52 protein-coding genes, 1 pseudogene and 1 riboswitch (2 of these 54 cut by a window edge) are annotated in these 55929 nt (G+C 70.8%); of the genes and pseudogenes, 25 read left to right on the top strand and 28 right to left on the bottom strand.

Translation table 11 applies throughout. The features are described from left to right. Window positions 1–225: the end of a phosphodiester glycosidase family protein gene (locus ACIA1L_RS14745; RefSeq protein WP_396073206.1), read on the top strand. The gene continues 1542 nt to the left of window position 1, outside the view; only the last 225 of its 1767 coding nucleotides appear in the window; its start codon lies beyond the left edge, outside the window; its stop codon occupies window positions 223–225. 162 nt (window positions 226–387) lie between these two features. Here ACIA1L_RS14745 and ACIA1L_RS14740 read toward each other — a convergent pair whose 3' ends face one another. From ACIA1L_RS14740 to ACIA1L_RS14700, 9 genes are all read right to left on the bottom strand, one after another. Then, a complete protein-coding gene (locus ACIA1L_RS14740) occupies window positions 388–1050 on the bottom strand; it encodes a hypothetical protein (RefSeq protein ID WP_396073205.1) in 663 nt (220 codons plus the stop codon). 43 nt (window positions 1051–1093) lie between these two features. Continuing rightward, window positions 1094–1840, bottom strand: a complete 747-nt coding sequence (locus ACIA1L_RS14735) for a hypothetical protein (protein WP_396073204.1) — start codon at window positions 1838–1840, stop codon at window positions 1094–1096. After that, on the bottom strand, window positions 1833–4904 hold the full coding sequence (locus ACIA1L_RS14730) for a DEAD/DEAH box helicase (protein ID WP_396073203.1): 3072 nt from the start codon (window positions 4902–4904) through the stop codon (window positions 1833–1835). Before ACIA1L_RS14730 ends, ACIA1L_RS14735 begins: the two co-directional genes overlap by 8 nt. Next, window positions 4901–5344 carry a DUF5990 family protein gene (locus ACIA1L_RS14725; RefSeq protein WP_396073202.1) on the bottom strand — a complete coding sequence of 148 codons (444 nt, stop codon included), beginning with the start codon at window positions 5342–5344 and terminating at the stop codon, window positions 4901–4903. The genes ACIA1L_RS14730 and ACIA1L_RS14725 overlap by 4 nt, the downstream gene beginning before the upstream one ends. A 103-nt stretch (window positions 5345–5447) precedes the next feature. Continuing rightward, window positions 5448–5705 carry a hypothetical protein gene (locus ACIA1L_RS14720; RefSeq protein WP_396073201.1) on the bottom strand — a complete coding sequence of 86 codons (258 nt, stop codon included), beginning with the start codon at window positions 5703–5705 and terminating at the stop codon, window positions 5448–5450. Between the two features lie 70 nt (window positions 5706–5775). Then, window positions 5776–7047 (bottom strand): cytochrome P450, encoded by a 1272-nt coding sequence (locus ACIA1L_RS14715; protein ID WP_396073200.1) that lies wholly within the window; start codon window positions 7045–7047, stop codon window positions 5776–5778. After that, the gene (locus ACIA1L_RS14710) at window positions 7040–8275 is read right to left on the bottom strand and encodes a RimK family alpha-L-glutamate ligase (RefSeq protein ID WP_396073199.1); all 1236 of its coding nucleotides are present in this window, start codon (window positions 8273–8275) and stop codon (window positions 7040–7042) included. Before ACIA1L_RS14710 ends, ACIA1L_RS14715 begins: the two co-directional genes overlap by 8 nt. Window positions 8276–8291: 16 nt before the next feature. Then, entirely contained in the window at window positions 8292–9314 is a 1023-nt protein-coding gene (locus ACIA1L_RS14705; protein ID WP_396073198.1) for an alpha/beta hydrolase, read from the bottom strand. Between the two features lie 17 nt (window positions 9315–9331). Continuing rightward, window positions 9332–9667, bottom strand: coding sequence for an STAS domain-containing protein (locus ACIA1L_RS14700; RefSeq protein ID WP_396073197.1), 336 nt, complete (start codon window positions 9665–9667; stop codon window positions 9332–9334). Between the two features lie 277 nt (window positions 9668–9944). On the opposite strand from ACIA1L_RS14700, the gene ACIA1L_RS14695 reads away from it, so the two are divergent. Together ACIA1L_RS14695 and ACIA1L_RS14690 are read left to right on the top strand one after the other, a co-directional pair. Continuing rightward, on the top strand, window positions 9945–11411 hold the full coding sequence (locus tag ACIA1L_RS14695) for an amino acid permease (RefSeq protein ID WP_396073196.1): 1467 nt from the start codon (window positions 9945–9947) through the stop codon (window positions 11409–11411). Next, a complete protein-coding gene (locus ACIA1L_RS14690; RefSeq protein ID WP_396073195.1) occupies window positions 11408–12328 on the top strand; it encodes a universal stress protein in 921 nt (306 codons plus the stop codon). The genes ACIA1L_RS14695 and ACIA1L_RS14690 overlap by 4 nt, the downstream gene beginning before the upstream one ends. 158 nt (window positions 12329–12486) lie before the next feature. On the opposite strand, the gene ACIA1L_RS14685 is transcribed toward ACIA1L_RS14690, so the two are convergent. The 3 genes from ACIA1L_RS14685 to ACIA1L_RS14675 form a co-directional block, all read right to left on the bottom strand. Beyond that, window positions 12487–13464: a serine/threonine-protein kinase gene (locus tag ACIA1L_RS14685; RefSeq protein ID WP_396073194.1), complete on the bottom strand. Its 978-nt coding sequence runs from the start codon at window positions 13462–13464 to the stop codon at window positions 12487–12489. Window positions 13465–13605: 141 nt separating this feature from the next. After that, complete coding sequence (locus ACIA1L_RS14680; protein WP_396073193.1) at window positions 13606–14520, bottom strand: hypothetical protein; 915 nt, start codon at window positions 14518–14520, stop codon at window positions 13606–13608. A 69-nt stretch (window positions 14521–14589) separates the two neighbouring features. After that, window positions 14590–15525, bottom strand: coding sequence for a sulfotransferase family protein (locus tag ACIA1L_RS14675; protein WP_396073192.1), 936 nt, complete (start codon window positions 15523–15525; stop codon window positions 14590–14592). A 715-nt stretch (window positions 15526–16240) separates the two neighbouring features. Between ACIA1L_RS14675 and ACIA1L_RS14670 the strand changes: the two genes are divergently transcribed. The 6 genes from ACIA1L_RS14670 to ACIA1L_RS14645 all read left to right on the top strand — a co-directional run bounded on the left by ACIA1L_RS14670 (window position 16241) and on the right by ACIA1L_RS14645 (window position 24465). After that, window positions 16241–17230, top strand: coding sequence for a glycosyltransferase family 2 protein (locus ACIA1L_RS14670; protein ID WP_396073191.1), 990 nt, complete (start codon window positions 16241–16243; stop codon window positions 17228–17230). 75 nt (window positions 17231–17305) lie between these two features. Then, window positions 17306–18271 carry a glycosyltransferase gene (locus ACIA1L_RS14665; RefSeq protein WP_396073190.1) on the top strand — a complete coding sequence of 322 codons (966 nt, stop codon included), beginning with the start codon at window positions 17306–17308 and terminating at the stop codon, window positions 18269–18271. Next, window positions 18268–19659 (top strand): glycosyltransferase, encoded by a 1392-nt coding sequence (locus ACIA1L_RS14660; protein ID WP_396073189.1) that lies wholly within the window; start codon window positions 18268–18270, stop codon window positions 19657–19659. The genes ACIA1L_RS14665 and ACIA1L_RS14660 overlap by 4 nt, the downstream gene beginning before the upstream one ends. Window positions 19660–19905: 246 nt before the next feature. Further along, complete coding sequence (locus ACIA1L_RS14655; RefSeq protein WP_396073188.1) at window positions 19906–22521, top strand: hypothetical protein; 2616 nt, start codon at window positions 19906–19908, stop codon at window positions 22519–22521. Further along, the gene (locus ACIA1L_RS14650) at window positions 22518–23423 is read left to right on the top strand and encodes a hypothetical protein (protein WP_396073187.1); all 906 of its coding nucleotides are present in this window, start codon (window positions 22518–22520) and stop codon (window positions 23421–23423) included. Before ACIA1L_RS14655 ends, ACIA1L_RS14650 begins: the two co-directional genes overlap by 4 nt. A gap of 60 nt (window positions 23424–23483) precedes the next feature. Further along, window positions 23484–23565: riboswitch (ZMP/ZTP riboswitch) on the top strand. A 15-nt stretch (window positions 23566–23580) separates the two neighbouring features. After that, window positions 23581–24465 (top strand): bifunctional 5,10-methylenetetrahydrofolate dehydrogenase/5,10-methenyltetrahydrofolate cyclohydrolase, encoded by an 885-nt coding sequence (locus tag ACIA1L_RS14645; protein ID WP_396073186.1) that lies wholly within the window; start codon window positions 23581–23583, stop codon window positions 24463–24465. Window positions 24466–24502: 37 nt separating this feature from the next. Here the strand turns inward: ACIA1L_RS14645 and ACIA1L_RS14640 are convergent, their stop codons facing one another. Both ACIA1L_RS14640 and ACIA1L_RS14635 read right to left on the bottom strand, forming a co-directional pair. Next, on the bottom strand, window positions 24503–25609 hold the full coding sequence (locus ACIA1L_RS14640) for a glycoside hydrolase family 26 protein (RefSeq protein WP_396073185.1): 1107 nt from the start codon (window positions 25607–25609) through the stop codon (window positions 24503–24505). Then, on the bottom strand, window positions 25606–26418 hold the full coding sequence (locus ACIA1L_RS14635; protein WP_396073184.1) for a polysaccharide deacetylase family protein: 813 nt from the start codon (window positions 26416–26418) through the stop codon (window positions 25606–25608). Before ACIA1L_RS14635 ends, ACIA1L_RS14640 begins: the two co-directional genes overlap by 4 nt. Window positions 26419–26711: 293 nt before the next feature. On the opposite strand from ACIA1L_RS14635, the gene ACIA1L_RS14630 reads away from it, so the two are divergent. Both ACIA1L_RS14630 and ACIA1L_RS14625 read left to right on the top strand, forming a co-directional pair. Beyond that, complete coding sequence (locus ACIA1L_RS14630; RefSeq protein WP_396073183.1) at window positions 26712–26954, top strand: hypothetical protein; 243 nt, start codon at window positions 26712–26714, stop codon at window positions 26952–26954. A gap of 66 nt (window positions 26955–27020) precedes the next feature. Then, on the top strand, window positions 27021–27671 hold the full coding sequence (locus ACIA1L_RS14625; protein WP_396073616.1) for a hypothetical protein: 651 nt from the start codon (window positions 27021–27023) through the stop codon (window positions 27669–27671). Between the two features lie 15 nt (window positions 27672–27686). Here ACIA1L_RS14625 and ACIA1L_RS14620 read toward each other — a convergent pair whose 3' ends face one another. Both ACIA1L_RS14620 and ACIA1L_RS14615 read right to left on the bottom strand, forming a co-directional pair. Further along, a complete protein-coding gene (locus tag ACIA1L_RS14620; RefSeq protein ID WP_396073182.1) occupies window positions 27687–28826 on the bottom strand; it encodes a ScyD/ScyE family protein in 1140 nt (379 codons plus the stop codon). Window positions 28827–28966: 140 nt separating this feature from the next. Further along, complete coding sequence (locus tag ACIA1L_RS14615; RefSeq protein WP_396073181.1) at window positions 28967–30166, bottom strand: ROK family transcriptional regulator; 1200 nt, start codon at window positions 30164–30166, stop codon at window positions 28967–28969. 162 nt (window positions 30167–30328) lie between these two features. On the opposite strand from ACIA1L_RS14615, the gene ACIA1L_RS14610 reads away from it, so the two are divergent. The 7 genes and pseudogenes from ACIA1L_RS14610 (at window position 30329) to ACIA1L_RS14580 (ending at window position 36309) form a co-directional block, all read left to right on the top strand. Beyond that, a complete protein-coding gene (locus ACIA1L_RS14610; protein WP_396073180.1) occupies window positions 30329–31330 on the top strand; it encodes a substrate-binding domain-containing protein in 1002 nt (333 codons plus the stop codon). 3 nt (window positions 31331–31333) lie between these two features. Beyond that, entirely contained in the window at window positions 31334–32305 is a 972-nt protein-coding gene (locus ACIA1L_RS14605; RefSeq protein WP_396073179.1) for an ABC transporter permease, read from the top strand. Window positions 32306–32391: 86 nt separating this feature from the next. Next, window positions 32392–33048 (top strand): annotated as a pseudogene (locus ACIA1L_RS14600) (ATP-binding cassette domain-containing protein); the annotation flags it as partial. 17 nt (window positions 33049–33065) lie between these two features. After that, entirely contained in the window at window positions 33066–33935 is an 870-nt protein-coding gene (locus tag ACIA1L_RS14595; RefSeq protein ID WP_396073178.1) for a sugar phosphate isomerase/epimerase family protein, read from the top strand. Further along, on the top strand, window positions 33932–34672 hold the full coding sequence (locus ACIA1L_RS14590) for a nucleoside/nucleotide kinase family protein (RefSeq protein WP_396073177.1): 741 nt from the start codon (window positions 33932–33934) through the stop codon (window positions 34670–34672). The genes ACIA1L_RS14595 and ACIA1L_RS14590 overlap by 4 nt, the downstream gene beginning before the upstream one ends. Window positions 34673–34949: 277 nt before the next feature. Further along, window positions 34950–35141, top strand: coding sequence for a TIR domain-containing protein (locus tag ACIA1L_RS14585; protein WP_396073176.1), 192 nt, complete (start codon window positions 34950–34952; stop codon window positions 35139–35141). Beyond that, window positions 35128–36309 (top strand): metallophosphoesterase, encoded by a 1182-nt coding sequence (locus tag ACIA1L_RS14580; protein WP_396073175.1) that lies wholly within the window; start codon window positions 35128–35130, stop codon window positions 36307–36309. The genes ACIA1L_RS14585 and ACIA1L_RS14580 overlap by 14 nt, the downstream gene beginning before the upstream one ends. Here the strand turns inward: ACIA1L_RS14580 and ACIA1L_RS14575 are convergent. Further along, on the bottom strand, window positions 36281–37120 hold the full coding sequence (locus ACIA1L_RS14575; protein ID WP_396073174.1) for a helix-turn-helix domain-containing protein: 840 nt from the start codon (window positions 37118–37120) through the stop codon (window positions 36281–36283). The two genes, ACIA1L_RS14580 and ACIA1L_RS14575, sit on opposite strands and share 29 nt — an antisense overlap. 94 nt (window positions 37121–37214) lie before the next feature. Between ACIA1L_RS14575 and ACIA1L_RS14570 the strand changes: the two genes are divergently transcribed. Both ACIA1L_RS14570 and ACIA1L_RS14565 read left to right on the top strand, forming a co-directional pair. After that, the gene (locus ACIA1L_RS14570) at window positions 37215–38279 is read left to right on the top strand and encodes an aldo/keto reductase (RefSeq protein WP_396073173.1); all 1065 of its coding nucleotides are present in this window, start codon (window positions 37215–37217) and stop codon (window positions 38277–38279) included. A 45-nt stretch (window positions 38280–38324) separates the two neighbouring features. Continuing rightward, window positions 38325–39344, top strand: a complete 1020-nt coding sequence (locus ACIA1L_RS14565; RefSeq protein ID WP_396073172.1) for a saccharopine dehydrogenase — start codon at window positions 38325–38327, stop codon at window positions 39342–39344. Window positions 39345–39360: 16 nt separating this feature from the next. Here ACIA1L_RS14565 and ACIA1L_RS14560 read toward each other — a convergent pair whose 3' ends face one another. Continuing rightward, the gene (locus ACIA1L_RS14560) at window positions 39361–39936 is read right to left on the bottom strand and encodes an acetoacetate decarboxylase family protein (RefSeq protein ID WP_396073171.1); all 576 of its coding nucleotides are present in this window, start codon (window positions 39934–39936) and stop codon (window positions 39361–39363) included. After that, window positions 39936–41153 carry an MFS transporter gene (locus tag ACIA1L_RS14555; protein ID WP_396073170.1) on the bottom strand — a complete coding sequence of 406 codons (1218 nt, stop codon included), beginning with the start codon at window positions 41151–41153 and terminating at the stop codon, window positions 39936–39938. Before ACIA1L_RS14555 ends, ACIA1L_RS14560 begins: the two co-directional genes overlap by 1 nt. A 138-nt stretch (window positions 41154–41291) precedes the next feature. On the opposite strand from ACIA1L_RS14555, the gene ACIA1L_RS14550 reads away from it, so the two are divergent. Beyond that, window positions 41292–44750: an ATP-binding cassette domain-containing protein gene (locus ACIA1L_RS14550; RefSeq protein ID WP_396073169.1), complete on the top strand. Its 3459-nt coding sequence runs from the start codon at window positions 41292–41294 to the stop codon at window positions 44748–44750. Window positions 44751–44762: 12 nt separating this feature from the next. On the opposite strand, the gene ACIA1L_RS14545 is transcribed toward ACIA1L_RS14550, so the two are convergent. After that, window positions 44763–45653, bottom strand: coding sequence for a S1C family serine protease (locus tag ACIA1L_RS14545; protein ID WP_396073168.1), 891 nt, complete (start codon window positions 45651–45653; stop codon window positions 44763–44765). A gap of 288 nt (window positions 45654–45941) precedes the next feature. Here ACIA1L_RS14545 and ACIA1L_RS14540 point away from each other — a divergent pair, with 288 nt between their 5' ends. Together ACIA1L_RS14540 and ACIA1L_RS14535 are read left to right on the top strand one after the other, a co-directional pair. After that, window positions 45942–46415 (top strand): DUF732 domain-containing protein, encoded by a 474-nt coding sequence (locus ACIA1L_RS14540; RefSeq protein ID WP_396073167.1) that lies wholly within the window; start codon window positions 45942–45944, stop codon window positions 46413–46415. A gap of 119 nt (window positions 46416–46534) precedes the next feature. Continuing rightward, window positions 46535–46822, top strand: a complete 288-nt coding sequence (locus ACIA1L_RS14535) for a peptidoglycan-binding protein (RefSeq protein ID WP_396073166.1) — start codon at window positions 46535–46537, stop codon at window positions 46820–46822. Between the two features lie 4 nt (window positions 46823–46826). On the opposite strand, the gene ACIA1L_RS14530 is transcribed toward ACIA1L_RS14535, so the two are convergent. Together ACIA1L_RS14530 and ACIA1L_RS14525 are read right to left on the bottom strand one after the other, a co-directional pair. Then, on the bottom strand, window positions 46827–48131 hold the full coding sequence (locus ACIA1L_RS14530) for an MFS transporter (RefSeq protein ID WP_396073165.1): 1305 nt from the start codon (window positions 48129–48131) through the stop codon (window positions 46827–46829). Window positions 48132–48260: 129 nt separating this feature from the next. Then, the gene (locus tag ACIA1L_RS14525; protein WP_396073164.1) at window positions 48261–49181 is read right to left on the bottom strand and encodes a lytic polysaccharide monooxygenase; all 921 of its coding nucleotides are present in this window, start codon (window positions 49179–49181) and stop codon (window positions 48261–48263) included. A 145-nt stretch (window positions 49182–49326) separates the two neighbouring features. Between ACIA1L_RS14525 and ACIA1L_RS14520 the strand changes: the two genes are divergently transcribed. Continuing rightward, window positions 49327–49695, top strand: coding sequence for an FKBP-type peptidyl-prolyl cis-trans isomerase (locus tag ACIA1L_RS14520; protein WP_396073163.1), 369 nt, complete (start codon window positions 49327–49329; stop codon window positions 49693–49695). A 114-nt stretch (window positions 49696–49809) separates the two neighbouring features. Here ACIA1L_RS14520 and ACIA1L_RS14515 read toward each other — a convergent pair whose 3' ends face one another. The 5 genes from ACIA1L_RS14515 to ACIA1L_RS14495 all read right to left on the bottom strand — a co-directional run bounded on the left by ACIA1L_RS14515 (window position 49810) and on the right by ACIA1L_RS14495 (window position 54289). Then, window positions 49810–50685 (bottom strand): hypothetical protein, encoded by an 876-nt coding sequence (locus ACIA1L_RS14515; RefSeq protein WP_396073162.1) that lies wholly within the window; start codon window positions 50683–50685, stop codon window positions 49810–49812. A gap of 52 nt (window positions 50686–50737) precedes the next feature. Beyond that, window positions 50738–51589 carry a carbohydrate ABC transporter permease gene (locus ACIA1L_RS14510; protein ID WP_396073161.1) on the bottom strand — a complete coding sequence of 284 codons (852 nt, stop codon included), beginning with the start codon at window positions 51587–51589 and terminating at the stop codon, window positions 50738–50740. Further along, the gene (locus tag ACIA1L_RS14505) at window positions 51586–52545 is read right to left on the bottom strand and encodes a carbohydrate ABC transporter permease (protein WP_396073160.1); all 960 of its coding nucleotides are present in this window, start codon (window positions 52543–52545) and stop codon (window positions 51586–51588) included. The genes ACIA1L_RS14510 and ACIA1L_RS14505 overlap by 4 nt, the downstream gene beginning before the upstream one ends. Window positions 52546–52554: 9 nt before the next feature. Beyond that, window positions 52555–53928, bottom strand: coding sequence for an ABC transporter substrate-binding protein (locus ACIA1L_RS14500; protein WP_396073159.1), 1374 nt, complete (start codon window positions 53926–53928; stop codon window positions 52555–52557). A gap of 139 nt (window positions 53929–54067) precedes the next feature. Further along, complete coding sequence (locus tag ACIA1L_RS14495) at window positions 54068–54289, bottom strand: RNA-binding S4 domain-containing protein (RefSeq protein ID WP_396073158.1); 222 nt, start codon at window positions 54287–54289, stop codon at window positions 54068–54070. Between the two features lie 69 nt (window positions 54290–54358). Between ACIA1L_RS14495 and ACIA1L_RS14490 the strand changes: the two genes are divergently transcribed. After that, window positions 54359–55189, top strand: coding sequence for a DUF1775 domain-containing protein (locus ACIA1L_RS14490; protein WP_396073157.1), 831 nt, complete (start codon window positions 54359–54361; stop codon window positions 55187–55189). A 148-nt stretch (window positions 55190–55337) separates the two neighbouring features. Here the strand turns inward: ACIA1L_RS14490 and ACIA1L_RS14485 are convergent, their stop codons facing one another. Next, on the bottom strand, window positions 55338–55929 hold the 3' portion of the coding sequence (locus ACIA1L_RS14485; protein WP_396073156.1) for an exopolyphosphatase. Its footprint extends 350 nt past the window's final position; the window shows 592 of its 942 coding nt (coding positions 351–942); its start codon lies beyond the right edge, outside the window; its stop codon occupies window positions 55338–55340.

The raw sequence follows: 55929 nt of genomic DNA, 5'->3' as shown, positions 1-55929 counted from the left end.
GTCATCGACGGGCGGCGGCCGGGCGTGAGCGTCGGTGTGACCATGCCCGAGGCCGCCAAGGTGATGAAGTGGTTGGGCGCCGTCGACGCCATGATGCTCGGCATGGGCGGAGATAGCACCCTGACGATCAACAACATCCTGTATAACCGGCCCACGGACAACTGGGAAACCGACCTGATCACCGAACGCCGCGTCGGCAACGCGATCGTTCTCCGAAGGAAGTAGCGCCCGGCACTCGCCGGCTTCCAAGCGGGCAGGTTGTCGATCTTCCCGGCGGTGCCGCTGGTGCTGTTCGGACGCTATACCGGCATCGCCCCGGCTCCAGTCACCGTGCGCGGCCGTACCCGCGACGAATTCCCTCAGTGGATTACGGCCGCGCTGCGGGGCTCAGACAGGCGCCTCCCGACGGGAAGGGACGACCTCCCGCGGCAGCGGCTGAAGCCAGCCATCGTCGAGGTGCAGTCCGCTGTCGTGAACCACATACTCCTGCTCTGCCGAAACGACGTCATAGCCAGCCGCGGTCAGCGCGGCGACCAGCTGTCCCATTCGGCGGGCCGCGACCGGACGGCCCACGCCGTGGCAGCGCTGGTTGACGAAACGTTGCTCGCCGCCGCTCGTATCGCGCCGCCGGGCGTTACGGGATAGGCGGGCGCCGTGCACCGCGACGAGTTCGGTGAGTGCCTGCAGATCGGCGGCGTCGGCTGACGGCAGGCGCACCTTCACATGGTGCTCGAAGTAGCGGTCGGCTGGCTCAGCGCCGGCGGCGGAGTCGGTGTCCGGCACACCGGTCGACCACGGCGTCGCCTCGATCTTGGTGCGGATCGGCAGAATTCCCGTTTTCCGCAGCCGGTCACACCAGTCGCGCGCCGCCGCGCGCTGATCGGCAAGCGTGCCGGCGCCGGTCAGGGTCAGCATCGGCTGTAACGGCGTCGCACCCCGATCCAGCTCGATGTAGACGTAGTTCAGGTCATGCTCCGCCGCGAATGCCGCCAACGCCGCACGGTCGCAGTCCATGACCGTGACGTGCGTTTCGAAAGTGCCGTTGATCACGCGCCTGAGGTCAACGCGGTGCGGTGTTGCCGACGATCCGGTTTCAGCGTGGGGGCTCCGGCGGCAACGCCAGGTACGCCGGGCGCAGCAGCTCGGCCAGCGCCACCCCGCCGTACGTCAGGGGCGGCGGATCGACCTGGTCGAGCAGCAGGTCTGCGCGGACCGGGGGTGGTGGCGGTACGGGTGGTGTGGGCGTACTGGTGCCCCAGAACTCGGTGAGCTCGCCGAGGCTCGCGTCGGCGGCGGCGTCCGGGGCCGCGTCCGCTTTGCGGGCCGCGGCGCCGCGCAAGTCGCTCAGCCGGACCAGCAGCTCGTCGCGGCCGCGGCCGCGCCAGGCGAACACGCCGAACGGGTCGGTGTCGAAGGAGGCGGCCAGGGCGTAGCACGTCGCCGCGAGGTGGGCGCAGGGCATCGGCCAGCGTTCGCAGCTGCAGTCCATCGCGACTTCGTCGAGGGACAGCGGCAGCAGGGTCAGGCCGGCGCCCGCGAACACCTCGTCGATGTCGGCGGGCATGCGACCGGCGAGTAGGTCGGCGACGTAGCGGGCCTGCGCGGCTAGGTCGCTTTCGACCCGGGACCATTCCGCGGCGCCGAAGGCGCGGACTGCGATGCGCGCACGGAAGGCCCGGGTGTCTTCGGGGCCACGGACCTGAGCGGTGACCAGGCTGCTGGAGATGTCGAGGCTGCGGACGTGCCCGGCGCGGGCATCGCGGCGACCGCGGGCAAACGTGGGCGCCATGCGCAGCGCCTCGAACATCGCCAGAAACGGGGTGGCATAGCGATCAGTCACTGATCGCCTCCGGATCCAGCCGGGTCAGGTCACGCAGCTCGTCGGTGGACAGTGTGGTCAGCCACCCCTCACCGTTGCCGACCACGCGCTCGGCGAGTACGCCCTTGCCCGCGATGAGCCGGTCGATGCGTTCCTCGAGGGTGCCCAGGCAGACGAGGGTGTGGACGTGCACGTCCCGGTCTTGGCCGATGCGGAAGGCCCGGTCGGTCGCCTGAGCCTCGATCGCCGGATTCCACCAGCGGTCCACATGCACCACGTGGTTGGCGGCCGTGAGGTTGAGGCCGGTGCCGCCCGCCTTGAGTGACAGCACGAAGATCCCGGGCCGCCGATCGGCCTGGAACGCTGCCACCATCTCGTCGCGGGCGGCACGGGAGGTCCCGCCGTGCAGGTAGCGCACCGGCACACCGAACCGGGCGGCAAGGTGTGGCACGAGCATGCCGCCAAAGCGGGTGAACTGGGTGAAGCACAGCACGCTTTCCCGCTCGCCGAGCGCGGCGTCGAGGATCTCCTCCAGCCGCTCCAGCTTTCCGGAGCGGCCCGGCAGCGGTGAGGAGTCGCCGAGCAGCTGGGCGGGATGGTTGCAGACCTGCTTGAGCTTGGTCATGGCCGCCAGAACGAAGCCCTTGCGCCGGGTCTCCGTGGTCTCTTGCAGCCGTAACAGCATGTCGTCGAGCACCGCGCGGTACAGGGTGGCTTGTTCGGCGGTCAGACCGCACAGGTGCCGAGTGTGCCGCTTGTCCGGCAGGTCGCCGATGACCGCCGGATCGGACTTGACTCGGCGCAGTAAGAACGGTCGGGTGGCGTGGCGCAGCCGGGCGGCGGCTTCCTCGTCGGCGTACCGCTCGATCGGCACGGCGTAACGGTTGCGGAAGGTGTGCGCGCGACCCAGCAGTCCAGGATTGAGGAAGTCCATGATGGACCACAGTTCGGCCAGCCGGTTCTCCACCGGGGTGCCGGTCAGCGCGATCCGGCTGCGGGCTGGGAATCGCCGCACGGCCCGCGCCGCTGCGGCCGCACTGTTCTTCACGTGCTGCGCCTCGTCCAACACCACCCGGTCCCACGCCACGGCGGCCAGCGCGTCAGCGTCCCGCGTCGCCGTCGCGTAGGTGGTCAACACGACGTCGGCACCCGCGGACAGCTCCGCCGGATCCGGCCGGTCGGCCCCGTGCAACACCCGCACTCGCAGCGCGGGCGCAAACCGGGCGGCCTCCCGCTGCCAGTTGCCCAGCACCGACAGCGGGCAGATCAGCAACGTCGGCCCGCCGCCGCGATGCAGCAGCAGGGCCAGCAACTGCACGGTCTTGCCTAACCCCATGTCGTCGGCCAGGCAGGCGCCCAAGCCCAGGCCGTCCAGAAAGACCAACCACGAAAAACCCCGTCTTTGGTACGGCCGCAGCACCGCCGTCAACCCCACCGGCGGGTCCAGCAACTCGAGCCGCTCCCCCAGCCGCCCGGATAACAGGTCGGCAACCCAGCCGTGCCCGCGCACCTCAACGGGCAGCGGCACCTCCTCGGGCGGCAGCAACCGCACCAGGCGCAAGGCGTCCCCGGCGGTCATCGTGCCCCCGCCGCGACGCAGAAACTCCAGCCCGGCGCGCAGCCGCTCAGGATCCAGATAGACCCAGCGTCCGCGCAGCCGCACGAGGGGCACCTTCACCCGGGCCAGTTCGCGCAATTCGACCTCGGTCAACACCTGACCGCCGAGGGACAGCCCCCAGTCATACCCGACGATGGTGCCCAGGTCCGCCGCTTCGTCACGCAAGACGGGCGCGGCGGTCTGCGGGCTGCGCACGTCGAGTGCCAGCCCGAGCCGTTGCGGCTCCCGCCACCACGCGGGCAGCAGCACCCCGAACCCGGCCTGGTCGAGCACCGCGGCCTGCCCGAGGAAACGGTGCGCCCCTTCGGTGTCGAGCACCAGTTCGACCGGCCGGGGCATCCGCAATGCGGCATCCAGCTCGCCGAACAGCCGCGCGGCCCGCCCCAGCCCGGCGATGAGTCGCTCCTGCGGTCGGTGCGTCCACCGTCGCAGCGGCGCCACCGCGTCGCGCCACACATCGGCGGCGGCCACGAGCAGGCTCGGCTCGTCGAGCGGCTGCAGCAGGAATTCGAGCAACCACGCGTCAGCGCCGTTGGCGGTGCTCGCCTGCGTGCCGGTGGCATCGGGTTCATCGGTATTTTCGTCGTCGAGGTGGCTGAGCCGGAACACCACTCGGACGGCGGCTCCACTGCTCGCCTCGGCGTGCCACTCGTCGAGCGCGTCAGCCACCGCGTCGAGCTCCCCGGGTCGCACGTCCAACTCACCCAGCCGCCGGTCCACCGCCACCGGCCGGGCGTCACCGGCGGCGGCCGGACCGGGCCCGGCGGGCGGAAGGCCGCCGGACAGCGCGGCGTCAGGATCGGCGGACAGCGCGGCGTCGGGATCGGCGGACAGGGCGGTGAGCCAGGGGGCGCCGGTCAGTGTGGTGCCCGTCTCGGCGAGGCGGGTGCGGACCAGGCCGTCGACGAGGTTCTCGAGGGCGACGTGCAGGGTGTCGACGGCGGGGAGGCCGTCGGTGTCGCCCGGGCGGGTCCGTTCGGCGCGGCAGGCCGGGGGCATGCGGGCGATCAGCTCGGCGAGACGGGTGGCGTCCGGGCCGGTGAAGACGGGCCGCCAGCAGGCTCGGATCTGCGAGCTGCCCGAGCGGACGGCCGGCAGCACTCGGCCGCGGGCCACCAGTTCGGCGGCGAAGGCGCAGATCTCGGCCAGGTAGTCCAGTGACGGCGCGGCGCGGGCGGCCTGCTCGTCGGCGAGGCCGTCGGTGACGAAGGGCACGAGCACGGCGGGCACCTGCCAGGGCCGTAACCGGGGTCGGCCGCGCCGGGCGGGGAGCCCGAGCTGCGGGGAGGGCAGCGGGCCGGCGGAGGTGGACGGGAGCAGCAGAGTCACCGACCGTGACTCGCCGACCGCAGGGATCGCCGCCGGGTGCGCTCCCCGTGCACGGCTGGGGCCCGGGGGACCTTCCGCCCAGAGGGCCAGCGCGCCGTCTCGGGTGAGCAGGCCGTGCAGGACGGTGACACCGGTCATGCGAGCTGCCATTGAATGTCGGGTGGCCGGACCCGGGCACATCGGGGGCCACCGTCCGGGCCGGTCAGGCCGAGCCGACCGGTCAGCGGGCCGGCGCCGTCGTGGGCGGCTCGCAGCAGGTCGGTAGGGATGTCACCGAACATCAGCTTGGCGCGGCGGAACATCGCGAAGTCGCTGTCGTCCACGGCGCCCCAGCTGAGGTAGAGGAAACGCGCACCGGGCCGGCCGTGCACCCAGGGGCCGCCGACGTCGAGCAGGCCGTCGATCTCGCGGCTGGCGATCTCGAGCTCCCAGTGCACCGCCGCGGCGTCGGCCGGGAACCGGTCGACGACGTCGGTCTTCCGCTGCACGCCGACGTGCACATTCCCGCGCCGCAGGGCGTCGGCCTCGGCCCCGCCCCGCAGCCCGGGCAGGTCGTCGCCCTCGATCCGGATCAGCACGCCTGCACTCTAGGCCCACCCACCGACAGAAACCGCCAAGCAGGAACGACAGCCGGCAAAGAACCCGCCGGTCCGCACCGAGGCGGACCGGCGAGCCCAAGAATCAGGGCACGGGCTCGGCAACGCGCCGGCGCCGGAAGGCGTTGCGGATCACGAACACCCGGCCGACGGCGGCGGCAGCGCCGCCAACGACGAGGCCGGTCACCAGCAGGTAGGTGTATCCGCCCGCGGTGGCGAACACTCCGTTGGGCGCCCCGCTGTCCAGTGCTTCGGTCTTGTCACCCAGGAGGAAGCGTCGGGCTCGACGTCGGAGAGTCGCTTGCTGCCGTCCGCCGACACCCAGGTGCCGTGGAAGCTGCACGACCGGCGGCTGCATTCCTCGCGGAGCCCGGTGAAGCGGCCGGAACGGTAGAGGGCGATCTCGGGGCTCGCTACCCCGTTACCGGGACGTTACGACCTACCGCCGTACGCACGGGGAAGCTGAGCGGACCGCGCACGGTGCTCGATACCCGACGCCGCAGCGGGCCGGCACGCTGCAGGTCCGGCATCCGCTCCGCGAGCCTCTGCAGGGCCACCGTCGCCTCCAACCGGGCGAGAGGTGCCCCTACGCAGTAGTGGATGCCGCTGGAGAAGGCGAGATGTTCGGTGGCGGGCTTGCGGTGCAGGTCGAACGTGTCCGGGTCGGGGTACACCGCGGGGTCGCGGTTGGCGGCGCCGATCAGGGTCAGCACGAACTGATCGGCGCGGATGAGCCGGCCGCCCAGGTCGAGGTCCTGGTGGGCGCAGCGGGCGGTCCGCTGCACCGGCGGGTCGTAGCGCAGGGTTTCCTCGATCGCCGCCGGGGCGAGGCCGGCCGGGTCGGCGCACAGCGCCCGCCACTGGTCCGGGTGGGCGAGCAAGGCGTTGACCGCGTTGCCGATCAGGTTGACCGTGGTCTCGAAGCCCGCGACCAGCAGCAGTGTGCACATCGGCACCATCTCTGCGGGCCGGATCCGGTCTCCTGCAGCAGCCACGATGGCACTGATGACGTCGTCGGCGGGCTCGGTGCGGCGCAGGGCGAAGAGGCTTTCGAAGAGCCGGCGCAGGTCTTCGCGCGCCGCGTGCAGGCGGGCGGCGTGGGTCAGACCGCGGATGCCGTCGAGGGCGCTGCCGATCACCGTGCCGTAGCGGGCGAAGCGGGCCGCGTCCGCGTCGGGCACGCCGAGCAGGTCGGTGATGACCGCGATGGGCAGCGGCGCGGCGAATGCGGAGACCAGGTCGAAGTCGCCAGCAGTGGCGGCTCGGTCGAGCAGCCCGTCGACTGTCTGTTCGACTCGAGCGCGGTAGCTGTTGATCCGCCGAGGGGTGAATGCGGGCTGCGCGAGGCGGCGCAGCCGGGTGTGGTCGGGTGGGTCGCGGTCAAGGAAGGACATGTCGAAGCCGTCGGCCGGCGGAGTGGGCACGGTCAATTCCGCTGACCGTACGCCGAAGCGCCGGTCCCGCAGCACGCTGTCGCAGAGGGCGTGGGTGGTGGCGACCCAGTGGCCGAGTCGGGTGGGTCCCAGCTCCGGCATCCGGCGGTAGATGGCGTACGGGTCGTCGCGGCCGGGCCGCAGGTGCAGCAGCGCTACCGGGTCGCGCCGGATGTAACCGTGCCAGCGGAAGCCGAGTTGGCGGCTGTGCAGGGCGGCGGCGAAGCGAAGGGTGCCGGCAACGTCAGGCATTGTCGCGCAGCCAGGCGTCGATGAGGCCGCCGAAGTGGCCGAGGAAGCGTTCGTGCTCGTGCGGTGGGTACATCGCGCGAACGGTCTCGCCGAGCAGGGACCGAAACTCCGCGGAGCTCACCCAGTCGTGCACCAGCTCGTCGACGTGGGACAGGTGCTTCGCGCAGAACTCCTCGTACTTGTCGATCTCGAAGTAGTCGTCTGCGAGCTTGCGGTAGAAGCCGAGCTTCTCCGCATACGTCAGCGCGGGATCGTCGGCGACGGCGAAGTAAGCCGAGGTGTCCATGTCGAGCCGCGGCTTACGGTCGGTGACGACACAGTAGACGGTCCAGCGCAGCAGGGCGGCCATCGCCCACGGAAAGTAGTAGTGCAGCGAGGTGACTGCCACGTCGGGGCAGGCGTTGGCGTAGTCGATCGGGTGGACGTCGTCGCCTTTGACGAGCGACTCGCAGGAGTTGAACTCCCAGCGGAAGAAGGCGTTGACCAGCCGGGAGATGGTGACCACTTCCTCGCCCACGTCGGCGCTGAGGAAGTGGTGGTCGACGGCGTACCGCTCGTGCATGGGCAGTTCGGGGCGGAACTTCATCACCATCGTCTCGGGGCCGATGGTGAGCGAGCGGGCGAACACGTCGTAGTCCTCGACGGCGGCCTGCAGGTGCATGAGCCGTTCGCCCGAGGCGTCGTACGCCGCGTGCAACTCGGCCTCGTTGCGGATCTGGGACACGCCGACCCAGGCGCCGCCGTCGTACGGCTTCATGAACATCGGATAGCCGACCGAGTTGGCGAGTGCTTCCAGGTCGAAGCGTTGGTTGTACCGCGCCGAGGTGTACGCCCAGCGCGAGTTGTCCAGCGGGTTCTTGAACGGCACCAGCACCGTCTCGGGCACTTTGAGGCCGAGCCGCATCATCGCGCAGTACGCGGCGTGCTTCTCCATGGACTGGAAGGTGAACGGGCTGTTGAGCAGGTAGACGTCGTCCATCAACGCGGCCTTCTTGAGCCACTCGCGGGGGTGGTAGTACCAGTAGGCGAGTCGGTCGATGACGAGGTCGTGGCGCGGCGAGTCGCGCAGGTTGAACGGTTCGATGGTCACCCGGACACTGCGAGTGCGGTGCGTACGCCCGGCGGCGTCGGTGATCGCCCCGACCCGCCGCAGCAAGGCCTCGTACGCCCGCGGCCAGTCGTCCTCGGTGCCCAGCAGCAGTCCGATGGTGTGCTCGACGTCGGCCATTGGCGCCTCCTGTGTCTTAGTGGAACACCTTCAGCAGCAGTGCGGTGAGGTACGGGTCGAGCGCATCGCGCCAGGCCGTCCAGTTGTGGGCGTCGGGCACTTCCGCGAACGTGACGGCGTACCCGTGATCGCGCAGTGCACGCGCCATTTCTTTGTTGTTGGCGAGGTTCTCCTCCACGGTGCCGCATGTGAGCGCAACCGGCACGCCGGGACCGTCCGCGGACCGGACCACCCGCCCGGTGAAGCGCACGATGCGCAGGTAGCGGCGAAAGCCGGACTCCTGCCGGTCCAGGTGCGGCCGGAAGAAACTGCCGGATTGCAGCAGCAGGCCGCCGAACCGGTCCGGGTGGCGGCGCTGGGCGTGCAGCATGGCGAGCGCGCCGAGGCTGGCGCCGACGCCCACCATCGGCCGGGTGGTGCCCAGTTCGGCGGCGATCCTGGGCAGGACGTCGGCGGCCAGCGCGCGGGCGTAGGCCGGGCTCGCCGAATACCATTCGAGCCGCTCCCCTGGCGGCAGCAGCACCAGGTGGTACGGCGGCAGGCGTCCCGCGCCGATCATGGCGGCGGTGTAGCGGCTGAGCTCGCCGTACCGGTCGTAGTCGGGGCCGTCGTGCGCGACGACGACCCGGTCGGTGGGTGTGGTGGGCGACCAGATGCGGGCGACCATCTCGCCGCGGACGGCACTGAGCGGTAGGTAGACGTCCCGCCATTGGCCTTCGGCGCGGGGCAGGTGCAGCCACGTCGGCTCGTCGTAGTCCGGGCAGGACAGCACGGAGGCGTCGCCCAGCCGGTGCGGGTTGTCCGGGTCGGCGATGGTTTCGGTGCCGCCGCCGGCGTGGCCGAGGGTGAGCCGGTATTCGAGGCGGTGAATCCGCGGCCGGGGCAGGCGGAGCTCCCAGCTGCGCAGGTCGTCGCGATAGGTGAAGTCGCCACGGACGACGGAGGCGTCCAACCGTACGGAAGAAAGCCGGTGATCGTGATCTCGCAGCCGGAACCCGACCTCGCTGGCGGTGCACCACGCTCCGGCCGAGGGTTCCATGCCGGAACCTTAACCGGTCAGGGGGTGTACGTCTGCGGGCTCGACGGGGCCGCGGGCAGTCCGAACATCTCGGTGAGTCCGGTGACGCGGAGCTGGCGGTGCACGAACTCGCTGGGGTTGCGCAGCACGAACCGGGTGCCGGTCTCGCGGGCGGTGTTGTAGCCGGTGACGAGAGCCCCGACGCCGAGCGAGTCCATGAAGGTCACGAAGGTGAGGTCGACGATCATCACTGCGGGGCGCTCGCCGTGCAGCGCGCCGATCAGGGCGGCCCGCAGGGCGTCGACCGTGGCCGCGTCCAGCGTGCCCCGCACATCGACCACGATGGCGCCGTCTGCCTGGCGCCGGGTGGTCATGACGGCCTCGCCCATGCATCCCGCCCTCGATGAAGATCCGTGCCGTGGGTTCACGGTACCGCGTCCCCGTTCCCTGCGCAGGCTGCCCCACAACTGCGTGAGCAGGGCGGACAAGCGGTGCGCCGCCACGACGCCGACGCCTACGCCCGGTGGGCGCGGATCGGCAAGCGGAGCGGGGAAGTTTGGAGGATAACGCAGATCATCTTGCGGTCCGCGCAGGTGGGGGTGACGGTGACAGCGGCGGTCGACAATGTACGCCGAGTGCGGAGGGTGCGGTATGGCAACGACTCCGAGCGGGAAACCGGGCATCTTCGCGGTGCGCGACGTGCGCTCGCTCATCACCGAGACCGCCGAGGAGGGACACGGCCTGAAACGGGCTGTCGGTCCCACCCAGCTGACGGCGATGGGCGTCGGCGCGATCATCGGCACCGGCATCTTCGTCGTGATCGGCGAGGGCGCCGGGGTGGCCGGCCCGGCGGTGATCCTCTCCTTCGTCCTGGCCGCGGTGGCCTGCGCTTTCTCGGCGTTGTCCTACGCCGAGCTGGCGTCGTCGATCCCGGTGTCGGGCAGCGCCTACACCTACACGTACGCGACCCTGGGTGAGATCGTCGCGTGGATCATCGGCTGGGACCTGATCCTGGAGTACGGCGTCAGCGTCGCCGCGATCGCGGTCGGCTGGGGCGGCAACCTCAACGCGTTCCTGGACGCCGCGTTCGGCTGGTCATTACCGGACGCCATCGCGAAGTCGCCGGAGGATGGCGGAATCTTCAACCTGCCCGCGGTGTTCGTCGTGCTGGCGATCACGCTGCTCCTGGTTCGCGGGGTGACCGAAAGCGCCCGGGTCAACCTGGTCATGGTCGTCATCAAGCTCGCCGTGCTGCTGTTCTTCATCGCGGTAGCCATGGTCAATTTCGGCACCGGCAACTTCCAGCCGTTCGCGCCGTCCGGCGTCGACGGGGTGACCGCGGCGGCGGCGATCATCTTCTTCGCCTATATCGGCTTCGACGCGGTCTCCACCGGCAGCGAGGAGGCGCGCAACCCCGCTAAGGATCTGCCGCTGGCGATCATCGGCTCGCTGGTGATCTGCACGATCTTCTACGTGCTGACGGCGGTCGGTGCCATCGGCATCGCCAGCCCGCAGCAGCTGCAGGAGAGCGACGCGCCGCTGGCCGCGGCCCTCGACCAGGGCGCCGGGATCAGCTGGGCGGCGGCGGTGCTGTCGCTCGGCGCGGTCGTCGCGATCACCAGCGTGGTGCTGGTCATCATGTACGGGCAGACCCGCATCTTCTTCGCCATGTGCCGCGACGGCCTACTCCCCGAGCGCCTCGCCACCGTCAACCAGCGGTACGGCACCCCGGCCCGGCTCACCATCGGCCTTGGCGTGCTGATCGCGATCCTCGCCGCGCTGGTGCCGCTCTCCGAGATCGTCAAGCTGGTCAACATCGGCACACTGTTCGCGTTTGTCCTGGTCAACATCGGTGTGCTGGTGCTGCGCCGGACGCGGCCGGAAATGCCGCGGCCGTACCGGGTGCCGTGGTCGCCGGTGCTGCCGCTGCTCGGTGTCGCGTTCGCGGTCTACCTGATGACCGACCTGCCCTGGGACACCTGGGTCCGGTTCGTCGGGTGGCTCGCGCTGGGCCTGATCATCTATTTCGCGTACGGCTACCGCAACTCGCGGCTGCGCCGGGAGAACTCGGGAACGCCGGGCTGGGCGCGCGGTGACGGCGGGACGCCGCAGCCATGAACGACCATTCCATCGCCCAGCAAGGGCAGGTCCGGCGGCCGGGGTCGAGCCCGGGACCAGTGATCGTCGGTGTGGACGGCGGGTCGGCCGGGGCCGACGCCTTGTTGCTCGGCCAGTGGACAGCGGCGGTGTTGGCGGCACCCCTGGTCGTGGTGGTGGTGCGCCCGGCGCCGGCGGCGCTGGGCTCGGGCCGGGTGGACGCCGAATGGGTCGCCGACCGGGACCGGGCCGCCGCGGCCGTCCTAGCGGGTGCGCGCACCCTGCTCGGTAAGCTCGCGGACGAGGTGACATTCCGGATCATCGCCTCCAGCTCGGCCGCACACGGCCTGCACGACCTGGCTGAGGAGCTGGGTGCCGAGGCGATCGTGGTCGGGTCCGGGCGCGCTGGACCCCGCAACCGGCTCTTCGCGGGCAGCACCGCCGAACGCCTCCTGGCCGGCAGTGTGTGCCCGGTCGCGATCGCACCGACCGGTCTGGAACCGCTGCCCGGCACCCTCGGCCGGATCGGCGTCGCCTACGTGGACACCCCGGACGGCCGGGCGGCGCTGGCGGCGGCCGCCCGCTTGTCGGGCAGCACCGGCACTCCGTTGCGGCTGTTCACGGTGGTGGCCGACGCCGACGCGACGAGGCCGTTCCTGGTCGGCCAGGACGCCGAGCGGGCCTTCCTCGACACCGCACGCGAAACGTACGAGCAGTCGTTGGTCAACGCCGCGGCATCGGTGCCGGACATTGCGGTCGACTGGGAGATCCGCACCGGCGACGTGGTGGACCAACTCGCCGAACTGGACGACGTCGATGTCCTGTTCTGCGGCTCCCGCGGCTACGGGCCGGCGCGGCGAGTGCTGCTCGGCGGTGTGTCCGCGCGTCTGCTGCGCCGGGCCAGGCGGCCGGTCATCGTGGTCCCGCGCAGTGGCTGACCCTCGTGGTCCCGCGCAGTGGCTGACCCGCGTGGTCCCGCGCAGTGGCTGACCCTCGTGGTCCCGCGCAGTGGCTGACCCTCGTGGTCCCGCGCGGTGGCTGAACCGAAGGGCGGCGTTCACCGGAGGCCGGCGGCATCGCGCAGGGCTGCTGAGAGTCAGGCGCGGTGCCGGCCGGGGCGGTCTTGGAGGACGGTTTCGTCGGTCAGCGGGAGCGCCATGTCAGTCGGAGCTTCCGCTGCTCGCTCGTCCCACGGCGATACCGCCGCGGGGCGGGGCACCCGGCTGCCGATCTCGGCGAGCGGAACGTACACCCGGGCGTCGACGGCCTCGGCCAGCAGTAACGCCGCGACCAGGGCAGTCGGCCGTTCCTCCGCGTCCTTGTGCAGGCAGCGCGAGCACAGGTCCACCACTTCGGGTGCGAGGCCCTCGATCGACGGCAGCGGGTCCGGCTCGCGGAAACGCTGGGCGTAGACGAGGGCGGTGCCGGATTCGGCCTGCCAGGGCAGACGCCCGGACAGGCAGTGATAGAGCAGCACGCCGAGTGAGTACATGTCGGAAGCCGGGGTGGCGGGCAGCCCCTCGAAGCGTTCCGGGGCGACGTAGGCGGGCGTACCCATGACCGGTCCGTCCGGGTCGGGGTCGGGACTGCCGACGGCGGCGGCGATGCCGAAGTCGAGGACTTTGGCGCCGGACGACGTGAGCATGATGTTGGCGGGCTTGATGTCGCGGTGCACAACGTGCTCGGCGTGCGCGGCGGCCAGGGCCGCCGCGACCTCGGCGCAGACCCGCACGGCGATCCGCCAGTCCAGGCGGCCGCCGGCCAGGTGCTCCATCAGCGTCTGCCCGTCGACCAGCTCCATGACGATGTACGGCACCTCGCGGTCCGGCGCGGGTGAGGTGCCGAAATCGTGCACCCCGGCAACGTTGGGGTGGGTCAGCCGCGCCGCGGAGCGCGCCTCGGTGCGAACCAGGTCGACACCGTTGATCGCGCCGAGGGTGCCCTCGACGGCGGGCGCCATGATTTTCACGGCGACCGGCCGGTCGAGCACGGAGTCGTGGCCGCGCCACACCTCGGACATCCCGCCGATCCCGATGCGCTGTACGAGCTGGTACCGCCCGCCCAGCGTGCGCATCGGCCACCCCCTGTGGTCTACCGCGCGATGCCCCGCATCGCGATCTTTGCTCCGATACCCCGCGGCTCGGCAGCACAAACGCCACAGTCGCGGGTCTACCCCACGGGTGTCACAGCAGCCTCGCGCCCCGGGCGGGGCCGGTCAGCCGGCGTGTTCCATGCGCAGGTCGTGAGCGCCGTCTTCGCGGGTCGCCTCGAAGTACGTCCGTCGGGTGCCGTCCGGCATCGTCACCTGGCTCAGGTAGCGCAGCCCGTTCGGTGCGTGCGGGCTGCCGAGCGGTTGGTCGTCCGCCGCGGTGAGCGCCCCGAAGCTGCCGTCCGGTAGGCGGGTGCCGCGGGCTACTCCGGTGCGCTCTTCCCAGTTCTCGCCGGCGGTGGCGCGACCGTCGTACGTCGCCACGATCGTGTCGCCGTCGACCGACACCGAGGAGACTCGCACGCCGCGGGCGTCCCAGCGGCCGGGGCGTGCGGCGAGGGCGGTGCCGCGCCAGGTCCAGTGCACGCCGTCCGGGCTGGTGGCGTACTCGGTGGTCATGCGGTCCGCGTCGTCCCAGGATTCGAGGGGGTGCACGGAGGCCCACAGGTGCCAGCCGTGCTCGTCGTGGTGCAGCACTGGGTCCTTGACGCCGGCGGAATCGTCACCGGCCAGCACCGTGCGGGGCGTCGCGGTCGCCAACCCTTCGACAGTGGCGGCCTCCAACAAGTCGACCCGCCAGTGCTTGGTGCCCGGGGTTGCCGCGCTGACGTACAGCCGCCACCGGCCTTGCGGGGTGCGGGTCAGGGCCGGGCGCTCCAGTGACTCGGCACCGAACCGGTCCTTGTCCACGGTCGCTACGACGTCGAACGTCACGCCGTCGCGGGAGCGGGCGATCACGTTGGAGATGCCGCGCCCCTCTCCGATCGGCAGCCGCAGCCGGTACGCGAGGTAGACGTAGCCGTCCGCCTCGACGACGGACGGAGCACCCGCCCAGGCGCCCGGCTCGGCGCCGGGGGGCTCGACCACCACGATCGAGTCTTCCCAACGGGGCAGGGACAGCTCTTGAGTTCCGATGGACAAGGCGGCTCCAGGTGGCGTGACGTGGGCGATGTCCGGATAAGTTTGCTGTATCTATCGGCGGGATAGGGATTAGGACGCGCGGGCGTGTCGGTCCACCGACAACCAGTCGTCGTAGCTCTCCCCGGTCACGTCCTGCAGCAACGCGATGTCGTCGGCGAAGTGCGGCAGCAGCGCCGCCCGCTCGGCCGGGGTGGTGACCGGCCGGGCGCCTCGTTTGCGGTGCAGCAGCGTCAGCAGCGGCCCGCGGGCGGCCAGCCGCAACGGGCGCGGGAACCGGTGCCCGACGTTTCCGCCAGCGCGCAGCAAACCGCGCAGCACACCGTTGACCGCGTTGTCCTCGACCACGTGCCGGTTGACGTTCTCCTTCGGGATCGCCTGCAGCACACCGGTGCTGACGCCGAGGAACTCGCACACCCGGTCGAGGGTCGCCGCCGGGGCGTCCTTCAGCTCGCGGTAGCGCAGCAGGAGGACCTGCTCCCGCGGGAACACCTTGAAGAGGTGCTGGATCTGGCGCCCGTACAGGCCGAGGCCGAGGTAGTGCCAGAAGTCGGCCCAGCCTGCGGCCTTGCGCTGCTCCTCGGCGCGGCAGGCAGTCAGGAAGTCGGCCTCCGGTTCGAGCCCGGCGTTCCACAGGTGCGTCCAGTTGGAGTGCGCCCGGTCGACGGGGTCACGCAGCAGCACGACGAGCCGAACGTCCGGTAGCAGCGCCCGGATCCGGTCGTGGGTGGCGTTGTCGTACAGATAGAAGGGCGTGGCCTCACCCAGCAGAGCGGCCGGCGGTGCGGGATCGAACAGCGCCTCGTATTCGGCGCGGCGCCACACGTGTTCCTGGTAGGTCTGCACGTCACCCGGGCCGCCGGTGGTGGGCGGCCGCCCGTCGGTGAGGAAGAACTTGGGTTCCTTGACCGCAGACAGGTAAAGCTCGGGGTGCCTGACCAGAGCCGCGTGCAGTGCGGTCGTGCCGGCTTTGGGGACGCCGGCGATCAGGAAGTCCGGGAGCGGCATGAGTCCTCCTCGCGGGGAGCGGTGAGGGTTAGCCTACCGAACCAGTAGGTCTTGTGGGTATCGCCGACTACGCCCCGCGTCGCCACCAGGCCCGGCGCCGGTAACGCGGGCAAACCTCCGGGCCGCAGAGCGCGCACTCACTGCCCCGGCGGTGGTGCTCATGGGCCTTGCGCTCATGCCCACAGACACAGAGCGCCGCCGCGGCCCGCGCCGACTCACCCATCGTGCCGATGACCTGCGAAGACGGCGATCAGCCCCGAGTTCTTCATGCCGCTCAGCCTAGACATCGATCGCCACAGACGCCGGTCGACATCGGAACAACCGTCTCGCAACCGTTGCCTCACTGGCCGTAATGTCACGCGCCGTGACGAGACTCACCGTGGGCAAGTCGGACATATTTTTTTCGCGAGTTTTCAGACGATTTCTTTAGATAAGAAATCAATGGCCCCTTCGCCGACTTTCCGCCCGCCAGCGCCTCGCTGACCGTTACGCACCGTGACTGTTGTGACAGCGTTGAACCCCTGTGATCCATGTGCATAGTGCCTGCTCATCCGTATGGTTGGGGTTCACCGCACGGATGTCGTCACCCTGACTCTTTGGTCAGTTGACGCTACGTAGTGTGCCGCTAGATTAGTCGGCAGAAGCGAATCCCCTCGGTTTCTGCCCCCGGAAACCACCGCTCTCCCGCACCTGCCGCGCCCCGAAGGGACCCGACATGCCGCACTCCCCCGCCCCCGGCAACACTCCGAGTAACGATCAGAAGTCACCCACGGTGAGCGTCGTCATCCCGGCGATGAACGAAGAGCGCAATCTGCCGCACGTCTTCGCCAAGCTCCCCGAGGGCATCGACGAGGTGATCGTGGTCGACGGCGGTTCGGTGGACCGGACGATCGAGGTCGCTCGCGAGCTGCGCCCGGACGTGGTGATCGTGCAGCAGACGCGTACCGGCAAGGGCAACGCGCTGGCCTGCGGCTTCGCGGCCTGCACCAGCGACATCATCGTGATGATCGACGCCGACGGCTCGACCGACCCGGCCGAGATCCCGCTCTTCGTGGACCAGCTGGTCAACGGCGCCGACTTCGTCAAGGGCTCGCGGTTCGCCAAGGGCGGCCACAGCCACGACATCACCAAGCTGCGCAAGCTCGGCAACGACGGGCTCAACCTCGTGGTGAACGTGCTGTTCGGCACCCGATTCACCGACCTCTGCTACGGCTACAACGCCTTCTGGCGCAGCGTCGTGCCGGTGCTCGACCTGCCGGAGACCTCGCTGCCGCGCAAGGCCGACGGCACGAAGCACTGGGGCGACGGGTTCGAGATCGAGACGATGATCAACATCCGGGCCGCGGTCGACGGCATGACCGTCGGCGAGGTCGGCAGCATCGAGCACCGCCGGATCCACGGCGAGACCAACCTCAACACCTTCCGGGACGGCTTTCGGGTGCTGCGGACCATCTTCAGCGAGTACGGCCGGATGCGCCGCGGCGGTCGCACCATCCGCCGTACCCCCGCGCGGCAGGCCACGACCGCGGCGCCGATGCAGCCCCGCCCGGCCGCCCCGCTGCGCAACAAGGTCGTCAACCGGGCCCCCGCCGCCACCGCCGACGCCCGCCAGCACGTTGCACACCTCAACCGCGGCCTGCGCCGCGACGAGGCCGGTAGCCGCGACTCCCGCACGCTGCAGGCCCGCACCCACCGCGAGGACTGACCGGCCCGCGGGTTCCCCTCCCCACCCCGCCCGCCGATCCCCCCGCTGAACATCCCCGCCCGAGGAGCACCACCCGTGGAACCCACCCCCCGTCCCGCCGTCAGCATCGTGATCCCGACCCACACCGAGGAACGCTGGGCCTCGCTCGTCCGCACTGTCGCGGCCGTGAAGTCCCAGCGGTACACACCGGCCGAGATCGTCGTCGTCGTCGACCACAACCCGGCGCTCTACCGCCGGGCCCGCCGCGACCTGGCCGGCGTGACCGTCCTGGAGAACCTCTACAGCCAGGGCGTCTCCGGCAACCGCAACACCGGCGCGTTCCACACGTCCACGTCGCTGATCGCGTTCGTCGACGACGACGTGATCATGGACACCGACTGGCTCGGCCACCTGGTCGCCCCGTTCGCGGCGGCTCAGGTGATCGGCGCCGGCGGCGGCATCACCCCGGCCTGGGAGGGCCCCGAGCCGCGCTGGATGCCCGAGGAGTTCCTCTGGGCGGTCGGCGGCTCGTACGCCGGGCTGCCCACCGCCACCAGCCGGGTGCGCAACGTCTGGTCGGCGGGCATGGTCGTCCGGCGCGATGCTTTCCTCGCGGTCGGCGGCTTCCGGACCGGCTTCGGCAAGCTCGGCAGCCAGAACCGGCCCGAGGACACCGAGCTGTGCCTGCGGATGAGCAGCGTCAACGGCGGCCACTGGATGTACGTCCCGGACGCGGTGATCCGCCACGAGGTGCCCGCCGAGCGGTCCACCTTCGGCTGGTTCGTGCGCCGCTGCTACGCCGAGGGTCGGGGCAAGGTCGCGATGGCCGGCCTGCTCGACGGCTCGGAAAGCCTCGGCTCGGAGCGCGACTACCTGCGCTCGCTGCCGAAGGCCGTGTTCCGCAACCTGTTCGCCGCCCTGCGCGGCCGGGGCCTGCGGCACGCCCTGAAGGCCGGCGGTGTGCTCGCCGGTGTCGCCGCCGCCGGTTGGGGCGGCGTCGTGGAGACCGTGACCGCCCGGCGTACGCCGGCTCTGACCGAGACCGTGGGAGCGACGCGATGACCACCGACCTGAACGGTACGGGCGTGAACGGCGCCGCCTGGCAGCCCCCGCTGCGCGCCGACGAGCTCATCACCGCCCCCGACTTCGAGCCCAGCGGCGCGGAACTGCCCGCCGTCGTCCTCGATGTCGACCTCGCCGACCCGCTGCCCACGGTCGCGGCGGTCGGCCCCGACGGGCGCCGGACCCGGCAGGCGTGGGTGCTGGTACGCCTGTTCACCGAGCCGCTCGGCACCGTGCTGACCGACGTACCCGACAACGGGTTGTCGCCCGCGGACCTGGCCGGCGCGATCGAAGCCGAGCTGGGCCCGGCGCTGGCGCCGCGGCTGCGCGAGCTGGGCCTGATCGGTCTGCCGGTGGACGGCATCACGCCCGCGGAGGAGCCGGCCTTCCTGGCCCGCCGCCGCGAGGTGCTGGCCGACGCCCCGCCGATCACCGTGGTGATCTGCACCCGGGAGCGGCCCGGCGCGCTGGCCCGCTGCCTGGACAGCCTGCTCACCCAGAACTACCCGGACTTCAAGGTGCTGGTCGTGGACAACGCGCCGGTCACCGACGCGACCGCCGAGGTGGTCCGCTCGGCGGCCCGCCGCGGTCCCGTCAGCTACCTGAAGGAGCCGAAGGCCGGCCTGTCCTTCGCCCGCAACGCCGCCGTCGCCGCCTCGCCGGGCGAGATCATGGCGTGGATCGATGACGACGAGTACGCCGACCCGAACTGGCTGGCCGAGGTCGCCCGGGCGCTGGCCGACCACCCCGAGGCCGACGTGGTCTCCGGCGTGATCGTCCCGGCCGAGCTTGAGACGCAGGCGCAGCTGTGGTTCGAGCAGTTCGGCGGGCACAGCAAGGGCCGCGGTTTCAAGCCGGACGTGTTCAGCCCGGCTACGGCGCACATCCAGAGCCCGCTGTACCCGCTGCCGCCGTTCGGCACGGGCGCGAACATGACGTTCCGAGCCGGCGTCGTCGAGCGGATCGGCGGCTGGGACAACGCGCTGGGCGCGGGCACCCCGGCTATGGGCTCGGAGGACACCCTCGCCTTCACCCAGGTGCTGGTCGGCGGCGGCACGATCGTCTACCAGCCCACCGCGGTCACCCACCACTACCACCGGCGGGACCTCGAGGGGCTGCACAAGCAGATGGTCGGGTACGGCGCCGGATTGACCGCCGCGTACACGAGCCTGCTGATGAAGCGTCCCGGCCTGCTGTGGCCGCTGCTGAAGCTGGTGCCGGGCGCGCTGCGGGACCTGACCAGCAAGGACAGCCTGCGGGTGTCGACGCTGCGCGAGGACTTCCCGCGCGACCTGCTGACCGCCAACCGGCGGGGCATGCTGGCGGGCCCGCGCGCCTACTTGAAGGGACGCCGGGCGGCCAGGGCCAAGGCCCGGAGCAGCCGCTGATCGTGGTGACTCCGCGGTTCTCCGGACAGTCGCCCGCGCACCGGGCATTCTCGTACATATGTGGCGAATGGCGGCTGTCCGGCGCGCCGCACGCCCATGCGGCGGGGCGGCGGTGTGGTGACCCCGCCCGACCCGACACCCCAGGAGCCGGGGCGGACCACCCCCTCCGCTCAGCAGCATTCCGAAGCCCCGAGCGACGAGCAGCGTTCGGACGGGGCGCCCGACCACGCCGGGGAGGCCGAAACCATGGCTGACCGACGCGCGGCCGAGCCGGCGAAGGCCAAGGACGACGACAACCAGCCGCGGCCCGCCGCCCGGGTGCGCCCCAGCGCGCCCGGTGGCACGGACGGCCCGGCGGCCGCCGACATCCAGACCACCTCGGGTGTCCCAGGCAAGCCGATCCCGGCGGAAGCAGCGACCACCGAGGCCGTCGACCCCGACCAGACCATGCTCATCAAGCTGCCGGCGAAGACGCCGCCGCCGGCGAAAGCACCGCCCGCGGCGGCGGACCCGGACGAGACCATGATCATCCGGGTACGGCCGAGCAGCCCCGCCGACAAGCGCCCCACCGACGCCGACGACACGGTCGCACTCCCGGTGGCGCCGCCGAAGAAGAAGCCGGCAACGCCAGCGCCCGCCGGCGACACCATCGCCATCCCGCTGCCGCCGAAGAAGAAGCCGGCGACACCGGCCCCGGCGGACGACACCATCGCGCTGCCCGTCTCGAAACCGGCTGCGCCGACATCCACGCCGGCGCCTGCGGTCAACCGGAAGCCGCCGGCACCCGCCAAGCCCGCGAGCAACCCGAAGCCGGTCGCCGCCAAGCCGGCCACCACCAAGCCCGCCACCACCCAGGCGCCGGCGGGTCTGCCGCGAGCCGCCGACGACACCATCGTGCTGCGCATCCCCACCGATCAGGCCGCGAGCGCCGTTACGGCGATCATTCCGGTGACGCCGGCCGGCAAGGACCGCAAGAAGCGAAAGTTCGGGACGGCCGATCCGGGACGCGCCCCGAAGCCCGCCCGGCCCCGCCGAGCGCCACTCGACCTCGGACATGCCCCGGCCGTGCTGACCATTTCCGCGCTGGGCGTGCTGATGGTCGCGCTCGCCTACGCCGGTGGTCGGCTCAGCACCAGCAACGCGCAGTTCGCGTACTGGGTGGGGCAGGTTGTCGTCTTCACGCCGGTCGTCGTGCGGCTGCTCAGCCGCCGGATGGCCGGTGCCGCGGAGTCTTTCCTGCTGGTCATGGGGCTGGCCCTGCACCAGTACCTGCTGAAGTGGATGTACAGCCCGGACCAGTTCCGCTTCCCGGACGAATTGCAGCACTGGCTCGCGACAAACGTCATCGTCGAGTCCGGCCGGCTGTTCCAGCCCAACCCGGCGCTGCCGCCCGCGGTCCACTTCCCCGGGTTGGCCGAGCTGGGCGCGGCCATCACGTCGATGACCGGACTCCCGGTCACCGCGGCCGGCGTCGTCGTCGCCGGCATCGCGCACCTGGTCTTCGTCGCGGTGCTGTTCGCCGTGGTGCTGCGGGCGAGCAACTCACCCGCCGTCGCCGGGGTCGCCTGTGCCACGTACGCGACCGCTCTGCACTATCTGTTCTTCAACTCGATGTTCCTCTACCAGACCGCCGCGCTGCCGTTCTTCATGCTGGCGATCTGGGCGACCCGCCGGTGGCGCGAGGAGGGTGGCCGCACCTTCCTCGCCGTGGCCGTGGGCTCCGCCGCGCTGACCACGGTCAGCCACCACATCACCGCGTTTGCACTGGTGCTCACGCTGCTTCTGCTCGCCACGGCCGAGCTGATCGTGCAGCGGCCGCGGCGCTGGAGCGCGCTCATCACTCCGGCGGTGGCCGCACTCGTGGTAGCCGTGTGGATGCTCACCGTGGCACGTGACGTGCTCGGTTACCTGGAGGCACCGATCGACCAGGTCGGGCAGACGATCTCGAACCTGCTCAGCGGCCGCAAGGAAGCCTCCTCCACCACGGCCGCGGTCAGCATCGGGCAGCTTGTCGTGCAGGGCACCGGACTGCTCGGGTTGGGCGTGCTCTACGTGGCCCTGGTGCGGGACATGTTCCACCGACACGACCGGGACTACTGGCGCTGGGCGGCCGTGGTCGGCGGCGCCATCTTCTTCGCCGGCAACGGTGTGCGCTTCCTCGGCCAGAACGGCCCGGAAATCGCCGGGCGACTCTCCACCTTCACCTACGTGCCGATCTCCATCCTGGCGGCGATCGCCCTGGTCCGGGGCGTGCAACTCATCCCGGCACGGGACGCCGAGGGACTCCGCTGGCGGGCTGCCGCACCGGCGATCGATGTGGTCGCCCCGAGCAGCTGGAACCTCTACAGCCGCGTGGCGGCCGGCTCCGCGCTGATCACCCTGCTGATGATCGGCGCCCGAGCGGGTGGCTGGCCGCCGTTGCAGTCCATCCTGCCAGGGCCGTACCTGGCCGGCGGGTTCGAACGCTCGGTCGACGCGTACGGGGTGGACGCCGCGGACTGGCAGCGCCGGTCGCTCGGCCCCGGCAACCGGGTCGGGGGCGACGTGACCTCGGTGTCGCTGGCGTCGACGTACGGCCGTCAGGACCCGGTTCGTGAGGTCGGGCCGCTGTATTACGCCACCGAGTGGGGGCTGGCCCAGGAGCAGTTCGCCGGCAGTCTGTCGTTGCAGTACCTCGTGGTGGACAAGCGCCTGTCGGAGCAGTTGCCGGAGGGCGAGGCGTACTTCGAGAACGACCCGAACGCGGGCTCGATCACCCAACCGCTCAGCACCACGCAGATCACCAAGTTCGATTCACTGCCCGAGGTCGACCGGCTCTACGACAACGGCGTGGTCCGTGTCTATCGCTTGGGGGGCCGATGAACCCGCTGCTGAACCGCGTCGTCGCCGGCCTGGCCGTGGTGTCCGCCGCCAGCGTGCTCGCCGGCCCACGCGCTCTGACCGTCGCGGGCGGCATGGTGCTGGGCTTCGCGCTGCCCGGCATGGCGCTGACCGGCGCGATCTTCGCCCGCCGCAGGCTCAGCCCGGTCGAGCGCATCCTGCTCGCCCCGGCACTCAGCCTCGCCGTCCTGATCGTCGCCGGGCTGATCATCAACATGATCGGCGTACGTCTGGACCGGGTGGCGTGGACCGTCGCCACCGCCGGCGTCACCCTGCTCGCGGCGCTCGCCGTCGAGCTGCGGTGGAGTCGGACCAGCGAGGTGACACCGCAGGAGGACGGGGCGCAGGAGTCGCAGCCCGACGAGGTGGCTGCCGCGCCGCTGCGTGTCTCCGCGCAAGAGGCCGTCGCGGTGGCCGAGGGACACACGATCGTCATGTCGGTGGCGCCGGTCAAGGACGAGGAGGAAGTAGCCGCGGAGGAGAAGTCCCAGCGCTACCGCCTGGTCAAGCAGCTGCTGCCGCTGGCCCTCGTCCTCGTCGTCCTCGGCGGCGCAAGCTGGCTCTCCTTCGCCACCTCCCGCAACCTGTACGACACGCCGGTAACCGCGTTGACCGCCGAGCCGTCGGGACCGGTCGACGCCGAAGGAGACCGGGTCGTCACCGTAGCGGCGTCCGGGCTGCTGCGGACGGATGGGCCGTACACGCTGACCGTGGCCCGGACCGGTGGCGGTGGCACGCCGACCCGCCGGAACATCCCGGTGTCGGACGACGGGACCTGGTCGGAGCGCTTGACCATGCCCGGCGACCAGCGGATGACCGTCAGCCTGTTCCGTGCCGGCGACCTCACGCCCTACCGCACCCTCTTCATCAGTGCCGTGAGCTGAGGCGCTGCACACTGCGGGGTGACACCCTGCCGGCCCGTTCGCGGGGGCACGGCATACTTGTCCGCGTCACGCGACTGGCGGCAACGAGGATGGACCACCATCGGGGAGCTCGTCGTGGGTGCCGTCCGCCTGGGTACCCGCGGTCTGGGAGACGCGCATGTCCGAAACCCCGCAGACGTCGGCGCACGAGGCCCGGTCCCTGCCCGGCAAGCCCGTCGCAGACGCGGTCCTGGCCGACGTCGCCCGCCGGGTGGCAAAGCTGCGCGAGGGCGGCGTCCAGCCTTCGCTAGCCACCATCCTGGTCGGCGATGACGACGCCAGCGCCGGCTACATCCGCATCAAGCAGCGCCAGGCCGGCGAGTTGGGCTTCGTGTCGCCGCACGAGCACCTGAGCGCCGACGCCACCCAGGACGACCTGCACCGGGTGATCGACAAGCTGAACGCCGACCCGGCCGTGCACGGCCTACTCATCCAGTACCCGCCGCCGGCGCACATCGATTACGACACCGCGCTGATGACCGTCGACCCCGACAAGGACGTCGACGGCATGCACCCGCTCAACCTCGGTCGACTGTCCGTGGGCCTGCCCGGGCCGCGGCCCTGCACCCCGGCCGGCATCGAGGCTCTGCTCGCCCACTACGAGATTCCGGTGGCCGGACGCGAGGTGGTCATCCTGGGCCGCGGCGCCACGATCGGCCGCCCGCTCGCCATGCTGCTGTCGCAGAAGCGGCCGACCGCGAACGCCGCCGTGACCGTGGTCCACACCGGAGTGCCGGACTGGGAGCGCTACACCCGCCGCGCGGACATTCTGATCGCGGCTGCGGGCGTACCCGGCATCATCCAGCCGGACCACGTCCGGCCGGGAGCGACCGTCATCGGCGCGGGGGTCCGCTATGAAGGCCGCCGGCTGCTGCCCGACGTGGCGGAAGAGGTCGCGTCGGTGGCGGGTGCGCTCACCCCGCGCGTCGGCGGCGTCGGTCCGACCACCGTGGCGATGCTGTTCCGCAACGCTGTCGAGGCCGCCGAGAAGGCGAGCCGGTAACGCTGGTGGTGCCGGTGGCCCGGATCCGGGCCACCGGTCAGCCGCTGAAGCGCGCGCTCGCCGCCATCGCCCGGTACGCCGCCAGCGAAGCGGCATCGGTGTCGATCCGCCACTTCTCCGCGTAGTCCGGGTGGGTGTCGGTGTCGAACCAGGTCACCGCGCCGACGGCCGGATGCGCCTCGACCCACTTGCCGAAGAGCGTGATCCAGTCGGCCTTGGTCCGGCCGCCGCGGTCCACCGAGCCCACCTCGGAGATCATGATGGGCTTGCGGGCCGCATACGATCGGTAGACCGGCCCGAACAGCGTGTCGGGCGACTCCTTGCGCAGGTTGTAGCCGGACACACCGACCCAGTCCACGTACTTGTCGCCGGGGTACAGGGCAGCGTAGGTGTTCCAGTCGGCGACCGGCGAGGAGTTCCAGTTGGGGCTCCACACCCAGGCCACATTGGTGACGCCCTCGTCGGCGAAGATGCCGTGCAGGCGCCGCCAGGACTGGACATAGCCAGCCGGGTCTTTGCCGTTCTTGGCGGGCGACCAGGCGTACCAGTCGCCGTTCATCTCCCAGCCCCAGCGCAGCAGCAACGGCCGGCCGACGCTTTTGAGCCGGCGGGCGGCCCGTTTGATGATCTCGTCTCCGGCACCGGAGGTGATGTCGGTGAACTTGGTGCCCCGCCAGGAGACCATCGGGAACGCCCCGGACGGCAGGTCGGGGAAGGACGCGGGCAGCTGGTCGGCCCAGCCGTAGAAGACATGCTCGATCCGCTCCTCGCGGCCGAGCTGCTCGCGGCGCAGCTGCCGGGCCTGCGCCGGGGTCTTGCCGGACAGGCCCAGATAGGCCCCGAGCATGGCCTGACCCGGGCGGAACGGCACCACACCACCGCCCTCGGTCACCACCTTCGGTGGGGCACTGGCCGACGGCGGTGTGCTGGGCGGGCGTCCGGGTGAGTTGGTGGCCTCGGCCGCGGTGTCGTCCGAGCGGAACTGCAGCACACCGATGGTCGCGGCGGGCACGGCCGCGAGGGCGGCAAGCCCGAGCACGTGCCGTCGGGACAGCTTGAGCCCCGGTGCGCGGTGTCCAGGGTTCACCGAGGTGGCCGGACCCGACTCGGTGGCCCGGCGCGGGGCACGGTGGGCCGGGCTCATGTCAGGTTCTTCCCGGCAGCACGCGCTGCCCGACGGACCACCCGCCAGCCGGGCTGGGCGAGTTGCTTGAGCTTGGGCACCAGCGGCGAACCGCCCCCGGCGACCAGGGCCACGAGATCGGCACCGGTCATGTCCGGGGTGGGCTGCAACCGCGGTACGGCAAACCGTCGTTCGCCCGGCGTGTGCAGCCGCCGGCCGACCTCGGTGGCGTTGTCGTGGCCCGCGGCCAGCACCGCCGCCCGGACCTTGGCACCGTTGTAGCCGTGCGGGTAGGCGAAGCTGCGCACCCGGCGCCCGAGGTGCTGTTCGAGCTCGTCCTTGCTGCGGGACGTTTCCTCGCGGAGGACGGTGGCGGGCAGGACGTCGAGCGGGTGGTGGATCAGGCTGTGGTTGCCGATCTCGATGCCGGCGTCGGCGACCTCGGCCAGTTCTTTCCAGGTCAACAGCTTGCCGAAGTCGGGCGACCAGCGACCCAGCCAGTTGGCGTACTCGCCGAGGTGGCCGACCGAGGCGTAGAGCGTGGCGCCCGCGCCGGCCTCGGCCAGCACCGGTACGGCTTCGGTGAGAAAGTCGCGATAGCCGTCGTCGAAGGTCACGGCCAGCAGCCGGTCGGTGCAGCCCTGCTCCAGCAGGTCGAGCGCATCGGTGAGGCCGACGAGCCGATATCCCGCGGCCGTGAGCGCGGCGAGCTGTTCGGCCAGTCGGCGTGGCGGCACGGCCAGGTCACGCATCGGACCGGCAACCGCGGACACGGAGTGGTACATCAGCGCCGGCATGGTGTCCCACGCCGACGGCGCCGCAGCGGTCACCGCATGTCCTCCCGGTCCTCGAAGTCATGACCATTATCGGTCGCAGCACCAGCGAGCTTCGAGTTCGTCGCGCTCTTCCGCACCACAAGCTACGGGGCAGTTTCCCCAGCGTCCACCAAGGTTGCGGAGCCGCCCGGAAGTATCTGTCTCGGTCATCCGCACCGTCCTGTTCCGACCCGCACGAGCCGTTCGTCGGATCTGGGTGGGCCCGCGGGCCTCTGCCGAAAGTCATAGGCCTTGATCCGGCTGGAGAGGGAAGCGCACACACCCACGGTGACGGCAGGGTGGAGACCATGACCACAGACCGCGCGCGCCGGCTCGCCGAGTCCGCTTGCGGAGCGGGCCTCCTGCTCGGCCTCACCGCGCTACCGACGGCCTGGCGCGCGCTGGACGGCACCGTCGCCGCGATCCTCGCCGGCATGCTCGTCGCCCTCACCGCCGCGACGTACGCATTACACGCAGTGACATTCGATTGTCTTAGATTGACTGCTCAGCGGCAGGATCACAATTTTTCTTATACCCAGCGTAGGGAATGAACCGCCGGGCCATCCGGCCCGTATCCCGGGATGCACCGCCCCTTGAGACCCCCGGGAGTGACCAGGATGTTCCGGCTCATCCAGCTCCAAGCACAGCAAGGCGTCCCGCGTATCGGCGTGGACCCGGACGGTTACGGCAGCGAGCGCGCCGCCCTCGCCCGTTACCGAGAGACACCGACCATGTTCTCCGGCGTCGGCCGGTTCGATGCGGCGGGTCGGCTCGCCGAAATCATCATGGACAGCGCCTGCGGTTCCGCCTCCGGCTGCTCGCGTCCCGCGGCGGTGGTGCACGCCGACACCTTCCAGCGGCTCTGCGACACGTGCGCCTTCGGGCTCTCCGTGCTCACCCTGCCCGAGCTGGCGCTGCGGCTCGGCGTCGCGGTGCGCCCCGCGCCGGTGCTCGCGCCCTCCGGTCGGCACGCCGCACCCGAGGAGAGCAGCCCGGTCGGGAACCGGATCGCCCGGGAGTTCGCCTCCCACGTCGACGACCCGGTGTGGCGGATGGAACTGTGCGCCGAGCTGGCCCGGACCCCGAGCGCCATCAACGGGCTGATGATCGGAGTCGGCGCGCTCAGCCACCGCGCCGTGCTCGACCACTACCCCTCGCTGTGCGCGCTCGGCACCCAGCTGCCCTCCGTCGTGCACGCCGACCTGGTGCGGGCCACTGCCCGGCCACTCTCCCCCGCGGGCGTGACCGCCCTGCGGCTCGGGCTGTGACCCGCACGGTCGCTGCTACAGCCGGATCTTGACGACGGTTCCGGTCCCGGCACAGACACTGCAACTCGTCACGTACGCGTCCTTGCCGCGGATCGCGAGGCCACCGGGAGCGGTCAGCCCGGCGGAGGCCACGACCTGGTGCGGACCGCGGCGGTTCACCCGCAGCAGGGCACCGGTCTGGTTGCCGGACATCAGGCCGTCCCGGGCAATCTCCAGCGCGTACAGCCGGCCGTGCCGGTCGAACGCCAGGTCGATGACGTTGGTGAGGCCGGTCGCGTAGACGGTGGGCTGGTGCCCGGGCACGACGCGGTAGATGCGGGCCTTACCGGCCGGGAACGGGAAGCCGGTGAGCTCGCCGACGTACCAGGCGCCGTCCGGGCCACGAACCGCAGAGGTGGGCACGGCCTGCATCGGGATCGGAGTGCCCGCGGGCAGATCCGGGATCCCCGCCGGCGCCGGCACCGTGCGCTGCTTGAACACCGCGAGAGTGCTCAGCTTCCCGCGCGACGAGACCTTGACCAGGCTGTTGCCACCGGCGTCCGCCACGACCTTGAAGTCACCGGACGCCGCGAGCCCGTACGGGTTGGTGTCGGCCGGCTTGACGCGGTCCGGGTTGACCTTCTTCTCGTAGGCACCGAGGTCGGCGACCGCCTTCGGCCCCTTCCGGCCGACCTCGTAGAGCTTCGCCATGCCTGCGAGCTGCGGCACCTGGGTGCGCAGGTCCGGGCTTCCGCCGAGGCCCACGAGGAAGGACACCTTGCCGTTGCGGTCGATGGCCACGTCGGTGGGTCCGGACGCCTCCATGCCGGTGCCCTTGCCCGCCAGCGACGGCAGGCCGGTGACGATCCGCTTCTGCTGGCCCCACTTGATTCTGGTGATGGCGCCGGACAGGCCGAAACAGGCGTCGCCGCCCTCCGGACTGGCCTGGCACGGACCGGCGCCACCCTTGCCGCCCTCGGCGACATAGAGCGTCCCATCGGGCGCGAACGCCAACCCGCGCGGGTTGTCGAGCCCGTCAGCGACGACCATCGGCGGCGGCGCCGGCTGGTTGCCGGTCCGCACCAGCGGAGCGGAGGCGGCCAGCGCCGGGACTGTGCTGAACAAGAGGGCGCCTGTTGCCACGGCGGCGGTCAGGACGGGACGTTTCGCGATCATGGTTCCTCCTGGACGAAGAATCCTGCTTCGAGGAGGTTGTACCTGGGCAAATGTCCGGTCCATGGGCCGAACGGCCGCACCGTGCGCGGGTGTCGGGGTTCCGACCCCCGTACGGGTGGAACCGGCCACGACCGGGGTCGTCAGACCCGGTTGATCAAGGCACCCACCCGGTCAGGGGCGAAGATCCCATCGGCCAGCAGCAGGGCCAGGCCGACCAGCCCGGAGCGGGTGTCCAGTTTGGTGGCGACGATCTGCAGATTCCGCGTAGCCAGCGGCAACGACCGCCGGTAGACCAGCTCGCGGATCCCGGCGAACAGCTGCTCCTCGATCCGGGCGAGTTGGCCGCCGATCACGATGACCCGCGGGTTGAAAAGGCTCACAGAATCCGCGATGGCATGCCCGATGATCCGTCCGGCACGGCGGGCCAACCGGACCGCGGTGAGGTCACCGGTGCGGATCAACATCACCGCGTCGTCCACCGTCTCGACCGCCCGGCCGGCCGCGCGCAGGTCTCGGACCAGGGCCCACCCACCCGCGTACGCCTCGACGCAGCCGGTGTTGCCGCAGCGGCAGAGCGGTTCGCTCTCGGCGTCCTCGACCGCGACCTGGATGTGCCCGATGTCCCCGGCCGCGCCGTCGGCGCCCCGGTAGACCTCGCCGCCGATGATCATCCCCGCGCCGATGCCGGTGCCCGCCTTGAGCAGGAGTAGCTGCCGGACGTCGGGGTAGACGCTGCGGTGCTCGCCGAACGCCATCGCGTTGACGTCCTTGTCCACCAGGATCGGGCAGTCGTAGCGCCCGGCGAACCAGCCCGGGATGTCGTAGCGGTCCCAGCCGCTCATGATCGGCGGACTGACCACCTGGCCGCTGTCGAAGTCGACCGGGCCGGGCACGTCGATGCCGATGCCGTGCACCTCGGCGGCGGTCCGACCCGCGGCGGCGAGCAGCGCGGCGAACATCTCCTCGGCGGCGCTGAGCACAGCCTGCGGACCGAGGGCCACGTCGATGGCGCGCTCCCGCTCGGCGCGAACCTCGCCACGCAGGTTGCACAGCGCCGTGCGCATGCCGGTGGCGCCGATGTCCGCGACCAGCAGCACGCCACGGTCGCAGTGGAAGGTGAACCGGCTGGCCGGGCGACCGCCGGTGGGCGACCCCTCTCCGCCGGGGACGACCAGCTGAGCGGCGAGCAGCGCGTCGAGCCGCTGGTTGACGGTCGACCGCGAGAGCCCGGTCTGCTGCATGACGTCGGCGCGGGTGAGGCTCGGCTGGGCGCGGAACAGCGCCAGGACCTCACCGAGGCCGGCGGCGGATACCCCGGGGGGCGGGGGGCTGATGCTCACGCGGCGATCCTATTACGTCTAGGCACTATGCAAAAGACTCAACTCTTTTGCTTGACACAAGTCATAAGTCGAGCATCTAATCAACGAAACCTCACCGACATCTCACGACCATCGTTCGGAAGGACCCCCCACATGCCGCACTCAGCGCCCTATCGAGTAGCCGTGGCTTCCACGACCGTCGCCGCCCTCGCCCTGCTGTCGGCCTGTTCATCGGGCTCAGACACTGGCGCCGGCACCGGCGACAAGGCCAAGATCGCCGCCGTCATCAAGGGCCTCGACAACCCCTTCTTCCAGTCCATGGAGCAGGGCATCAAGGAGCAGGGCGCCGCCGCCGGACTCACCCCCACCGTGCAGGCCGCCAACTCCATCACCGACACCACCGGCCAGGCCGACCGGCTCACCGCGCTGGCCGGGCAGGACTTCTCCTGCTACATCGTCAACCCGATCTCGGGCACCAACCTGGTGCAGGGCATCGCCCAGCTCGCCGCGGCGAAGAAGACCATCGTCAACATCGACAGCCCGGTCGACGCCGCGGCCGCGAAGGCCGCCTCCGCCACCCCGGCCACCTACATCGGCACCAACAACGAGTCCGCCGGCGAGAAGGCGGGCACCCACATGGTCACGCTGGTGCCCGCGAACGCGAAGGTGGCCGCGATCGGCGGCATCGCCGGCGACGTCACCAGCGGCGCCCGGGTCGACGGCTTCAGCAAGGCGATCGGCGGCAAGCTCCAGCTCGTCCAGACCGTCGCCGCCAACTGGGAACGCCAGGAGGCGCTGACCCAGGCCACCAACATCATGCAGGCCCAACCCGACCTGGCCGGCTTCTTCGTCGCCAACGACGACATGGGCCTCGGCGTCGCCCAGGCGGTCGCCAACGCCGGCAAGACCGGCAAGGTGCGCATCATCAGCGTGGACGGCAACAAGGACGCTCTCACGGCAGTCAAGAACGGCAGCGTGGATGCGGTCGTCGCGCAGTACCCGTACGCGATCGGTCTGATGGGTATGGAGGCCTGCCAGGCAGCAGCCGCCGGCAAGACGCTCCCCGCGAATGTCGAAGCGCCCGTCGAACTGGTCACCAAAGAGAACGCCGACAAGGCGCTCGCCGCCACGCCGAAGCCGTTCGGTGAGTACGCGGACCCGTTCAAAGCCCTGATCGGCGGCTGAGGCATGGCAACCGCAGCCGTCGCCGCGCGCGACACCGAACCGTGGACCCACCGGTTCAAGGACATCGGCTTCTGGGCTGAATGGGCCGCCCTGGTCGGCCTGATCTTCCTGGTCGTCCTCTTCCAGATCCTCAACCCGACCTTCCTGTCCAGCGGCAACGTCCGGTCCATGCTGATCGCCTCGGCCATCCTCGTGGTCCTCGCGGTCGGACAGACCTTCGTCGTCGCCACCGGCGGCATCGACCTGTCGGTCGCGTCCGTCATGACCCTGGCGGCAGTCGTGTTCGGCGCGACCTACGCCAGCTGGGGACTGTGGGGTGCCATGGGCGCCGCGCTGGTCACCGGCCTGATCGCCGGACTGGTCAACGGCCTCATCATCGCCCGCGGAAAGATCACCGACTTCATCGTCACGCTCGGCATGCTCTCCGCCGCCTCCGGCACCGCCCTGGTGCTCGCCGACGGCAAACCGGTGACCGTCATCGACACGTTCCTGCTGCGCCTCTCCACCGGCGGCCTCGGCATCTTCGGCTGGATGGTGATCATCGCCGCGGTCGTCGCCCTGATCGCGCACGGCCTGCTCTTCCACACCCGATTCGGCACCCACGTGCTCGCCACCGGCGGCTCCGCCGAGGCGGCCACCGCCACCGGCATCAGCACCGCCCGCATCAAGATCGCCGTGTACGGCATCGCCGGCCTGCTCGCCGGCCTCGGCGCCATCCTGCTGATCGCCCGGGTCGGCGCCGCCGAACCCGCCTCCAACACCTCGTTCCTGCTCAACTCGGTGGCCGCGGTGGTCCTCGGCGGCGTCAGCCTGCTCGGCGGCCGCGGCACGATCACCGGCCCGGTGATCGGCGCCCTGCTGCTGACGGCCCTCACCAACGGCCTGACCCTGCTCGGCGTCTCCCAGTTCTACCAACCGCTCGCCGTCGGCGTCGTCGTGGTGCTGGCCGCCCTGCTCACGAGGTTCCAGAAATGACCACTCCGCTGCTCTCCGTCAACGGCGTCTCACTGTCCTTCGGCAGCGTCCGGGCCCTGGTCGACGTCTCCCTCACCCTCGCACCCGGCGAGATCACCGCCCTGGTCGGCGACAACGGCGCCGGCAAGTCCACCCTGGTCCGCTGCATCGCCGGCATCCACCGCCCGGACGCGGGCACGATCGCCCTCGACGGCCGCGACCTGCACTTCAAATCCCCCGAGGACGCCCGCGAAGCCGGCATCGAGACCGTGCACCAGAACCTCGCCCTGGTCGAGGACCTGACCGTCTGGCAGAACCTCTTCCTCAACCGAGAGATGGTGCACAAGCTCGGCCCGCTGGCCGTCCTCGACCGCCGCGGCATGCAACGCGAGGCCCAGCGGATGGTGTCCACCCTCGCCGTCAACGTGCCCGCCGTCCGCAGCCGGGTCCGCCGCCTCTCCGGCGGCCAGCGCCAGGCAGTCGCCATCTGCCGCGCGGCAGGCTTCGAGTCCCGCCTCGTGATCATGGACGAGCCGACCGCCGCCCTCGGCGTCCAGGAGACCGCCCGCGTCGAGGACCTGATCCGCAAACTGCGCGACGACGGCCACGCCGTCCTGCTCATCAGCCACAACTTCGCCCAGGTCATGGCGCTCAGCGACCAGGTCTGGGTCATGCGCGCCGGACGTTGCGTCGGCGGCCGCCGCACCGCGGAGACCACCGGCGAGGAAATCGTCGCCCTCATCACCGGCGCCAAGAGCGCCTGACCTTTTAGGACACCCCCATGCAGCTGCGCAACCCCCTCGGCGTCCACGCCCTGGTCTGGGCCGGGGACACCTCCCCCGCCTCGGTCGCCCATGCCGTCGCCCAAACCGCCCGCACCGGCTTCGACCTGCTCGAAATCTCCCTGCACGACTCCCTCAACCTCGACGTCGCCGCCGCCCGGAAGCTGTTGCAGGAGAACGGCCTCAAGGTCGCCTGCTCGCGCGGCCTCGCCTTCGACGCCGATGTTTCCAGCGCCGACCCGGCCGTGGTCGAACGCGGCGCGAAGCTGCTGCACGACTCGCTGGTCATCACCCACGAGCTCGGCGGCACCCACTTCACCGGCGCCCTCTACAGCGCCCTCGGCAAGTATGGTGCGCCGCTCACCGACGCCGGCCGCGCCAACGTGGTCGGGGTGCTGCGCGACCTCGCCGCGTCGGCTCAGGACCGGAGCATGACGCTCGGCCTCGAGGTGTGCAACCGCTACGAAACCAACGTGATAAACACGGCCGCGGATGCACTGCGCCTCGCCGACGACATCGGTGCGGACAATGTGCTGGTGCATCTGGACACGTACCACATGAACATCGAGGAAGACGACCTCGTCCGCCCGGTCCGCCTCGTCGGCGACCGGCTCGGCTACGTCCACATCGGCGAGAACCACCGCGGTTATCTCGGCTCCGGCCACCTCGACTTCACGGCGTTCTTCCACGCCCTCGCCGACATCTCCTACACCGGCCCGATCACCTTCGAATCGTTCTCATCGGCAGTGGCAGCCCGCGGCCTCTCCAACGACCTCGCCATCTGGCGCAACCTGTGGGACGACGGCGAAGATCTGGCCCGCCACGCCCGCCAGTTCCTCGCCAACCACCTTACGGCCCGACCCGCATGACGACGTTCGACGACCTGTTGGCGCGCGCCTGCGCACTGGGCGGCCTGCCCGGCGCGCAGGCTGGCCACGGCGCACCGGCCGCGCTGAGCTCCTCGGCTCCCCCCGGGGATCAGGCTGCTGCCGGCATCCCGCGGGCCATCCTCGGCATCGTCGGTGAGCCGGGTGCCGGCAAGACCACCCTCGCCGAGGAACTGGTTTCCGCCCTCGCCGCCTTCGGCCCGCCCGGCTGGGTCGCCCACGTCCCCATGGACGGCTTCCACCTCGCCGACGTCGAACTCGACCGCCTCGGCAACCGCGACCGCAAAGGCGCCCCCGACACCTTCGACGCCCTCGGCTACGCAGCACTGCTGCGCCGGCTCCGCGACGACACCGACGACGTCGTGTACGCGCCCGGCTTCGAACGCGTCATCGAGCAACCCATCGCGGGCGCCATTCCCGTACGCCGCGCCGCCCGCCTCATCGTCACCGAGGGGAACTACCTGCTCGTCGACGACGACCGCTGGTCCCACGTTCGGCCGCTGCTCGACGAAGTCTGGTACGCCGACCTCGACCAGGTCACCCGGCTCGAACGGCTCATCGCCCGGCATCATCGCTTCGGTAAGGACCCGGCCGCAGCGCAGGCGTGGGCCACCGGCCCCGACGCCCAGAACGCTGCCGTCATCGCCGCCACCCGCGACCGCGCCCACTTGATCATTCCATCCGCTCTTATCCACACCCTCGGAACGCCACCGGACTAGGACGAGCGCGATCGGGGCGCACCGCTGGCGCTCCGTCGGCTGGCTGATGACGCAGACGCCCGGGGCGGCGCGTCACACGGGCATCAGGCACAATCGATCGCCGTGTCGTTCAACGGGTTCATCTCCTACAGCCACGCCGCGGACGGACGACTCGCGCCCGCCGTGCAGCGCGGCCTTCACCTGCTGGCAAAGCCATGGAACCGCCGCCGAGCATTGTGGATTTTCCGCGACCAGACCGGGCTGCACCCCCGCACTGTGGTCATCCATCGAGCGGGCCATGGACGGCTCCGACTATTTCGTCCTGCTGGCCTCGCCGGAGGCGGCGCAGTCGCCGTGGGTGAACCGGGAGATTGAGCACTGGGTCGCCAGCAAGTCGGCTGAGAAGATCCTTCCGGTGCTGACCGACGGCATGATCGGTGGGACCCCGCCCTGGAGAGCGTGGCAGACTTCGGGGCGTGTCTGTTGGTGAAGCCGTGGAGACCGAGCCGCGGCGGCGGCCCGGGCGGGCCTTGAGTTTCGGCCTGATCGTCACCGCCGTGCTCCTGCTGCTCTTCGGGGTGCCCTGGTGGACCTTGGTCTGGTCGGGCAACCGCTGGCCCACCGCGGTCTTCGCCGCCGGCACGGTGGTCTCAGCAGCCCTGGCCGCGGCTTTCCCGGTGCTGATGTTCAGCGGCCACGGCCGCCAGCACCGCGACGGCCCCGCCCGCGTCGCCGACACGCTGCTCGGCATCGTCTGGGTCCTGTTCGTGTGGTCGATCCTCGGCAACCTGCTGCGCCTGGCGCTCACCCTCGCCGGCGTCGAGGATCCGGTGCGGTCGCGGGTCGTCACCGCGGTGGTCGCGCTGGTCGCGCTGGTTCTGCTCCTTTGGGGGTACGCCGAAGCGATGCGTGTCCCCCGCGTCCGACAGGTGGACGTGCTGCTGCCCCGGCTCGGGTCCGGTCTCGACGGCTTGCGGGTCGTGCTGCTGACCGACACGCATTACGGACCGATCAACCGGGCCAAGTGGTCGCGCGGCGTCACTGAGGTCGTGAATTCGTTGGACGCCGATGTGGTTGCCCACACCGGGGACATCGCGGATGGTGAGGTGGCGCAGCGGCGGGAGCAGGCCGCACCGCTGGGTGACATCAGGGCGAAGCTGGCCCGGGTGTATGTCACCGGCAATCACGAGTATTTCAGCGGGGCGCAGCGCTGGGTGGAGCACATGGCCGCGCTGGGCTGGGAGGCGCTGCACAATCGGCACCTCGTCGTGTCACGCAACGGCAGTGACCTGATCGTCGCGGGTGTCGATGACCGGACGGCGGCCGGGTCGGGCGTGCCGGGGCACCACATGGACCACGCGGCCGCGCTGCGGGGCACCGACGAGAATCTGCCGGTGCTGCTGCTCGCACACCAGCCGCAGCAGATCACCGGGGCGGTGGCGCATGGGGTGGATCTGCAGATCTCCGGGCATACGCACGGCGGGCAGATCTGGCCGTTCCACTACCTCGTCCGGCTGGATCAGCCGGTCCTGCAGGGCCTCAGCCGGCACGGCGAGCGCACCCAGCTTTACACCTCGCGGGGCACGGGCTTCTGGGGGCCGCCGTTCCGCGTCTTCGCGCCGAGCGAGATCACGCTGCTGGTGCTGCGCTCACGCTGAGCAGCCGGGCGACAGCGTCGGAACCGTCCGGGGCGGTGTGGACAATGAGGGCTTGGTCGGGGTCGTCGGGCAGGCGGAGCGCCTCGAAGCCGAGTTCCAGCCGGCCGGCTTGCGGGTGCAGGTAGACGTACCCGCCATGGGTTTTCTCGTTAAGGTCGTGATCGTCCCAGGCCGCGCGAAACTCCGGGCTTGCCGCGCACAGCTCGGCCAGCAAGGCGCGGGTGCGGGCGTCGTCCGGATGCCGGGCCGCGTCCAGCCGTAGGTACGCAGCGATGTCGCGCACCTTGGCGGGCCAGTCGGCATACAAGGCGCTGACCTGCGGATCGACGACGACCAGACGGGCCAGGTTGCGTTGGAAGGGCGGCAGGGCGGCGAAGTCGGTGATCAACGCCGCACCGAGATCGTTCCAGGCCAGAACGTCACCCGCACGACCGATCACGTACGCGGGAACGTCCGTCATCGCCGCCAGCAGCCGCCGAAGCCCCGGCCGGACAGCCTGGCCGCGGGGTGTCGAGGTGGTGTCCGGCCACGGGCGGGCCAGCCGGTACAGGTATTCGTGTTCCACCTTGTCCAATCGCAGGACGCGGGCTACGGCGTCCAGGACTGAGGCCGAGAATTGCAGCTCGCGGCCTTGTTCGAGGCGGATGTAGTGGTCCACGCTGACGCCCGCGGTCAGGGCCAGCTCTTCGCGGCGAACGCCCGGAACGCGCCGGCGTCCACCGTGACTGGGTAGGCCGAGGTCGCCCGGTCGCAGTCGTGCTCGCCGCGACTTGAGGAAACCACCCAGTTCGGCCCGCCGGTCCAGGATCATGAGCGCAGTATCTCGGACGGCGATCCTGGTCGTGCGGTGCCTAGGCTCGGCGGGGATCTGGGCCACCGCTGCTCTGCCGCCGACAGTGGTGCCCATGAGTGACACAACACTGCCCGTACGGCAGCTCGGCAGCACTGGTATGCACCTGTCCACCGTCGGGCTCGGCGCCTGGGTGATGGGCGGTAACGACTGGGAGTACGCCTGGGGCGACCAGGACGACGCCGACTCGATCGCCACCGTGCACCGCGCCGCGGCGGCGGGCGTCAATTGGATCGATACCGCGCCCGCGTACGGGTTGGGGCACTCCGAGGACGTTGTGGGCCGGGCGGTGGCGGCGCTGCCCGCGGCGGATCGCCCGTACCTGTTCACCAAGGCCGGTCTGGTCTGGGATGACCCCGGCCGCCGAACCAGTGCGCCGCGTCGGGTCATGACCGCCGCCAGTGTCCGCCGCGAGTTGGAAGGCTCGCTGCGCCGGCTGCGGGTTGACCACATTGACCTCTACCAGGTGCATTGGCCCGCCGATGGCACGCTGCTGTCCTTCGGCGACGATCCGGCTCCCGCGGTGGCTGCGACGCCGCTGGAGGAGTACTGGCAGACGATGGCGGATTTGCGGACGGAGGGAAAGGTCCGTGCGATCGGGTTGTCGAATCACAGTGTCGCGGAACTGGTCCGGGCCGAGCGGGTCGCCCATGTCGACGCCATCCAGCCGCCGTTTTCCGCCCTGGCCCGGCAGGCGGCTGACGAGATCGCCTGGGGCGCGGCGCACGGCACTGGGGTGATCGGATATCAGCCGATGCACTCCGGTCTGCTGACCGGCGCGTTCGATGCGGGTCGGGTCGCCGCGCTGCCCGCGAATGACTGGCGACGGGGGCATCCCGATTTCACCGTCCACCTGGACCGCAATCTGCGCGTTGTCGAGGCACTGCGGGTGGTGGCAACCCGGCACGACACCACCGTTGCCGCGGTGGCGGTGGCGTGGACCCTCGCTTGGCGCGGCGTCACCGGTGCGATTGTCGGCGCTCGCCGTCCGGACCAGGTCAACGGCTGGACGCCCGCGGCTGGCCTGGCGCTCTCCCAGGGTGATCTGGCGGAGGTGGCGGCTGCGGTGACGGACTCCGGCGCGGGCGTCGGACCGGCGTGGCCCGGCGTCCCGGCATAGGGTGATCGCGCCAGGTCGATGACGTCAGGATGAACCGAGGTGGTCATGCTCGAGCTGTGGATCCGACATGAGGTGCGCGAGTCCGAGCGGCGCTGTGCGCTCAGCCCGGCGGATGCCGGAATTCTGATCCGCAGCGGGGTGCGCATCACGGTCGAGGAGTCGCCGCAGCGGATCTATCCGCTCGAGGACTATGTGGCGCAGGGCTGCGTTACCGCGTCGGCTGGCGACTGGGTGGACGCGCCGGAGTCCACGGTGATTCTCGGGCTGAAGGAGCTGCCCGAGGAGCCGGCGCAGTTGCGGCACCGGCAGGTGATGTTCGGCCATGCGTACAAGGGTCAGCCGGGCGCTCAGCGGCTGTTGGAGCGGTTCGAGGCGGGCGGTGGCTTGCTCCTCGACCTCGAATCGCTCGCCGACGAGGCGGGTCGCCGTCAGGCCGCGTTCGGCTACTGGGCGGGCTTCGCTGGTGCGGCGCTGGGTGTGCTGCAGCAACACGGTGATCTGCACCCGCCGATCGCCGCCACGACCAGCGCGGAGCTGGCCGAGCGGCTGCGGAAGTACCGGGACCGGCCGGCGCGCACGGCACTGGTGATCGGCGCGCTCGGCCGCAGCGGCCGGGGGGCTGCCGCGGCGCTCGTCGAGGCCGGTGTCACCCCGACCGGGTGGGACGTCGCCGAGACCCGGAATCTGGATCGGGACGCGCTGTTGCGGCATAACCTGCTGGTCAACTGTGTCTTGGCTGGTCCTGGCACCGAGGCGTTCCTGCAGCGCGCGGATCTGGCCCGGCCGGAGTCCCAGCTGACCTGTGTGGTGGACGTCAGTTGCGATCCAGGTTCACCGTGGAATGCACTGCCGCTCTATGACGCCGTCACCACCTGGGACGCGCCGGCGATCACCGTCGGATCGGCCGCGGTCATCGCCATCGACAACTTGCCCTCGCTGCTGCCGCGGGACGCGACGGACACCTTCTCGGCAGACCTGACGCCGCATCTGCGCGACCTCGAGGGACTGACCGGTGCTTGGCAGCAATGCGTGACCGCCTATCGCACTGCCGTCAGCGCCCGCTAACGCCGCCGCAGGTCGGTCAGGCGCCAAAGCGGAGCCGGAAGTCGGACAGCGTAACTGACAGCAGGGGGCGGCGCCCGGCCAGATAGCCGAGCGGGCCGTCGGGGTCGATCGACCAGTCGATGCGGGACGGTCGGAGGGCGGCGGTGCCCCGCACAGGCGTACGGATCAGATCGTGGGCACGGCCCTGCACCAGGGGCAGCGGAGTGGGCCACCGGCCGGGCAGCCGGCGGCCCACCGCGATGCCTGCCCGGGCGATGCCGGGGGCGGCGGCAGCCGGGGATGCGATGGTCAGCTCGGTCAGGTCCTTGGGGATCGCCCACATGTCGCGGCCGCCCGCGCAGGATTCCGGGCTGTCCACCCAGATGTTCAGGATCGAGAACCGGAGCGGGCGGACCAGCACCGCGGCCAGCAGTTCGCGATAGTGCAGGGTGCCGCCGGGTTCGTAGTTGACCCAGGCGGCGCCGACCAGGGTCCGGCCGGCGACGGTGAGCGGCCGAATTCCGGGTGGCAGTGTGGGCACCTCGTGGTGGGGCAGGACAAAAACCGATAGGTACAGCTGCCCGCGTAGGTGCCACGGCGAGGGGGGATACATCAGGCGCACGCTACCGGCTCGCGACGAGCCAGGGCCCAACGAATGACGACCGGGGTCACCAGGCCGGTGGTCACGAAGAGGGCGCCGAGGCACAGCCAGCCGGGTGCACCCCAGCCCACGACCAGGGCGGTGATCAGCGGCGGCGAGATCAGGTTGCCGACCTGCCGGCCGGTTTGGTGCACGGCCTGATATTGCCCCTGCGCCCAGTCCCGGGCCAGGTCGAAAACCGTCACGAACGAGGCACCGGACAACCACAACTCGCCGAGCACGTGCACCGCCGCGGCGCCCAGAACCGCCGCACCGATCAGGGCGGCCGGTGCATCGGTGGCGAGCGCGAACAGGACGCAGGAGGCGGCCACCAGCAGCGCGCCGCGGCGGTTGGCCCGGGGTGCGTCGGCGGCGGTGTGCAGGTTCCGGGCGGCCCACACCTGGAGCGTTACGCAGCCGATGGTGTTGACCAGGAGAGCTGCGGAGACGAGGACCGCGGGGCCGCCGGCGTGCGCTACCAACCACAGTGGCAGTGCGAGACTGAGCATGTCGTTGTAGAGCGCGGCGACCAGGCCGTCGAGCAGGACGAAGGTGAGGAACGGCCGGTCGCGCAGGGCGATGAGTTTCGGCCCGCCCGACGGCGCGCGTACGGGGGCGACCGGGGTGGCCCGGCGCACGATCAAGGCCGCGCCGACGCAGGTGGCGGCGTTGCCGAGGAGCACCGCCAGATATGCCGCACGGGTGTCCAGTAGGAGAGGCACCCCGGCGGCCAGCGTGCCGAGGGCGATGCCCGCGTTGGTGGTCGAGCGCAGGAACGCGCGGGTGCGGACCCGATCGGCCGGCGGCACAGCACCAGCGATCATGGCACCGTTGGCTGCCTTGACCACGGAGTCGCCGACCGCGATCAGGCACGCGAGTGGCACGACCGTCCCCAGGTCCCGGGCGAAGCACAGCCCGCAGTAGGCGGCGGCTAGCACCACCAGGGCGACCATCTGCGCGGTCCGTGGTCCGATGTGGTCGACGACGTAGCCCATCGGGGTGCTGAGCAGCATGCCGGCGCCGGCGGCGAGGCTGAGGGCGAGGGCCAGCTGAGTCGGGGTGAGCCCCACCGAGCGGGTCAGGAACAGCGTGGCGGTAGCCAGGAAAGCGCCGTTGCCGACGGTGTTCACCAGCGTGGCGAAGACCAGGATCCGCGGTGTGCCCCGGGCGGGCAGCGAAGAGCTCAGCACCCGGATGATCTAACAGTACGAACGTACGGTTTGCAAAGGTGGCCCAGGACACCCACCCCGACCCGTAAATGCGTTGAGCCGCTTCCGCCAGCCCCGCAGGATGGAACCACCGCTTCCCTGCTGCCCCGAGGACCTTCGATGCTTCTGCTTCGCGACTTATGGGGCGTTTCACCACGTCGCACCGCCTTCATCGCCGTCCTCATCGTGCTCGGGGCCGGCGGTCAGGCCGCCGCGCTGGGCCTGGCCGGTGCGGTGCTGGTCAACCGGTCCGTGCCGCTGTTCGGCGTGCTCGCGGCTGCGCTCATCGTGTCCGTCATCGGCGATGTCCTCGTCGGCCTGGCCGCAGCCCGGCTGACCGCCGACTGGGCCGCCGCCGTCCGCCGCGGGCTGTGTCGCGTCGCCTTCGGCCAGGACGTGCCCACCCTGGAGAACACCCCGGTCGGCGAGCTGCTCGACCGCATCGATGCCGACGTTTACCAGGTGGGCGCCGAGCTGCGCGGCAGTGGCGTACGCCTCGCACAGTCCTTGGCCGTGGCCGCCCTGTCGATCGTCACCGCGTTCTTCGCCTGGTGGCCCGCCGCCGTCGGCATGGTGCTCGTGTCGATCCTGCTCGCCGCCGTCATGACCAAACCGATCCAGCGCATCTCCCCGGCCCGCATCCGCGAAGAAGAAGCCTGGTCCGACCTCGCCGCCGTCATGGAAGAAGCCGTGCACGGTCAGGACGACGTCCGCACCAGCCTCGCCGCGCCGTACGTGCGCAGCCTCTACGCCCAGCGCGCGCGGGAAGTGCTGGAGCGCGGGCGCCGGGTCTGGCGGATGTCGTCGCGGGTCACGATGGGCGCCGGGGCGATCACCCGTACGCTGATCGCGGTCCTGGTCGTAGGGGGTGCCTGGGCCTTGACCGCGGGCCATATCGACGGCGCGCGACTGACCGCGGTGTGGCTGCTGGCGCTGGGCTTCGGCGGCACGCTCGAGCACGTCACCCGGATGGTGCCCGAGCTGCAGAACGCGCTCGGCGCCTGGAGCCGGGTCCGGCAACTGCGTGAGATTCCGCAGGAACCGACCGGCGGACTTCCGCCCACCGAAGGCGACCTGGTCGTGAAAGACCTCACCTTCCGCTACGGCGAAGCCGACTCCGCCCGTCCGCCCGCACTGCGCGCCATCACTCTGTCCTTCCAACGCGGCCGCTCCTACGCGTTGATCGGGCGAACCGGCTCCGGCAAGTCCACCCTGGCCAAGGTCCTCACTCGTGCCGTTGATGTGCCGCGTGGCACGGTGTTCCTCGGCGGGCACGACCTCAACGATCTCGACGTCGAGGGTCTGCGCCGGTGGACCGCGATCGTCCCGCAGCGCACCGAGATCCTGGCCGGCACGCTGGCCGAGAACATCGCGCTCTTCGACCAGGAACTCCTGCCGCAGGCTGCCGGCGCGCTGTCCGAGCTGGGCCTGAGCACCTGGGTCGACAGTCTGCCCGACGGGGTGGAGACCAAGCTCGGCGAGGGCGGTTACGTCCTGTCCGCCGGGCAGGAACAGTTGGTCGCCTTCGCCCGCATCCTGGTCCGCGACCCGCAGGTGGTGATCCTCGACGAGGCCACCGCGCGGATGGACCCGGTGACCGAGTCCTGGGTGCAGCGGGCCACCGACCGGCTGCTGCAGGGCCGCATCGGCGTCATCGTCGCGCACCGGCTGTCCTCGGTGCAGCGCTGCGACGAGGTCGTGGTCCTCGCCGACGGCGAGGTGCTGGAGTCGGGCCCGCTCGCCGAGTCGCGCCGCTTCGCGGAGCTGCTGGCCACGTCCCACGTGGCGGCACCGGCCCGCACCGGCGGCGGCGTGGCCGTCCTGGAACGCGAGCCCGAACCGGTGGTTGCCGAGCTGGGCAACAACCTGCCGCAGACCGACCCGCCGCCGCTGCCCGAGCCGCCCCCGGCGCGCACCATGCGGGAGATCGTCCGGCTGACCACCAACGACGCCCGGTACGGCCTGGCCGCGGTGGCCCTGTTCGCGGTTCTGGTGCTGCTCGGCCTGGACGGCGCGATCCTGCCGCTGTTCTGGTCGCAGGTGGTCGACGGGGTCGGCGATCCGATGTGGCCGGCCATCGCCATCGCCGCTTCGCTGATCGTCGCCATTCCGACGCTGTACTACACCGGCGCCTGGTTCCCGGAGTGGTGGGTCCGGCAGATGCTGCGGATCAGCATGCGGCTGGTGCACGGACAGATCGGACCGCGGCGGATCAGCAAGCACACCCCGGCCGAGGTCGTGGCGCAGGGCGGCGACACCGAACGCGTGGTCATGCTCGCCGACAACCTCATCGACACCGCGGTCAGCCTCGTGATGATCGTCGCCATGACCTGGGCATCGGGCTCATGGGTGCCGGCGATGTTCTTCGCCGGCACCATGCTCGTGTCCGGTCTGGCCGCGACGCTGTTCGGCCCGAAACTGGAACGGGCCGCCCGCCGCACGGTGGCCGCCCGGGCTGCCTTCGCCACCGCCCTGGTCTCGTCACTTTCCGCGGCACGCACGGTGAAACTGGCCGGCGCGACCATGCCGGTGCTGGACCACCTCGCCACCCTCGACACCGCGCGCAGTGAACGGCAGCGCCACGAAATCGCCATCCAGGTGTGGGCGCGGTCCACACCGTCGGTGCTCAGTGGTCTGCTGCCGATCGCCGCCTGGGCGATGTATCTGGCCGGGCACCTGTCGGCGGCCGCGACACTGATCGCGGTGGCGGTGCTGGGTGCGGCCCGGTGGTTCGCATGGACCACGGCCTCGCTGGTGTCGCACTTCCCGTCGGCCAAGGTGTGGACCGCGCGGACGGTGGCGATGGGCGGAGAGGCGGCGTACTCGTCGACCGTACCCGGGGTGGACATCGCGGCCGGCACCGCCGACGCGCCGCCGGTGGCGCCGCGCAGCCCGCTGCAACGACTGGAACTCGCGGGCTTCAGCGCGGTCCACGAGAACGGCACGGTCGGCGCCCAGGACATCGACCTGGTCGTGGAGCGCGGCGAACTGGTGTTGATCGCCGGCCCGGTCGGCTCCGGCAAGTCCTCACTGCTGCGGGCCCTGGCCGGCATCGTGCATCACACCGGCACACTGGCCTGGAACGGCAGGCCGGTGGCCGAGCCGGAGACGTTCCTGCGCCCGAACCAGGTCGGATACGTCGCTCAGCTGCCTCGGGTCCTGTCCGGCACGGTGGCCGACAACATCGCGCTCGGCCATCAGGTCGACGCGGCCGATGCGGTGTCGACCGCTCAGCTCGAACACGACCTGGCTGCCGCCGGCGGCGGTTTGCAGCTGCTCATCGGCCACAAGGGCACCCGGCTGTCGGGCGGCCAGTTGCAGCGGTTGGCGCTGGCCCGGGCGCTCGCGCCGCGGACGGAGCTGCTGATCGCCGACGACGTGTCCTCGGCCCTGGACGTGACAACCGAGCTGGAGCTGTGGCGGGCCCTACGCGAGCACGGCGTCACGGTCGTGGGTTCCACGTCCAAGCGGGCGGCCCTGTCCCGTGCCGACCGGGTGGTCATCCTGATCGGCGGCCGCGCGGTCGCCCAGGGCCCCTGGCGGGAGCTGGAAGACCGCTACAGCGACCTGGCTGGCTGAGCACCTCGGTGCTCAGCTGGCCTGGGTCTGCAACTGGCGGACCACCGCGGTGACGGTGTCGGCCGGGATGGCGAAGCCGACGCCGACGCTGCCGGTGCTCTCGTCGCTCGCGGTGGCGATCGCCACGTTGATGCCGATCACCTGACCGGCGGAGTCCACCAGGGCACCACCCGAGTTGCCCTGGTTGATCGCGGCGTCGGTTTGCAGCAGGCCGGTCAGTTTCTCCGAGCCGGTGTCGACCTCCCGGTCCAGCGCCGAGACGATGCCCGAGGTCACCGTGCCTTCCAGTCCCAGCGGAGCACCGAAGGCCAACACGGTGTCACCGACCGCCACGCCGGCGTTCGTCCCGAAGGTTGCCGGGGTCAGGCCGGACAAGCCGGTCGCCTGCACCAGCGCGAGGTCGTGCGTGGGGTCGGCCGCCACCACGTCGGCGGGCACCGTACGGCCGTCCGACAGCCGTACGCTCACCGTCCCGCCGGACTCGATCACGTGGTTGTTGGTGAGCACCAGCCCGTCGGCGCGCAACACTACGCCGGAGCCGAGCGACGAACCGCCTCGCCCGTCGAGCAGGACGGTGACGATGCTCGGCGACACTTTGGCGGCCACGGCGGCGAGGTCGGCCTCCCCCGCTGCGGTCAGCGGCACGGCGGCGGCAACCGCGGCTTGGGCGACGGTCGGGGTGCTGTGTGCGTACCGTTCGGCGATGACGGCGCCGGCCGTGCCTCCGCCGGCTACCAGGGCGAGCACCACGGCGCCGACGGCGATCCGCGGGCCCCAGCGGCCCGGCCCGGCCGGGTGATGGTTGCCGGCGCCGAAGTACGGCGGCAGGGGTGGCTGCGGGGGCGGGAACAGCGGCGGCGCACTGGTGGTCGGAGTGTGTGGTCGGGTCAACAAGTCGGTCATCACGCGCCTGCCCTCTTCGTCTGCGTTGATGAACCCACTGTCGCCGCGAAAATTGTCAGGTCCCGGTGCGCAGTCTGTGCGTTCGCTGAGCGCGCCGACGCTTCACTCGTGCGGGTTGCGGTGCGTCGCTCGGGCTGTCCTCCCCCGTTGAGCCTCCGGCAGGGCAAGCGGGCCTGGCCGCGCTGAGCCTCCGGCAGGTCCAGCGGGCGGCCCGCGAGCCTGCGGCAGGTCCACCGGGTTCGGCCCGTCTGGCCTGCGGTAGGCAGACGCGACGACTGGGGGGCACCGATGACGACACGATGGCTGGCTGCGGCGGCACTCTTGCTGACACTGGGCGGGTGCGGAGACGACCTGGCGGCGCCCTCTGCCGTCGCCTCCGCGCCCGCAGCCAGCGCCGGCAGCATTCCATCCTCGGCGCCCGCCCAGGCTCAGGCGACCGGAAGCCCGACCGCCCGGCCACCGGCCCCGGATAAGACCCCGCAGGGTCGCGAGGCCACCGGAACAGGCGCTTTCGTCGCCGTGGTGCAAGACGTACTGCCCGACGTGGCACTGGACCGCCGCGAGGAGGAACTCGCCGCTGTCGCCGAACGGGCCTGCACCGCCCTGGCTGCGGGCGCCAAGGCGGACAAGGTCGTTGCGCAGACCCGTACCCTCGGCACCGCGGACGCCACCGCGACCGACCAGGCGACCGCGCGGGAATTGATCAAGCTGGCGATCGACACGGTCTGCCCGGATCAGGACCGCCGCGTCGACGAGTTCTGAGCCGGCGGATCCACCGAAAGTCATAGCGAACACACAGCAGGTCAGGACCCCGGTCCGATGTTGCGCACAGGTCCGTCGCGGATTCTAGGACTCAGCCCGAGACCCCCAGGAGGTACGCGATGTCGGCACGAGGAATGCTCAGCGTGGTCGGAACCGCCGTTGGCGGCCTGATCGGCTGGACCGGCGACCCGGCCCCGGCCGCCGAGCCGGCGGCGATCCGTGAACTGTTCGCCACTCTCGGCCGCACTGTCCCTCCGGGCGACGAGGCGCTGACCGGCGCGGTCCGCCGGTTCCAGGCCCGGGTCGGCCTCGACACCGACGGCGTAGCCGGCCCTCGCACGGTGCACCTCTTGGCCCGCTACGCCAAGGAAGCCCGCGAACTGCGCCACTTCGAGAACGCCGCCTGACCCCTCAGAGCTGCGCGGGAGCTGCCTGCTGGCCGGAGCTGGACGCAGTGGCATCGGCCAGCGCCTCAGCGGGAACATGCCGCTCGAGGAACCGGCGCGCCATCCGGGTCGACGGGTGGATCGCGACGGCGGCCAGCACGATGATGCCGGCGATCACCAGCCAGCCGGTGGCACCCCAGTTCATCGCGAGGAACGTGAACACCGCCGGCGCCCACACCTTGCCGAGGGTGCCACTCATCTCCGCGGCTCCCTGATAGGCGCCGCGCTGGCGGGGATCCATCAGTTCCGCCTCGAATGTCCAGTGGGCCGCCGAAAGATAGAGCTCGGCCCCGGTCACCGTGACGTGCCCCAGCCAGACCAGAGCGATCGTGACCCAGCCGACCGTGTCGTGCGTCGCCAGCGTGATCAGGCAGGAGATCACGAAGAACGTCGCCGACAGGCGGATCGCCCGCAGCGCGGTGGGCACGCCGGTAACTCCCCGTGCCGCCGCCATCGGCAGGAAGATGCACATCACCGTGTTGGTGCCGAACAGCAGGGCCAACAGCACCCGCGGTGCGTCCGTCTGCTCGACCAGCCACAGCGGGATCACGACGTTGAGCAGCACCTGATTAGTCCAGAACACCCCGCTGAAGAAGCTCGTCAGCAGCCAGCCGGGATTGCGCAGCGGCCCCGGACCGGGAACCTTCACCTTGCGCTCCACCGGGGTGCGCTTGTCGTGTGCGGCCCGCGGCAGCCGGCTGATGGCGGCGGCGTTCACCAGGAAGACCGCGGCGGTGAACCAGGGCAGCGCGTGGAGGACGTCATTGGAGTGGAACGCCAGGGCGATGCCGCCGATGAGCGACCCGAGGGTGAAGCCGACGTTGAGGGCCGAATACATGTAGGCCCGGGACTTCACCCGCTCGCCGGGCGGCAGGGCGTCAATCGTGTACGCCCCGTACGCGGCGCTGCCCAAGGCGCCGATGACCTCCATGCCGATGGCCATGGCTAAGTAGCCCGAGAAGTCGGTGATGAAGGGCCACACCGCGAACATCGCCGCCTGCCCGGCCGCGCTGACGGCCCACATCTTCTTCGGACCGAAGCGGTCGACGAGCTTTCCCATCGGCAGCGCCGCTAGGAATGCGGCGATCCCCGCACACGTCAGGCCGAGCCCGACCTGCGCGGCGGACAGTCCGACGATCTGCGTGAAGAAGACCGCCGAGCCGGTCAGGAAGGTACCTTCACCGATCGCAAAGAGGAGCGACTGCGCAGACAGCCGTCCGGCCAGTCGCGACGGGGGTCGCACTCGGCGACGGACGGCGTCGATGATCATCCGGCGAGTCTCCGGGTCCCGAACCCGGCTGTCACGCCATTATTCGCCCACCGCCGATCCGTCCGGACAGCCACCGACACCAATGGGCTGGACACCCGTAGCCACAGTATTGATCGCCGCAGCCCCGGCTCAGTCCTTGGTGGTCCGGGCGCGGCGCAGCCGCAGCAAGCCGGCGGCAGCGGTGACGCCGAGGATGACCACGGTTGCGCCGATCAGGATCTGGTGGCCGAGCTGGACGTGATCGTCCGCCGCGGCGGCTGCGGGGCGCAGCGATGGCGCAGGGTCTGCCGGTGCGGCCGCCGCGGACGTGGTTGCCGGCGGTTCTGCGGGTGGCGCGACCGCTTCGGGTTCCGGCGAGCGGGTGGCCTTCGCGGCGGGCTTCGCCACCGGCGCGGCCGACGGTGGCCGAGCTGTCGCGGCAGCCTTGATGACCAGGTCGGAGCACGAGTAGTAGGTGTCCGGCGTGCTCGATGTCTCCCAGACGGTGTAGAGAATGTGCCGGCCCGAGCGGTCCTGAGGCAGCTTCAGGCTCATCCGGTACGCGCCCTCGCGCAGCGGCGGGTCCTTGATCTCAGCGAGCGGCTTGCCGAGGTCTGCCCAGGTCAGCTTCGCGGCGGGGTCGTAACCGCGGCCGGTCAGGTAGAGGCGGAACGAGCCCTGATGCGGGATCGTGCCGGCGTACGCGATCTTCAGCGTGCCGCCCGCGGTGACGGTCGTGGCCGGCCAGTCGCCGCGCGGCTGGTCGAGACCGCGGAAGTCGGGCAGTCCGCCGCTGCACAGTTTGCCGTCCGGGATCACCTGCGCGTCCCGGCCGCCGACGTTGGCGACCCGCAGGTTGTCGAAGCGGCCGATCGGGCCACCGTTGGCATCGCGGGCGGCGCGGCAGGGCGCGCTGTCCGTCCGATCGCCGCCGGAGGCGCAGGCCGCCGTACGGCTGATCGGTGTGGTCGGCGCGCCGTGCGCGAGTGCCGGCAGGGCCGGGAGTAGCGAGGTGGCAGCGGCGATCCCGCCGACGACGGCGAGCGCCGCGGTGCGGCGGACGGACCTCATGCGGCCTCCCAGCGATACCCCGTGGTGGGCGGAGCGGCCCACGCCGGACAGTACGGAACTCGGGGCCGGATCGTTCACCTCGGTGTCCGGAAGGTCACCGTCCTGTGGTTGCATGGCACGCAGGCAATTCGACACAGGAGGACACATGGAGAAGCCCGACGTCGGCCCCATCACCGGTGAGCCGCCGGCCGAGCTGGTCGTGGAGGACCTCACCGTCGGTGACGGCGACGAGGCCAAGCCTGGACACCAGGTCAGCGTCCACTACGTGGGCGTAGCATTCTCCTCCGGCAAGGAGTTCGACGCCTCCTACAACCGCGGTGAGGCGTTCGAGTTCGGTCTCGGCGGGGGTCAGGTCATCGGCGGCTGGGACCAGGGCGTGGCCGGCATGAAGGTGGGCGGCCGGCGCAAGCTGACCATTCCCCCGCACCTCGGTTACGGCGCGCGGGGTGCCGGCGGCGTGATCAAGCCGAACGAGACGCTCATCTTTGTGGTGGATCTGCTCGGCGTGCGCTGAGCTTCGGCCGGCAGGCCGGGCGGGCCGGGGCGGGGTTCACCCGTCCCGGCCCGCTGCCGTCTTCCTGCGGGCGGCGCGGCAGTTCCGGGGGTTCGAAGGGTTCGCCGATGGGGCTCATCGGGCCGCCTTGAGGTCGGCACAGCCGCTCTCACCGGGCAGCAACGGGCGGAACGTGACGGCCCAGTTGTTGCCACCGGAACTCCACGGCGTCGCCGAGTTTGCCGCCTTCGCCGCGGCGAAGACCGCGTCCCGCTGGTCACCCGTGGCGGAGACGCAGCTGAGCTTCTGCGGCGCGGCCAGGGCTTCGCCGGGCAGCGCCGGGCCGGGCCACGCCACCGGCTGCGGGCGGGGCAGGTCGTCGCCGGGCTGCACGTACGGGCGGACGACCACGGCCAGCGTCTCCGGCAGGTACGGCTGCGCGCCCGATCCGGCGAGCAGCTTGTCCGTGCCGTCGAGGAAGGTGCGCAGCTTCGCCCGGGCTTCCTGCTGAGCCGTGGTGAGCTGCGGGTCTTCGGCCATCGCCTCGCGCAGCGCGTTCGCGGCGACGGTCTGCGTGCCGGCCGAGGTGGTCACGGTGACCTCGGTGGTGCTCGCGTCGGCCACGCCGGGCTGTCCGTAGTCGGTGCCGTCGCGCACGCCGGCGGCGGTGGCCTGCTCGGTGAGCTGCCGGACCTGTTCCGGCGAGATGGTGCGGACCAGGACGTTGGGCAGGGCGGGGCCGGGATACTGCTGGGTCACCGGGCCGTCGAAGATGAGCCGGCCGTCGGCGTACACGCTGAGGTCGGGGATCCGGGAGGCGATCATTTCCGGACCGGCGAAGCCGCCGGTCTGTTTCACCCGCAGGACCAGGGCGTCGCCGTCCGTGGGCGGGGCGGCGGCGGGGGCGGACGACGGCGAGCTACCGGCGCCGGTGCCGGGCTGGGCGCAGGCGCCGAGGAGGACCAACGTGGCGGCGGCCGTAGCCGTCCGCAGGTAGCGAAATGGCGTCATAACCGGTCCGACGTACCCACCCGGCCGCCGGTTCCCACCTTTGGCGGAAAAGCTATTTGACCGAGCCCAGGGAGAGACCCTGCACCAGCTTGTCCTGGGCCGCGAAGCCGGCGATGAGCACCGGCAGCGAGACCACGAACGCCGCCGCGCACAGCTGGGCGAGGAACAGGCCCTGGCTGGTCACGAAGCTGGTCAGGAACACGGGGGCGGTTTCGGCGACGGTGGCGGTGAGGACCCGGGCGAACAGCAACTCGTTCCAGCTGAAGATGAAGCAGATCAGCGCGGTGGCGGCTATGCCGGGCATGACCACGGGCGCGATCACCGAGCGCAGGGTTTTCGCCAGGCCCGCGCCGTCCATCGCCGCCGCCTCCAGCATCTCGACCGGCACCTCGGACAGGAACGACCGCATCATCCACACCGCGATCGGCAGGTTCATCGAGGTGTAGAAGACGATGAGCAGCCAGATGTTGTCGAGCAGGTTGGCGCTCTGCGCGAACAGGTACAGCGGGAGCAGGCCCGCGACGACCGGGAGCATCTTGGTGGACAGGAAGAAGAACAGGACGTCGGTCCACTTCTTGACCGGTTTGATGCTGAGGGCGTACGCGGCGGGGAAGGACAGCAGCAGCACCAGGGCGGTCGACACGATGCTGGCGGTCAGCGAGTTGAGCAGTGGCGGCCACGGGCTGGCGCCGCCGGTGAAGAACTCGCGGTAGCCCTCGAGGGTGATCGGGGCGAGGACGGCGGGCGGGTTGGTGGCGGCGTCGGCTTCGCTGTGGAAGGAGGTCAGCACCATCCAGACCACGGGCAGCACGAACAGGATGCCGGTCACCCAGGCGAGCAGGGTGAGCCAGGTGCCGCCTCGGCCGGTCTTCTTCACGGTCGGCGCGGATGCGGTGATGCTCATCGGCCCGAGTCCTCCTTGAACAACGACGAGACGGTACGCAGCGCGAACGTCGCGATGATGATCGTGCCGAGGACCACGACGACCGCCGCGGCGGAGGCCCGGCCGTAGTCGTGCGCCTGATAGAAGATCTGATAGATCGTGTACGGCAGGTTCGCCGTACCGAGGCCGCCGGAGGTGACCGTGAAGACCGCGTCGAAGTTCTGCACGATGTAGATCGAGCCGAGCAGCGCGCCGAGTTCGAGGTACTGGCGCAGGTGCGGCAACGTCATGCTCCGGAAGATCTGCCAGGTGCTGGCCCCGTCGATGCGGGCCGCCTCGATGACGTCGAGCGGGCGCCCCTGCAGACCGGCGAGCAGGATCAGCATCATGAACGGCGTCCACTGCCACACCAGGGTGAAGATGACCGACCAGAGCGGCGCGTTGGTGATCCAGTCCGGCTGCGGCGGGTTGTCCGAGCCGAACAGGCTCCACAGCCGGGTGAGTGCACCGTTGAACAGGCCGTATTCGGGGTTGTAGAGCGCGTGCTTCCACAGCAGGGCGGCGGCGACCGGCACGACCAGGAACGGCGCGATCATCATGGTGCGTACGGCGCCGCGGCCACGGAACTTGCGGTCCAGTAGCAGGGCGATGCCGAGGCCGAGCAGCAGGCTGATCAGGACGACCCCGGCGGTGAGCAGGATCGTGGTGATGACCGCGTCGCGCATGTTGACGTCGGTGAACACCCGCCGGAAGTTGTCGAAGCCGGCGAAGCCCACCTCGTCCGGGTAGTAGGCGTTCCAGTCCATGAACGAGATGACCAGGGTCGCCACGAACGGCAGCTGGGTCACGACAATCATGAACACCAGGGCGGGCAGCAGCGGTGCCCGGCGGGCCCACCCGGCGGCCCGGCGCGCCACGGACGGCGGCGGTGCCGGAGCACCGGCGGGGGCGTCGGTCTTGTCGACGACAGAAGTCATGACGGCACCTCACCCTTCCTTGCGCGACTGGTAGCGCTCGGCGACGTCCTCGGCGAGCCGTTGCCCGCGTTCCAGGGCCTCGCCGACGCTCATCCGGCCGGCTATGGCGGAGCTGACGTACTGCGAGACCTGGGTGCCGAGGTCGGTGAACTCGGGGATGTCGACGAACTGGATGCCGATGGCCGGGCGCGGCTGGACGCCGGGGTTGCGCGGGTCGGCGCTGGAGATGGCCTGCTCGGTGGGCTCCGCGAAGGCGGACGCCTCCTGGAGATAGTCCGGGTTCGTGTACGTCGAGGCCCGTTTACCGGCCGGGACCCGGGACCAGCCGAGTTGACCGCCGACCAGTTCCTCGTACTGCCGGCTGGACGCCCAGGAGATGAACTTCCAGGCGTTGTCCTTCTTCTCGCTGGCCTGCTGGATGCTCCACGACCAGGCGTAGAGCCAGCCGGAGCTCGGGGTCTTGACGACCGGGGCGGCGACGTAGCCCATCTTGCCCTTGACCGGGGAGTCGGCGGCTTCGAGGGAGCCGGCGGCGCTGGTGGCGTCGTACCACATGGCGACGTTGCCCTGGATCAGGTTGTTGAGGCATTCGGTGAAGCCGGCCTGCGGGGCGCCGGTCTCGCCGTGGGCCCGGACGAGGTCGACGTAGAACTGGGTGGCCGCGCGGAATTCGGGTGAGTCGACGCGGGCGTTCCAGTCGGCGTCGAACCACGTACCCCCGAAGGTGTTGACGACCGTGGTGAGCGGGGCGAAGATCTGGCCCCAGCCGGGCTGGCCGCGCAGGCAGATGCCGGCCATGCCGGGCTGTTTGCCGTCCACTTGGGCGGCGATGTCGGCGATCTGTTGCCACGTTGGCTTCTCGGGCATCGTGATGCCCTGCGCGTCCAGCACGTCCTTGCGGTACATCAGGAACGACGACTCGCCGTAGAAGGGCTGGCCGTAGAGTTTGCCGTCGTCGGCGGTCAGCGACTTCGTCATCGGCGGCAGGATGTCCGCCTGGTTGAAGGTGCTGTCGGCGGCGACGTAGTCGTCGAGCGGCGCGATCCACTTCGACTTGGCATAGATCGGGATCTCGAAGTTGCTCAGCGAGGCGACGTCGTACTGGCCGGCCTGGCTGGAGAACTCCTGACTGATCTTGTCCCGGACGTCATTTTCGGGCAGGACGGTGAAGTTGACCGCGATGCCGGTCTCCCGGGTGAAGTTCTCCTCGGTCAGCCGTTGCAGGTCGATCATCTGCGGGTTGTTCACCATCAGGACGTCGATGCTGTTCGCGCCGCCGGACCCGCCGTCGCTGCCGCCCCAGCCCGCGCAGCCGGCGAGGGCCACGGCAAGCAGGGCGGTGACGGTTCCGGACAGAGCTGTGCGGATGCGAGCGCGCGACATGGGGCCTCCCCGGCGAGGCGGACATCGGCACCCATCGAGGTCCCGACGATGACCTCAGTAGATGCCTGTGATCGACACAATGTCAACAGCTCGTCACGCACCGCTGCATAAACGGACGTCGAAGTGTGCCCGCCCGCCCCTAGGCGACCACGCGCGCCGCCTTCTGGCCGACCGCCACCACGTCACCGGGGTGCAACTGGCGGCCTCGCCGCGTGTCGACCTCGCCGTTGACCGTCACGTCACCCTCGGCGATCAGCATCTTGGCCTCCCCGCCGGTTTCGATCAGGTCGGCAAGCTTGAGGAATTGTCCGAGTCTGATCATGTCGCTGCCAATCGCTACCTCGTGCATGCCGACCATCATCCACCTCCGGCTCGGAAAGTTTTTCGGCGCGGGTTGAACCATTCGGCTCGCTGAACCGAACTACCCGGCGTGAGTCGACTGGAGAAGCACCTCCGGGCGGGCGTCCTGGCCGCCACCGTCGCCGCGGGCGTGCTCGGCCTCGCGGCCCCTGCCGCCGCGGACGTGACGGTCAGCCCGCCCAGCGCACCGCAGGGCAGCGGGCAGAACGTCTCCTTCACGCTGACCAATACGGCGCAGAGCCCGATCACCAAGGTCAAGCTGGTGCTGCCGCTCGACATGCCGGTGGCGGAGGTCAACCCCCTGTCGGTGCCGGACTGGGCTCCCGGCCTGGAGTACCGGAAGCTGGACACGCCGCTGAAAGGCATCCACGGCAACTCCCTGGTGACCGAGGCCACGTCGGCGGTCGTCTGGACCGCCATGCCGGGCAAAGAGCTGGCTCCCGGCAAGTCCACCGACCTGTCGGTCGCGATGGGTCCGCTGCCGGCGAGCGGCGACAAGATGAGCTTCGCGCTCACCCCGACCTACGCCGACCCGGCGAAGGGCGCGGCAATCCCGCCGGCCACCCTGACGTTGACCCCGGCCGTCGCAGGGCAGGCCGCGGGCCACTCGGCGCACGATGCGACCGGCACGACGGGCACCGCCACGAGCGGCGACGACGCGGCGATGTTCGCGGCCCTCGTCGAGGCCGCCGATGACGGTCCGGGCTTCTGGACGGTCGCGGGCTGGGCCGTCGCAGGCTTGCTGGCGATTGCCGGCGCGGTCGCGACGCTGCGGTCCCGCCGCCGCTCGGCCGCGGAAACACCGCAGGCCGCCGCCTCGGCGGACGAGCCGAAGGAACTGGTCGCCGCCGGGCCGCGGGTCACCGCGTGGAGCTACCAGGACGGCCCGAAAGAACAGTAGAGATGTCCCGCGCAGGTGGGCGCGGGCAAAAAGTCGTGAAGACGCGCGTGGGGCGCTGACCACGACATGCGGGTGGGGTCCCGGGCAAGACCCACGACCTGCGTGCGGCGGGGTGGAGAGGTTCGGCTCTCCACCCCGCCAACTACGTTCAGACCGATACCGTACGCGGGGTCTTCAGCGCCTGGATGATCTCGTACTCGGCGCGCTCGGCGTCGTCGTGCTCGACCTGGCAGGTGCCAGCCGCGAGGTGACCGCCGCCGCCCCACTGCAACATCACCGAGCCGATGTCGACCGGCGAGGTGCGGTCGAGGATCGACTTGCCGCACGCGAAGACGGTGTTCTGCTTCTTGAAACCCCAGATGATGTGTACGGACACCCGCGCTTCGGGGAACAGTGCGTACACCATGAACCGGTTGCCCGCGAAGATGGTGTCCTCCTCGCGCAGGTCCACCACCACCACGTCGCCGTCCATCTTGCAGATCCGCTTGAGCTGCTCGACGAACATGGCGGACGAGTCCTGGTACATGTCGACCCGCTCGGCCACGTCCGGCATCTTGAGGATCTCGTCGATGCCCATCTGGATGCAGGCGTCGATGAGCGTCCGCATCAGATCGAAGTTGGCGACCCGGAATTCCCGGAAGCGACCGAGGCCGGTGCGGCTGTCCATGATGAAGTTCAGCAGCGTCCAGCCGGTCGGGTTCAGGATGTCGTCGATCGTGTAGTCGGCCGAGTCGGCCTGG

The organism is Actinoplanes sp. NPDC051859 (genome assembly GCF_044452725.1).
Taxonomy (GTDB): domain Bacteria; phylum Actinomycetota; class Actinomycetes; order Mycobacteriales; family Micromonosporaceae; genus Actinoplanes.
This window is presented reverse-complemented; position numbering and strand designations above follow the sequence as displayed.

Coding starts and splice junctions, on each gene's coding strand:
- ACIA1L_RS14695 (WP_396073196.1), top strand. CDS start 9,945: ATGGCAACGACTCCGAGCGGGAAACCGGGCATCTTCGCGGTGCGCGAC.
- ACIA1L_RS14605 (WP_396073179.1), top strand. CDS start 31,334: ATGGCAACCGCAGCCGTCGCCGCGCGCGACACCGAACCGTGGACCCAC.
- ACIA1L_RS14660 (WP_396073189.1), top strand. CDS start 18,268: ATGACCACCGACCTGAACGGTACGGGCGTGAACGGCGCCGCCTGGCAG.
- ACIA1L_RS14710 (WP_396073199.1), bottom strand. CDS start 8,275: ATGGCCGACGTCGAGCACACCATCGGACTGCTGCTGGGCACCGAGGAC.
- ACIA1L_RS14565 (WP_396073172.1), top strand. CDS start 38,325: ATGCTCGAGCTGTGGATCCGACATGAGGTGCGCGAGTCCGAGCGGCGC.
- ACIA1L_RS14705 (WP_396073198.1), bottom strand. CDS start 9,314: ATGGAACCCTCGGCCGGAGCGTGGTGCACCGCCAGCGAGGTCGGGTTC.
- ACIA1L_RS14630 (WP_396073183.1), top strand. CDS start 26,712: ATGACCACAGACCGCGCGCGCCGGCTCGCCGAGTCCGCTTGCGGAGCG.
- ACIA1L_RS14510 (WP_396073161.1), bottom strand. CDS start 51,589: ATGAGCATCACCGCATCCGCGCCGACCGTGAAGAAGACCGGCCGAGGC.
- ACIA1L_RS14690 (WP_396073195.1), top strand. CDS start 11,408: ATGAACGACCATTCCATCGCCCAGCAAGGGCAGGTCCGGCGGCCGGGG.
- ACIA1L_RS14545 (WP_396073168.1), bottom strand. CDS start 45,653: ATGACCGACTTGTTGACCCGACCACACACTCCGACCACCAGTGCGCCG.
- ACIA1L_RS14585 (WP_396073176.1), top strand. CDS start 34,950: ATGGACGGCTCCGACTATTTCGTCCTGCTGGCCTCGCCGGAGGCGGCG.
- ACIA1L_RS14640 (WP_396073185.1), bottom strand. CDS start 25,609: ATGAGCCCGGCCCACCGTGCCCCGCGCCGGGCCACCGAGTCGGGTCCG.
- ACIA1L_RS14650 (WP_396073187.1), top strand. CDS start 22,518: ATGAACCCGCTGCTGAACCGCGTCGTCGCCGGCCTGGCCGTGGTGTCC.
- ACIA1L_RS14595 (WP_396073178.1), top strand. CDS start 33,066: ATGCAGCTGCGCAACCCCCTCGGCGTCCACGCCCTGGTCTGGGCCGGG.
- ACIA1L_RS14495 (WP_396073158.1), bottom strand. CDS start 54,289: ATGATGGTCGGCATGCACGAGGTAGCGATTGGCAGCGACATGATCAGA.
- ACIA1L_RS14620 (WP_396073182.1), bottom strand. CDS start 28,826: ATGATCGCGAAACGTCCCGTCCTGACCGCCGCCGTGGCAACAGGCGCC.
- ACIA1L_RS14500 (WP_396073159.1), bottom strand. CDS start 53,928: ATGTCGCGCGCTCGCATCCGCACAGCTCTGTCCGGAACCGTCACCGCC.
- ACIA1L_RS14570 (WP_396073173.1), top strand. CDS start 37,215: ATGAGTGACACAACACTGCCCGTACGGCAGCTCGGCAGCACTGGTATG.
- ACIA1L_RS14670 (WP_396073191.1), top strand. CDS start 16,241: ATGCCGCACTCCCCCGCCCCCGGCAACACTCCGAGTAACGATCAGAAG.
- ACIA1L_RS14700 (WP_396073197.1), bottom strand. CDS start 9,667: ATGACCACCCGGCGCCAGGCAGACGGCGCCATCGTGGTCGATGTGCGG.
- ACIA1L_RS14575 (WP_396073174.1), bottom strand. CDS start 37,120: ATGATCCTGGACCGGCGGGCCGAACTGGGTGGTTTCCTCAAGTCGCGG.
- ACIA1L_RS14655 (WP_396073188.1), top strand. CDS start 19,906: ATGGCTGACCGACGCGCGGCCGAGCCGGCGAAGGCCAAGGACGACGAC.
- ACIA1L_RS14550 (WP_396073169.1), top strand. CDS start 41,292: ATGCTTCTGCTTCGCGACTTATGGGGCGTTTCACCACGTCGCACCGCC.
- ACIA1L_RS14685 (WP_396073194.1), bottom strand. CDS start 13,464: ATGCGCACGCTGGGCGGGCGGTACCAGCTCGTACAGCGCATCGGGATC.
- ACIA1L_RS14730 (WP_396073203.1), bottom strand. CDS start 4,904: ATGACCGGTGTCACCGTCCTGCACGGCCTGCTCACCCGAGACGGCGCG.
- ACIA1L_RS14535 (WP_396073166.1), top strand. CDS start 46,535: ATGTCGGCACGAGGAATGCTCAGCGTGGTCGGAACCGCCGTTGGCGGC.
- ACIA1L_RS14715 (WP_396073200.1), bottom strand. CDS start 7,047: ATGCCTGACGTTGCCGGCACCCTTCGCTTCGCCGCCGCCCTGCACAGC.
- ACIA1L_RS14675 (WP_396073192.1), bottom strand. CDS start 15,525: ATGCCGCTCCCGGACTTCCTGATCGCCGGCGTCCCCAAAGCCGGCACG.
- ACIA1L_RS14515 (WP_396073162.1), bottom strand. CDS start 50,685: ATGACGCCATTTCGCTACCTGCGGACGGCTACGGCCGCCGCCACGTTG.
- ACIA1L_RS14520 (WP_396073163.1), top strand. CDS start 49,327: ATGGAGAAGCCCGACGTCGGCCCCATCACCGGTGAGCCGCCGGCCGAG.
- ACIA1L_RS14540 (WP_396073167.1), top strand. CDS start 45,942: ATGACGACACGATGGCTGGCTGCGGCGGCACTCTTGCTGACACTGGGC.
- ACIA1L_RS14645 (WP_396073186.1), top strand. CDS start 23,581: ATGTCCGAAACCCCGCAGACGTCGGCGCACGAGGCCCGGTCCCTGCCC.
- ACIA1L_RS14560 (WP_396073171.1), bottom strand. CDS start 39,936: ATGTATCCCCCCTCGCCGTGGCACCTACGCGGGCAGCTGTACCTATCG.
- ACIA1L_RS14505 (WP_396073160.1), bottom strand. CDS start 52,545: ATGACTTCTGTCGTCGACAAGACCGACGCCCCCGCCGGTGCTCCGGCA.
- ACIA1L_RS14625 (WP_396073616.1), top strand. CDS start 27,021: ATGTTCCGGCTCATCCAGCTCCAAGCACAGCAAGGCGTCCCGCGTATC.
- ACIA1L_RS14525 (WP_396073164.1), bottom strand. CDS start 49,181: ATGAGGTCCGTCCGCCGCACCGCGGCGCTCGCCGTCGTCGGCGGGATC.
- ACIA1L_RS14590 (WP_396073177.1), top strand. CDS start 33,932: ATGACGACGTTCGACGACCTGTTGGCGCGCGCCTGCGCACTGGGCGGC.
- ACIA1L_RS14530 (WP_396073165.1), bottom strand. CDS start 48,131: ATGATCATCGACGCCGTCCGTCGCCGAGTGCGACCCCCGTCGCGACTG.